The sequence below is a fragment of the Rhizobium phaseoli genome, assembly GCF_001664385.1.
GTDB classification, from domain to species: domain Bacteria; phylum Pseudomonadota; class Alphaproteobacteria; order Rhizobiales; family Rhizobiaceae; genus Rhizobium; species Rhizobium phaseoli.
The window spans coordinates 3,702,672-3,757,451 of sequence record NZ_CP013532.1 but is presented as its reverse complement, the minus strand read 5'-3'; the positions used below and the strand labels follow the sequence as shown (position 1 = coordinate 3,757,451).

57 protein-coding genes and 1 other RNA gene (2 of these 58 running past the window's edge) are annotated in these 54,780 nt (G+C 62.0%); 23 read left to right on the top strand and 35 right to left on the bottom strand.

Going from position 1 to position 54,780, the window contains the following annotated elements; all coding sequences use genetic code 11:
• Window positions 1–845, top strand: the 3' portion of a protein-coding gene (locus AMC88_RS18105; RefSeq protein WP_064825621.1) for a peptidoglycan -binding protein. The gene continues 187 nt to the left of window position 1, outside the view; only the last 845 of its 1,032 coding nucleotides appear in the window; its start codon lies beyond the left edge, outside the window; the stop codon is at window positions 843–845.
• Here the strand turns inward: AMC88_RS18105 and AMC88_RS18100 are convergent, their stop codons facing one another.
• The 5 genes from AMC88_RS18100 to AMC88_RS18080 all read right to left on the bottom strand — a co-directional run bounded on the left by AMC88_RS18100 (window position 846) and on the right by AMC88_RS18080 (window position 6,078).
• Entirely contained in the window at window positions 846–2,096 is a 1,251-nt protein-coding gene (locus AMC88_RS18100; protein WP_064825620.1) for an RNA polymerase sigma factor, read from the bottom strand.
• Between the two features lie 7 nt (window positions 2,097–2,103).
• Window positions 2,104–2,442, bottom strand: a complete 339-nt coding sequence (locus tag AMC88_RS18095; RefSeq protein ID WP_012485138.1) for a YciI family protein — start codon at window positions 2,440–2,442, stop codon at window positions 2,104–2,106.
• A 252-nt stretch (window positions 2,443–2,694) separates the two neighbouring features.
• The gene (locus AMC88_RS18090; protein WP_012485137.1) at window positions 2,695–2,883 is read right to left on the bottom strand and encodes a YegP family protein; all 189 of its coding nucleotides are present in this window, start codon (window positions 2,881–2,883) and stop codon (window positions 2,695–2,697) included.
• Window positions 2,884–3,138: 255 nt separating this feature from the next.
• Entirely contained in the window at window positions 3,139–4,131 is a 993-nt protein-coding gene (locus AMC88_RS18085) for a Bug family tripartite tricarboxylate transporter substrate binding protein (RefSeq protein ID WP_064825619.1), read from the bottom strand.
• A 144-nt stretch (window positions 4,132–4,275) separates the two neighbouring features.
• Window positions 4,276–6,078 carry an ABC transporter transmembrane domain-containing protein gene (locus AMC88_RS18080; protein WP_064825860.1) on the bottom strand — a complete coding sequence of 601 codons (1,803 nt, stop codon included), beginning with the start codon at window positions 6,076–6,078 and terminating at the stop codon, window positions 4,276–4,278.
• A gap of 192 nt (window positions 6,079–6,270) precedes the next feature.
• Between AMC88_RS18080 and rpmE the strand changes: the two genes are divergently transcribed.
• Window positions 6,271–6,492: a 50S ribosomal protein L31 gene (gene rpmE, locus AMC88_RS18075; RefSeq protein ID WP_003566413.1), complete on the top strand. Its 222-nt coding sequence runs from the start codon at window positions 6,271–6,273 to the stop codon at window positions 6,490–6,492.
• A 140-nt stretch (window positions 6,493–6,632) separates the two neighbouring features.
• Here rpmE and rcdA read toward each other — a convergent pair whose 3' ends face one another.
• The 3 genes from rcdA to AMC88_RS18060 all read right to left on the bottom strand — a co-directional run bounded on the left by rcdA (window position 6,633) and on the right by AMC88_RS18060 (window position 9,163).
• The gene (gene rcdA, locus AMC88_RS18070; protein WP_064825618.1) at window positions 6,633–7,148 is read right to left on the bottom strand and encodes a protease adaptor protein RcdA; all 516 of its coding nucleotides are present in this window, start codon (window positions 7,146–7,148) and stop codon (window positions 6,633–6,635) included.
• A 389-nt stretch (window positions 7,149–7,537) separates the two neighbouring features.
• Window positions 7,538–7,729 (bottom strand): DUF1192 domain-containing protein, encoded by a 192-nt coding sequence (locus AMC88_RS18065; protein WP_016737189.1) that lies wholly within the window; start codon window positions 7,727–7,729, stop codon window positions 7,538–7,540.
• A gap of 153 nt (window positions 7,730–7,882) precedes the next feature.
• Entirely contained in the window at window positions 7,883–9,163 is a 1,281-nt protein-coding gene (locus AMC88_RS18060; RefSeq protein ID WP_064825617.1) for an MFS transporter, read from the bottom strand.
• Window positions 9,164–9,336: 173 nt separating this feature from the next.
• Here AMC88_RS18060 and AMC88_RS33685 point away from each other — a divergent pair, with 173 nt between their 5' ends.
• Window positions 9,337–9,501, top strand: a complete 165-nt coding sequence (locus tag AMC88_RS33685; RefSeq protein WP_097541217.1) for a hypothetical protein — start codon at window positions 9,337–9,339, stop codon at window positions 9,499–9,501.
• Between the two features lie 22 nt (window positions 9,502–9,523).
• Here AMC88_RS33685 and AMC88_RS18055 read toward each other — a convergent pair whose 3' ends face one another.
• The 8 genes from AMC88_RS18055 to tkt form a co-directional block, all read right to left on the bottom strand.
• Window positions 9,524–10,447 carry a PhzF family phenazine biosynthesis protein gene (locus AMC88_RS18055; RefSeq protein ID WP_064825616.1) on the bottom strand — a complete coding sequence of 308 codons (924 nt, stop codon included), beginning with the start codon at window positions 10,445–10,447 and terminating at the stop codon, window positions 9,524–9,526.
• 375 nt (window positions 10,448–10,822) lie between these two features.
• Window positions 10,823–11,845, bottom strand: coding sequence for a class I fructose-bisphosphate aldolase (locus AMC88_RS18050; protein WP_037118104.1), 1,023 nt, complete (start codon window positions 11,843–11,845; stop codon window positions 10,823–10,825).
• A gap of 285 nt (window positions 11,846–12,130) precedes the next feature.
• Complete coding sequence (locus AMC88_RS18045; RefSeq protein ID WP_170965683.1) at window positions 12,131–13,333, bottom strand: phosphoglycerate kinase; 1,203 nt, start codon at window positions 13,331–13,333, stop codon at window positions 12,131–12,133.
• Window positions 13,334–13,403: 70 nt separating this feature from the next.
• Window positions 13,404–15,278, bottom strand: a complete 1,875-nt coding sequence (locus AMC88_RS18040; RefSeq protein ID WP_064825614.1) for a potassium/proton antiporter — start codon at window positions 15,276–15,278, stop codon at window positions 13,404–13,406.
• Between the two features lie 374 nt (window positions 15,279–15,652).
• Window positions 15,653–15,832 (bottom strand): hypothetical protein, encoded by a 180-nt coding sequence (locus tag AMC88_RS18035; protein ID WP_010023270.1) that lies wholly within the window; start codon window positions 15,830–15,832, stop codon window positions 15,653–15,655.
• A 143-nt stretch (window positions 15,833–15,975) separates the two neighbouring features.
• Window positions 15,976–16,290: a hypothetical protein gene (locus AMC88_RS18030; RefSeq protein ID WP_010023271.1), complete on the bottom strand. Its 315-nt coding sequence runs from the start codon at window positions 16,288–16,290 to the stop codon at window positions 15,976–15,978.
• A 140-nt stretch (window positions 16,291–16,430) separates the two neighbouring features.
• Window positions 16,431–17,441: a type I glyceraldehyde-3-phosphate dehydrogenase gene (gene gap / locus AMC88_RS18025; RefSeq protein ID WP_037118110.1), complete on the bottom strand. Its 1,011-nt coding sequence runs from the start codon at window positions 17,439–17,441 to the stop codon at window positions 16,431–16,433.
• Between the two features lie 81 nt (window positions 17,442–17,522).
• Window positions 17,523–19,496: a transketolase gene (gene tkt / locus AMC88_RS18020; RefSeq protein WP_064822698.1), complete on the bottom strand. Its 1,974-nt coding sequence runs from the start codon at window positions 19,494–19,496 to the stop codon at window positions 17,523–17,525.
• Window positions 19,497–19,829: 333 nt separating this feature from the next.
• On the opposite strand from tkt, the gene AMC88_RS18015 reads away from it, so the two are divergent.
• The 3 genes from AMC88_RS18015 to ssrS all read left to right on the top strand — a co-directional run bounded on the left by AMC88_RS18015 (window position 19,830) and on the right by ssrS (window position 20,726).
• Window positions 19,830–20,105, top strand: coding sequence for a DUF4164 domain-containing protein (locus AMC88_RS18015; RefSeq protein ID WP_004673381.1), 276 nt, complete (start codon window positions 19,830–19,832; stop codon window positions 20,103–20,105).
• Between the two features lie 15 nt (window positions 20,106–20,120).
• The gene (locus tag AMC88_RS18010; protein ID WP_010018822.1) at window positions 20,121–20,498 is read left to right on the top strand and encodes a cell division protein ZapA; all 378 of its coding nucleotides are present in this window, start codon (window positions 20,121–20,123) and stop codon (window positions 20,496–20,498) included.
• Between the two features lie 69 nt (window positions 20,499–20,567).
• Window positions 20,568–20,726, top strand: a non-coding RNA gene (ssrS, locus tag AMC88_RS18005) — 6S RNA.
• A gap of 67 nt (window positions 20,727–20,793) precedes the next feature.
• Here ssrS and AMC88_RS18000 read toward each other — a convergent pair.
• The 3 genes from AMC88_RS18000 to AMC88_RS17990 form a co-directional block, all read right to left on the bottom strand.
• Window positions 20,794–21,777, bottom strand: coding sequence for an NAD-dependent epimerase/dehydratase family protein (locus AMC88_RS18000; RefSeq protein WP_012485122.1), 984 nt, complete (start codon window positions 21,775–21,777; stop codon window positions 20,794–20,796).
• Window positions 21,778–21,842: 65 nt separating this feature from the next.
• Complete coding sequence (locus AMC88_RS17995; protein ID WP_012485121.1) at window positions 21,843–22,409, bottom strand: helix-turn-helix domain-containing protein; 567 nt, start codon at window positions 22,407–22,409, stop codon at window positions 21,843–21,845.
• Between the two features lie 76 nt (window positions 22,410–22,485).
• Window positions 22,486–22,821, bottom strand: coding sequence for an ArsR/SmtB family transcription factor (locus AMC88_RS17990; RefSeq protein WP_012485120.1), 336 nt, complete (start codon window positions 22,819–22,821; stop codon window positions 22,486–22,488).
• Window positions 22,822–22,876: 55 nt separating this feature from the next.
• On the opposite strand from AMC88_RS17990, the gene AMC88_RS17985 reads away from it, so the two are divergent.
• From AMC88_RS17985 to AMC88_RS17975, 3 genes are all read left to right on the top strand, one after another.
• On the top strand, window positions 22,877–23,359 hold the full coding sequence (locus AMC88_RS17985) for an SRPBCC domain-containing protein (RefSeq protein WP_012485119.1): 483 nt from the start codon (window positions 22,877–22,879) through the stop codon (window positions 23,357–23,359).
• Window positions 23,360–23,507: 148 nt separating this feature from the next.
• Window positions 23,508–24,539 (top strand): phosphogluconate dehydrogenase (NAD(+)-dependent, decarboxylating), encoded by a 1,032-nt coding sequence (gene gnd, locus AMC88_RS17980; protein WP_012485118.1) that lies wholly within the window; start codon window positions 23,508–23,510, stop codon window positions 24,537–24,539.
• Window positions 24,540–24,723: 184 nt separating this feature from the next.
• Complete coding sequence (locus AMC88_RS17975) at window positions 24,724–26,835, top strand: mechanosensitive ion channel family protein (RefSeq protein ID WP_064825612.1); 2,112 nt, start codon at window positions 24,724–24,726, stop codon at window positions 26,833–26,835.
• Between the two features lie 6 nt (window positions 26,836–26,841).
• On the opposite strand, the gene AMC88_RS17970 is transcribed toward AMC88_RS17975, so the two are convergent.
• Window positions 26,842–27,219 (bottom strand): DoxX family membrane protein, encoded by a 378-nt coding sequence (locus AMC88_RS17970; protein WP_010014717.1) that lies wholly within the window; start codon window positions 27,217–27,219, stop codon window positions 26,842–26,844.
• A gap of 238 nt (window positions 27,220–27,457) precedes the next feature.
• Between AMC88_RS17970 and mprF the strand changes: the two genes are divergently transcribed.
• Together mprF and AMC88_RS17960 are read left to right on the top strand one after the other, a co-directional pair.
• Window positions 27,458–30,061, top strand: coding sequence for a bifunctional lysylphosphatidylglycerol flippase/synthetase MprF (gene mprF / locus AMC88_RS17965; protein ID WP_012485116.1), 2,604 nt, complete (start codon window positions 27,458–27,460; stop codon window positions 30,059–30,061).
• Window positions 30,058–31,440, top strand: a complete 1,383-nt coding sequence (locus AMC88_RS17960) for a virulence factor family protein (RefSeq protein WP_012485115.1) — start codon at window positions 30,058–30,060, stop codon at window positions 31,438–31,440. Before mprF ends, AMC88_RS17960 begins: the two co-directional genes overlap by 4 nt.
• 359 nt (window positions 31,441–31,799) lie before the next feature.
• On the opposite strand, the gene AMC88_RS17955 is transcribed toward AMC88_RS17960, so the two are convergent.
• From AMC88_RS17955 to ruvC, 8 genes are all read right to left on the bottom strand, one after another.
• On the bottom strand, window positions 31,800–32,363 hold the full coding sequence (locus AMC88_RS17955; protein WP_037141205.1) for a DinB family protein: 564 nt from the start codon (window positions 32,361–32,363) through the stop codon (window positions 31,800–31,802).
• Window positions 32,364–32,401: 38 nt separating this feature from the next.
• Window positions 32,402–32,908, bottom strand: a complete 507-nt coding sequence (locus tag AMC88_RS17950; protein ID WP_064825611.1) for an NUDIX hydrolase — start codon at window positions 32,906–32,908, stop codon at window positions 32,402–32,404.
• Between the two features lie 7 nt (window positions 32,909–32,915).
• Window positions 32,916–33,815, bottom strand: coding sequence for a metallophosphoesterase (locus AMC88_RS17945; RefSeq protein ID WP_037114975.1), 900 nt, complete (start codon window positions 33,813–33,815; stop codon window positions 32,916–32,918).
• Window positions 33,816–34,856 (bottom strand): Holliday junction branch migration DNA helicase RuvB, encoded by a 1,041-nt coding sequence (ruvB, locus tag AMC88_RS17940; RefSeq protein WP_064825610.1) that lies wholly within the window; start codon window positions 34,854–34,856, stop codon window positions 33,816–33,818.
• Between the two features lie 82 nt (window positions 34,857–34,938).
• Window positions 34,939–35,553, bottom strand: a complete 615-nt coding sequence (gene ruvA / locus AMC88_RS17935; protein WP_004669783.1) for a Holliday junction branch migration protein RuvA — start codon at window positions 35,551–35,553, stop codon at window positions 34,939–34,941.
• Window positions 35,554–35,566: 13 nt separating this feature from the next.
• Window positions 35,567–35,980 (bottom strand): type II toxin-antitoxin system VapC family toxin, encoded by a 414-nt coding sequence (locus AMC88_RS17930; RefSeq protein ID WP_064825609.1) that lies wholly within the window; start codon window positions 35,978–35,980, stop codon window positions 35,567–35,569.
• The gene (locus AMC88_RS17925) at window positions 35,980–36,231 is read right to left on the bottom strand and encodes an AbrB/MazE/SpoVT family DNA-binding domain-containing protein (protein ID WP_010004698.1); all 252 of its coding nucleotides are present in this window, start codon (window positions 36,229–36,231) and stop codon (window positions 35,980–35,982) included. The genes AMC88_RS17930 and AMC88_RS17925 overlap by 1 nt, the downstream gene beginning before the upstream one ends.
• A gap of 57 nt (window positions 36,232–36,288) precedes the next feature.
• A complete protein-coding gene (gene ruvC, locus AMC88_RS17920) occupies window positions 36,289–36,798 on the bottom strand; it encodes a crossover junction endodeoxyribonuclease RuvC (RefSeq protein ID WP_064825608.1) in 510 nt (169 codons plus the stop codon).
• Between the two features lie 241 nt (window positions 36,799–37,039).
• Here ruvC and AMC88_RS17915 point away from each other — a divergent pair, with 241 nt between their 5' ends.
• The gene (locus AMC88_RS17915; protein WP_064825607.1) at window positions 37,040–39,355 is read left to right on the top strand and encodes a methyl-accepting chemotaxis protein; all 2,316 of its coding nucleotides are present in this window, start codon (window positions 37,040–37,042) and stop codon (window positions 39,353–39,355) included.
• A gap of 124 nt (window positions 39,356–39,479) precedes the next feature.
• Window positions 39,480–40,481, top strand: coding sequence for an LLM class flavin-dependent oxidoreductase (locus tag AMC88_RS17910; protein WP_064825606.1), 1,002 nt, complete (start codon window positions 39,480–39,482; stop codon window positions 40,479–40,481).
• 72 nt (window positions 40,482–40,553) lie between these two features.
• Here the strand turns inward: AMC88_RS17910 and AMC88_RS17905 are convergent, their stop codons facing one another.
• On the bottom strand, window positions 40,554–41,300 hold the full coding sequence (locus tag AMC88_RS17905) for a YebC/PmpR family DNA-binding transcriptional regulator (RefSeq protein ID WP_012485106.1): 747 nt from the start codon (window positions 41,298–41,300) through the stop codon (window positions 40,554–40,556).
• A gap of 141 nt (window positions 41,301–41,441) precedes the next feature.
• Between AMC88_RS17905 and AMC88_RS17900 the strand changes: the two genes are divergently transcribed.
• The gene (locus AMC88_RS17900) at window positions 41,442–41,945 is read left to right on the top strand and encodes a pyridoxamine 5'-phosphate oxidase family protein (RefSeq protein ID WP_064825605.1); all 504 of its coding nucleotides are present in this window, start codon (window positions 41,442–41,444) and stop codon (window positions 41,943–41,945) included.
• A gap of 17 nt (window positions 41,946–41,962) precedes the next feature.
• Here AMC88_RS17900 and AMC88_RS17895 read toward each other — a convergent pair whose 3' ends face one another.
• The 6 genes from AMC88_RS17895 to AMC88_RS17870 all read right to left on the bottom strand — a co-directional run bounded on the left by AMC88_RS17895 (window position 41,963) and on the right by AMC88_RS17870 (window position 47,735).
• Window positions 41,963–42,811 (bottom strand): MBL fold metallo-hydrolase, encoded by an 849-nt coding sequence (locus tag AMC88_RS17895; RefSeq protein ID WP_064825604.1) that lies wholly within the window; start codon window positions 42,809–42,811, stop codon window positions 41,963–41,965.
• Between the two features lie 109 nt (window positions 42,812–42,920).
• Entirely contained in the window at window positions 42,921–43,745 is an 825-nt protein-coding gene (locus AMC88_RS17890; RefSeq protein ID WP_004669773.1) for a TIGR00282 family metallophosphoesterase, read from the bottom strand.
• A 3-nt stretch (window positions 43,746–43,748) separates the two neighbouring features.
• Window positions 43,749–44,336, bottom strand: a complete 588-nt coding sequence (locus AMC88_RS17885; protein WP_064825603.1) for a 5-formyltetrahydrofolate cyclo-ligase — start codon at window positions 44,334–44,336, stop codon at window positions 43,749–43,751.
• Window positions 44,337–44,469: 133 nt separating this feature from the next.
• Window positions 44,470–45,390, bottom strand: coding sequence for an NAD-dependent epimerase/dehydratase family protein (locus AMC88_RS17880; protein ID WP_064825602.1), 921 nt, complete (start codon window positions 45,388–45,390; stop codon window positions 44,470–44,472).
• Window positions 45,387–46,211, bottom strand: coding sequence for a glycosyltransferase (locus AMC88_RS17875; protein WP_064825601.1), 825 nt, complete (start codon window positions 46,209–46,211; stop codon window positions 45,387–45,389). The genes AMC88_RS17880 and AMC88_RS17875 overlap by 4 nt, the downstream gene beginning before the upstream one ends.
• 303 nt (window positions 46,212–46,514) lie before the next feature.
• A complete protein-coding gene (locus tag AMC88_RS17870) occupies window positions 46,515–47,735 on the bottom strand; it encodes an NAD-dependent epimerase/dehydratase family protein (RefSeq protein WP_064825600.1) in 1,221 nt (406 codons plus the stop codon).
• Window positions 47,736–47,898: 163 nt separating this feature from the next.
• Here AMC88_RS17870 and ybgC point away from each other — a divergent pair, with 163 nt between their 5' ends.
• From ybgC to tilS, 9 genes are all read left to right on the top strand, one after another.
• A complete protein-coding gene (gene ybgC / locus AMC88_RS17865; RefSeq protein ID WP_004671619.1) occupies window positions 47,899–48,354 on the top strand; it encodes a tol-pal system-associated acyl-CoA thioesterase in 456 nt (151 codons plus the stop codon).
• Between the two features lie 373 nt (window positions 48,355–48,727).
• Window positions 48,728–49,447 carry a protein TolQ gene (gene tolQ / locus AMC88_RS17860; protein WP_004671617.1) on the top strand — a complete coding sequence of 240 codons (720 nt, stop codon included), beginning with the start codon at window positions 48,728–48,730 and terminating at the stop codon, window positions 49,445–49,447.
• Between the two features lie 18 nt (window positions 49,448–49,465).
• Window positions 49,466–49,921 (top strand): protein TolR, encoded by a 456-nt coding sequence (gene tolR / locus AMC88_RS17855; protein WP_064825599.1) that lies wholly within the window; start codon window positions 49,466–49,468, stop codon window positions 49,919–49,921.
• Between the two features lie 8 nt (window positions 49,922–49,929).
• Window positions 49,930–51,069 carry a cell envelope integrity TolA family protein gene (locus tag AMC88_RS17850; RefSeq protein ID WP_064825598.1) on the top strand — a complete coding sequence of 380 codons (1,140 nt, stop codon included), beginning with the start codon at window positions 49,930–49,932 and terminating at the stop codon, window positions 51,067–51,069.
• A complete protein-coding gene (locus AMC88_RS17845; RefSeq protein ID WP_064825597.1) occupies window positions 51,070–51,378 on the top strand; it encodes a hypothetical protein in 309 nt (102 codons plus the stop codon).
• A gap of 20 nt (window positions 51,379–51,398) precedes the next feature.
• The gene (gene tolB, locus AMC88_RS17840; protein ID WP_010008051.1) at window positions 51,399–52,709 is read left to right on the top strand and encodes a Tol-Pal system beta propeller repeat protein TolB; all 1,311 of its coding nucleotides are present in this window, start codon (window positions 51,399–51,401) and stop codon (window positions 52,707–52,709) included.
• A gap of 151 nt (window positions 52,710–52,860) precedes the next feature.
• Entirely contained in the window at window positions 52,861–53,397 is a 537-nt protein-coding gene (gene pal, locus AMC88_RS17835; protein WP_064825596.1) for a peptidoglycan-associated lipoprotein Pal, read from the top strand.
• 159 nt (window positions 53,398–53,556) lie between these two features.
• Window positions 53,557–54,546, top strand: coding sequence for a tol-pal system protein YbgF (gene ybgF / locus AMC88_RS17830; RefSeq protein WP_064825595.1), 990 nt, complete (start codon window positions 53,557–53,559; stop codon window positions 54,544–54,546).
• A gap of 11 nt (window positions 54,547–54,557) precedes the next feature.
• Window positions 54,558–54,780: the beginning of a tRNA lysidine(34) synthetase TilS gene (tilS, locus tag AMC88_RS17825; protein WP_064825594.1), read on the top strand. 1,238 nt of this gene lie beyond the right edge of the window; only the first 223 of its 1,461 coding nucleotides appear in the window; the start codon lies at window positions 54,558–54,560; its stop codon lies off the right edge, out of view.

The window sequence follows — 54,780 nt, the reverse complement described above, 5'->3', positions numbered from 1 at the left end:
ACGAACTGACGCAGCTTCTCGCGCTCGAAAAGGGCAGCAATCAGGATCTGCAGGATTCGGTCGCTAACCTGCAGGCCTCGCTTGCCAATGCCGAAGGCGAGCGCTCGCGGCTGCAGGCGCTGCTGAATGCCGGTTCTGGTGGCCAGGACGCGGCGCAGAAGCGGATCGGCGCGATGACGCAGGAGCTCGACGAGCAGAAGCAGGTGAGCGAGCGGGCGCTGAGCCAAGTCGAGCTTCTGAACCAGCAGATCGCCGCACTTCGCAGCCAGATCGCTGCCGTCGAAGCGGCGCTTCAGGCATCGGAAGAGAAAGACCGGGTCTCGCAGACCAAGATCGCCGATCTCGGCAGCCGTCTCAATGTGGCGCTGGCCGCGCGCGTGCAGGAGCTGAACCGTTACCGTTCCGACTTCTTCGGCCGCTTGCGCGAAATCCTTTCGGACCGTGAGAATATCCGCATCGTCGGCGACCGGTTCGTTTTTCAGTCGGAAGTGCTGTTTCCCTCGGGCGGCGCCGATCTCAACCCGGAGGGGCAGACGGAGATGGCGAAGCTTGCCCTCGCCCTGCTCGACCTTGCAAAGGAAATTCCACCTGAGATCAACTGGGTGCTGCGTGTCGACGGCCACACCGACAATGTGCCGCTTGCCGGAACCGGGCGCTATCGCGACAATTGGGAGCTTTCCTCGGCGCGCGCGACTTCGGTCGTCAAGTTCCTGATCGGCCAGGGCGTGCCGGCCGACCGGCTCGTTGCCGCCGGCTTCGGCGAGTTCCAGCCGATCGCGCCGGGCGATACGCCGGATGCCCGCGCCACCAATCGCCGCATCGAGCTGAAGCTGACCGAGAAATAATTAGCCTGATATTGTCCGTCGCGACTCCTCGAGCCTGTCGGCGAGAAAAGCGCGAACGGCGGGACTGTCGCTGAGGCCGATCGCCGTCACGTAAGCGTCAGCCGCGGCGGGATTGTCGCCGGCCCGTGCCAAAAGAAAGGCACGTACGGCCCAGTAGGGCTGATAGGCCGCGATGGCGCGCGGATCGATCCTGTCGAGCCGGACGAGGCCTTCGGCAGCACTTGAGGCCCTGCCGATCACCGCCGCCTCGGCGACGCGTGCGCCGAGCGTCGGTTTCATCACCAGCAGCGCGGCATAGAGCGTCGTCAGCGCCTGCCAGTCGGTCGATCCGGAAAGGCGGCGCGCCGCATGCACGGATTGAATTGCCGCCTGACACTGAAAAGGTCCGAAACGCTCGAAGCCCCCGGCCTTGCGCAGCAGCGCGTCTGCCTCAGCGATCATCTTCGCGTTCCAGAGGGCCGTATCCTGCTCGTCCAGCGGCACATATCGACCCTCGCCGCTGCGTCGGGCATTACGGCGGGCTTCGCAGTGAAGCATCAGCGAGAGGAGACCCATCGCTTCCGGCTCGTCCGGCAGCACCGACAGAAGCGCGCGGCCGAGCCAGATCGCTTCGGCGGCGAGCGACTGATGCGCCTCCTCGCCGTCAAGGCCGTCCCATGCGAGGCCATAAGCAGCGTAGATCGCCGAAAGCACGGCGACCAGCCGCTCCGGCAGGGCGGGCCGAGGCGGAACGGTGAAGGGAATACCGGCATCACGGATCTTCACCTTGGCCCGCACCAGCCGCTGGCTTATCGCCTGCGGCGAGACGACGAAGGCCCGTGCGATGGTTCTCGCCTCGATGCCGAGAACCGTCTGCAGCATCAGCGCCGTGTGCACGGAGCTGTCGATGGCAGGGTGGGTACAGGCAAATAGCAGCTTCAGTCGCTCATCGGGAAAAACGGAATTGCCGGCCTCGTTCATGCGCTCCTCCGCTTCTTCGAGGGCGAGCGATATCGTCGTTCGTGCGTTGGCCTCGACGGTGCGATGGCGGGCCGACTGCATGAGGTTGCGGCGCGCCGCCACCAGCAGCCAGGCGTCCGGCTTATCGGGAATGCCGCGCTCCGGCCAGACGCGAAGGGCCGAAGCCAGCGCCTCCGACAAAGCGTCTTCCGCCGCCGGCACGTCCCGCGAGCGGGCGGCGAGAAAGGCGATCAGCTTGCCATAGGACTGACGCGCCACCTGTTCGGCGGCGCGTCCGACATCGGCGGACATTGCCGCCTCACATCTGCAGGCGCGGGCGCACCTCGACCGAGCCCTTGTCGGAGATCGGAACGCGGGTCGCCCATTCCAGCGCGGTGTCCATATCAGGGACCTCGATCAGATAGAAGCCGCCGAGCTGTTCCTTGCCCTCCGGATAGGGACCGTCCTGGACATCGTGGTCCTCGCCTTTGCGGCGCAGGATCGTGCCGGTCTCGGGGGCCGTCAGGCCGGCGCCGCCGGTCATGATTCCGGCCTGCGCCAGCGCCTTGCTGTAGGCGACCCAACCGTCGCGATAGGCAGGATCGCTGCGGCGGGCAAAATCCTCGGGGGCTTCGCGAATGATGAGAGCATATTGCATGGAAAACTCCTGATCTCGTTGTTGGCGTTGCTCCAGGCAGCCGACGAAAGCCACTATGCCTGGTGGAACGGCTCAGCCGTTCCGAGACAATGAGGCGCGAGCGGCGGTCGTTTCGACATGGTTTTGAAAAAACTTGAAAATGAAAACGGCGCCGGAAATCCTAAAGCAGATGAGCCGGGCTCAAGAGACCCGCGCGGCTCACGGGCGCGAAAAAAAAGCAGGGCGGCGCTCACGCCGCCCGTGCCTTCCTGCTCAGGCTTCGGCCTTCGTCTGATCGACGACGTCGGCGCCGGGCGTGTTCTTCTTGATGGATTCGATGGCACTCATGGCCGAGGCCTTCGCCTTGTAGCCTTCGGACAGGAACATGGTTTCCCCGTTCGATGCCTTGAAGCGGAAGCGGAATTCGCCGGCCTTATCCTTGTAAACTTCGAATTTGTACATGGATGTCTCCCGAAACGCTGAATTGCACCATCAGCATCAAGGAGGCTAGATCAAAATGGCGAGCTTTTCCACTACCTTAATGAGATTGAGCTGCCCGATGCACCGGCCCCGAAAATCGTCATCGATTTTCGCAAAGCATGATGCGCCAGGTCGGCGCGCTTTTCCTGTGCGCCAAAGACATGCCGCGCGACAGCGTCCAGCGGCATGGTTTCCATTGAATGCAAGACGCGTGACGTGCGGCGGACGCGGCCGGCGTCATTCCATTTGGATGTTCGCGCCCTTGACGACCGGCCCCCATTTGGCGAGCTCGGCTTTCACATGGGCAGCGAGTTCCTGCGGCGTCGAGCCGACAATGGTGGCGCTGAATTCCTTCATCCGCTCGGCGACGGCGGGGTCGGCGAGCGCTTTTTTGGCGGAGGCGTTGAGGCGCATCACAACTTCGTTCGGGGTCTTGGCCGGAGCGAAGAGAGCGTTCCAGGTATAGGTCTCATAGCCCGGAATTCCCGACTCCGCGATCGTCGGAATGTCGGGGAAGGAGGGCGCGCGCTCGGCTGTCGTCACCGCCAGCGCCCTTAGCGTGCCCGCCTTGATGTGGCTGGACGACGAGGGCAGGTTATCGAACATGATCGGCACCTGGTTGCCGATGACGTCGTTCAAGGCCGGTCCGGCGCCCTTATAGGGGATGTGCTGCATGCTGACGCCGGCCATGCTCTTGAACAGTTCGCCGGAAAGATGCAGCGGCGTGCCATTGCCCGAGGAGGCGTAGCTGTATTTATCAGGTTCGGCCTTCAGCAGCGCGATCAGTTCCGGCACGGTCTTTGCCGACAGTTCCGGATTGACGACGAGCACGTTCGGCACGATGACGAGCAGCGAGACCGGCGCGAAATCCTTCTCGGGATCATAGGGTGTTGACTTGAGGATCAGCGGATTGAGCGCGTGGGTCGCGACCGTGCCCATCAGAATGGTGTAACCATCAGGTTCAGCGCGGGCGACGTTGCCGGCGCCGAGATTGCCGCCGGCTCCGGCGACGTTCTGGACGATCACCTGCTGGCCAAGATCTTCCGACATCTTCTGCGCGACGATACGGGCGACGACATCGGTCGAGCCGCCGGCCGCAAAGGGCACGACCATGGTGATTGCACGATCGGGAAAATCCGCAGCGCCGGCAGACGCGCCGAGCGCAAGAGCCGCAAGCACGCCGAAGCCGAGCGCAAGGCTCGTCCGTCGCTTCATGTTGGAAAGCGCCATTCCTATCTCCTCCCAAGGATTTCAACAGCCATCCCCTACCCAGGGGCATGAAGAGGGTAGGGCGGGGGATGCGAAAGACAACCGCAGGAGGGCGGCAGGAATTTCAGACTTTCGTCGCGGTCTGCAGGAAAAGTGCGCGCCCGGCTATTTCGCCGGGGCGAGTACATCCTCGTTGGCGGCATCGAATTGCAGCCGTGCGAGTCGGGCATAGATGCCGCCCTGGCGGATCAGGCTCTGATGCGTGCCTTCCTCGATGACGCGGCCCTGGTCCATGACGAGAATGCGATCGGCTTTCAGCACTGTTGCCAGACGATGGGCGATGACCAGCGTCGTGCGGCCATCGACCAGCCCGTCGAGCGCCTTCTGCACCAGCGTCTCGCTTTCGGCATCGAGCGCCGAGGTCGCCTCGTCGAGCAGCAGCAGGGGCGCGTTCTTCAAGATGGCGCGGGCGATAGCAATGCGCTGGCGCTGACCGCCGGAGAGGGTGATGCCGCGCTCGCCGACCTCGGTCTCGTAGCCCTTGTCCAGCCGGGCGATGAATTCGTCGGCCTGGGCGGCAATCGCCGCGGCGCGAACCTCGTCGAGCGAGGCGCCGGGTCGGCCGAAGGCGATGTTGTCATGGATCGAAGCGGCGAAGATGGTGACATCCTGCGGCACGATGGCGATGCGTTGGCGCAATTCGTCCGGTGTCGTCAGCCGGGCGTCGACGCCGTCGATGGTGACGGTGCCCTGTTGCGGGTCGTAAAAGCGCAGCAACAGCGAAAAGACGGTGCTCTTGCCGGCGCCGGACGGGCCGACGATGGCGACGGTTTCCCCGGGGGTGATCGCAAAGCTTAAGCCGTGCAATGCCGATTTGCCGGGGCGCGAGGGGTATGCGAAATGCACGCCGGCAAATTCGACGCGGCCGCGACCGGGCGAAGGAAGTGCTTCCGGACTGGCGGGGGCGGCGATCGGTGAGACCTCGTCGAGAAGCTCTGTCAGCCGATCGGCAGCGCCGGCCGCCTGCGAGAGTTCACCCCAGACCTCGGACAGCGCGCCGAGCGACCCGGCTGATATGACGGCGTAGAGCAGGAATTGGCCGAGTGTGCCGGCCGAAAGGGTGCCGGCAAGGACGCTGTGAGCGCCGACCCACAAGACCGCGACGACGCTGCCGAAGATCAGCGTGATGGCGATGCCCGTCAGCAGGGCACGCGAGCGGATGGCGGCGCGAGCAGCCTCATAGGCAGATTCGACGGCGCCGCCGTAGCGCGTTGCCGCGGCATCCTCGCCATTGAAGGCCTGTACTGTGCGGGTCGCGGCGATCGTCTCGTTGGCGAAGGCGGAGGCTTCGGCAAGGGTATCCTGGGCGGCGCGGGAACGCCTGCGCACCGAGCGGCCGAAGGCGACGAGCGGGAAGACGATCAGCGGGATCGCCCCGATGACGAGGCTCGAAAGCTTCGGCGAGGTGACGACCATCATGCCCATGGCGCCGAGACAGAGGATGAGGTTCCTGAGCGCTACCGAGGCAGTGGCGCCGACGGCGGACTTGATCTGCGTCGTGTCGGCAGTCAGCCGCGAGACGATTTCGCCGGACTGGTTGACGTCGAAGAAGGACGGCGACAGCCGCGTCACATGGGCAAAGACGTCGCGGCGAAGATCGGCAACGATGCGTTCGCCGATGGTGATGACGAAATAATAGCGCAGTGCGCTGGCGATCGCGAGCACGACGGCCATGACCATCAGCATGGCGAAGTAGCTGTTGATGAAGCTGCCGTCGGACTGGGTGAAGCCATGGTCGATCATGCGGCGCACGGCGAGCGGCAGCGCCAGCGAGGTGATGGCGGCAAGCGCCAGTGCAATCAGCGCTCCGGCCACCATGCCTCGGTAGCGCATGAGATAAGGCGTCAGCCGCCCAAGCGGACGCAGCGACCGCCTTTTGTTTTCCCCAGCCTGTGCCTGCTCTGCCAAATCGTCTCCGATCGCCTTCAGGACCCGCTTATGCGGCCTGTTGGCTCTTGTTATCCCGGCGTCCTTCATGTATAGGCACGCCATCCTAATGGGAAGCCGTAGCCATCACGACTGCGGCTTCATTTATTCAATCGGTTCGGTGGCCGCAACTGCATGCGGCAATTTGAACTCCGGTATCGCAGGAAGATTGTTATGAAGGCAGGCATCCATCCCGACTATCACATGATCAAGGTAGTCATGACCGATGGCACCGAATACGAAACCCGCTCGACCTGGGGTTCGGAAGGCGCTGTCATGAACCTCGAAATCGATTCCAAGTCGCACCCGGCCTGGACCGGCGGCAACCAGCAGCTGATGGACCGCGGTGGCCGCGTTTCCAAGTTCAACAAGCGTTTCGGCGGCCTCGGCCTCTAATCGCTTCTGCTCGACGGAATTCGAAAAGAGCCCGGTTCTGCCGGGCTTTTTTTGCGTCTGCCGGTCGCTACGGCGGCGCAGCAAATAAAAAACCGGCCGCGCAATGCGCAGCCGGTTCAAATGGAATTATGTCAGATCGCTCAGTTGTTACCGAAGGCCGTCTGCAGCAGGGAAAGCTGGGCCTGGACGCTGTTCTGATTGTCGTGGACGATCACCGCTTCGGTCGGGCGGTAGATTTCGCGGTCCAGCAGGGCGATGCGGTTCTGCAGGCGCAAGGAGCGCTCGACGAGATCGCGGAAGGATTCCGGCAGATCGCCCCAGCCCGGTGCGGCGCGGTCGACGTTGAAACCGTCGAGGCGAACCTTGTTCTTCTCGGCCAATACCTGATCGGGGGACATCTCGCCGTTGTTGACGGCGCGTTGCAGCAGCAGCCAGGAGGCCATCTGCATCAGGCGGGTAGTCAGCCGCATCGATTCCGCGGCGTAGAGGACGGAGGCCATGCGCGGCAGAACCTTAGAGGCTGCGCGGCCCTGGCCGTCGAGATAGGCGGCGGTCTCTTCGACCAGCGACATGCCTTCGGCATAAAGCGCCTTGAACTGCGAGGATGCAGCCGCGCGGCCCGCAAAACTGATCGTGTTCAATCCAACTTCCGACATCGCAATAGTCCCTGTTGCACGCAGCTACTTATGGTCAGGTAACGCCGGCGCCGACGGAAAAGTTTCCGAGCCCGGTCTTTATGACTTTAAGATGGTATCATTAGCGCAAATGCGCAAGCCGTTTCTTAAGAAAGGGTTAATCTCCACAGTTTCATGGAAATGCGCCGGCTGCAGCAAAAAGAAGAGCCGCAAAAGCGGCTCTCAAGGTAAAACAGGGAGAAAAATCAGACCAATTCACCGCGTGGAAAACTGTCTGAGACCCAGAGAAAATCTGGATGAATATAGTAATACCTTATAAAGCTTAATATTTTATTAACATTGTGCTGAATGAAGACTTGAGGCTGGCTCATCTTGCCAGCCATGGTCTTGTTTTCTGAGGTTTTTGCCGGTCACGATCGAAAGAAGCTTTCCGCCGCCTGTCGTCCGGAGGCCTTGCGGGCGACCTCGGCTTCGAGGCGGGCAATCTCGCTCTTCAGCAATTCCACCCGCGCCTTCAGCTCGTCCACGGAAAGCATGGAGAGATCGGTGCCGATCTCATGGGCGGTTTTCTTCTGCGGCCGGTCGTCATCGATAAAGCTCATCGGTTCTCCTCCTTTTGCTGCAGGCAGCATGATGGCGAAAAATACGGTTGATGCGGAAGGGAAATCTAGGCCGATCCGGCCTAAACCACCCATGTCCTGAGCCTCCCGTTCATGAGTCACGGAAAAAACCGCAGCGCAGTTCTGCGGGGCGCTCTATCCGAACTTTACAGCAGGATCGCCGCTTTCGGGAGACTTGCCGGTGCCGCGATCGGCCAGCGACATGCTTTCCGGCGTCAGCATCGGCGATGTGCCGGTCGGGATCGTCGTATAGGCATCGCGGTCGCTGGCCGGGACGGCAGCGCGGATGCGGCTTCTGACAATGGCATAACCGGTGATCAGCACATGGGCGACGGCGGTGACCAGGAAAAGCGCATGCGGGGTGATCGCCGACATCACGGGGCCGCCGAGCGTCGGGCCGATGACGGTGCCGATGCCGTAGAGGAGGAGCAGGCCGCCGGAGACCTTGACGAAATCCTCCGATGCCGCGAAGTCGTTCGCGTGAGCGACGGCGATCGGGTAGAGCGTATTGGCCACCGCGCCGTAGAGGACAACCAGCCCGATCAGCAAGGCGGGCGATGTCGGATGGAGCATGAAGATCAGCAGGCCGGCGAGCGCCGCGATCGCCGACATGGCGGCGAGCACGTAACGCCGGTCGATCCGATCGGAAAGCCGGCCAGCCGGCAACTGCATCATAGCGCCGGCGAAGATGGTGGCGCTCATCATGATGGCGATGCTGGTGTCGGAAAGACCGGCGCCGGCGCCGAAGACGGCGCCCAGCGTGCCATAAGCACCGTTAGCGATGCCAACGAGCAGGATGCCGAGGCAGGAGACAGGCGAATTGCGGTAGAGCGCCGGCAGGTCGAGGCGCACGGCCTTCAGCGGCTGCGGCGAGGCGGCGGTCGAAAGCGTGGTCGGCAGCATGGCGATGCAATAGAAGATGCCGCAGATCATGAACAGCACCGGCGTGCGCACATCCTCGAGCGGGATCATCATCTGGCCGCCGACAACGCCGAGCAATGTGATGCCGATATAGAGCGAGAAGATCGCACCGCGGCTCTCGTTGCTGGCGCGCTCGTTCAGCCAGCTTTCGATGATCATCGACGTGCCGGCGGTGGAGAAGCCAGTGACGGCGCGCAGCACCACCCACCAGACGGGATGGATGATGATGCCACTCACCAGCGCGATGATGGCGATAATCGAGATGAAGCCGGAGAAGGCGCGCACATGGCCGACGCGGCGCACCAGTTTCGGCGCCACCAGGCAGCCGATGACGAAGCCACCGGCCCATGAGGTGCCGAGCAGGCCGAGCGTCGTCGTGGCGTAGCCTTCGAGATTGCCGCGCACGGGAAGCAGGATGCCCTGCAGGCCGTTGCCCATGAAAAGGAAGAGCGTGCCAAACAGCAGCGCGGCGACGGACAGAAGGTTTCTCTTCATTTCCCCAGACTCGGTCTCAGTGATTTTGGAATAGACATAAGGCAGGACCTGCGTCAGCCCAGCCTCAAGATGATTGATTGTGCCCCGGAATGTCTTTACGGCGTGTCGAGATTCTGTGTTCGCGCGGAAAAATGTCCGTCCTGTGACATTCCGAAAAATGGAAAAAATAAAGCATGACAAAGCTGATAGCCTTGCTGCTCATCCTTGCCATGGCGATACAGGTGATCAAGCCGCTCGGGCTCCCCGGCCTCGGGCGGCGAATGGATTTCTGGAAGATCGCGCTGATCGCTTTCGGCATATGGGCCGTGGCGCTTTTGTCGCGCGACTTCCTGATGTGAGTTCGCACTCCATGCGGGACCGTCAGTCCTGCAGGATGATTTCTCCGCGCATGACGGAAACGCAGCTTCCGGAGATGACGACATCGGTGACAATGCCTTTGGATTTCACGACATCAAGGGCGATGACGCTGCGGCGCCCCATTTCGACGCCCTGTTCGATGGTGATGTGGGCGGTCATGTCGGCGTCGGGCGCAAGCGAGACGAGATAGGCGCCGAGAGCGGCTGAAGCGCTGCCGGTTGCCGGGTCTTCGGGCACGTTGTCGAGCGGTGCGAACATGCGGGCGCGAATGTGCCACGGATTCTCGGCCGACTTGGCATAGACAAAGAGCGAGAAGTCGTGGCCGCTCGTCGTCTGGCGGCCTGCGGCTGCCTGGAAACCGGCGAGGTTCGGGCGGGCGGCGGCCAGGGTTTCGAGCCCCTTCAATTCGGCGACGGCGAAGTTTAGGCCGACGGAAGCAAAGACCGGTGCGTGGGTGGTGGTGACGATGACGCCCGGATCGAGCGAGATGCAGCGGGCGATGGTTTCCTCGGCAATAGTATCGCCGATCGTCAGCGGTTGCGGCGCGCGGATGGCGGTGGCGGCGACCTTTCCGCCGCTGCGTTTCAGGTCGACTTCGACGATGCCGGCCTTTTCTTCAAAGCGCAATTTTTCGCCGACCGGTCTGCCGAAGAGTTCTGCCTGCTGGCCGAGCACATAGGCGGTGCCGACATTCGGATGGCCGGCGAAGGGGATTTCCATTGTCGGGGTGAAGATGCGCACGCGGGCCGAATTCCGCGGATCTTCCGGCGGCAGGACGAAGGTGACTTCGGAATAGTTGAACTCGGTGGCGATCCTCTGCATCGCCGCGTCGCTCAAGCCTCGGGCATCGGAAATGACGGCAAGCGGATTGCCCTCGAAGCGGGTGGAGGTGAAGACGTCGACGGTGACGTAGGAGATGGTGTTCATGGCGGCTCCTGTTGTGGCAGGCCGTCATGAGTAAGCATGGTTTTTGAGGGAATGAAGCGGTTTCTTGTCGCCGTGACAATGAGAGGGAGTAGCTTGCGCGCTTTACTATCACCGGTTCGTTGGCGAAGGAGAACGTCTCCCCGAACTCCCTCATTCCTGTGCGTCTCAGGGCTTCGCCCAAGGGATGTCACAGGAATCCAGCCACGGCACGCCTGCGCCGTGAATGAATCAATACATGAGGGGAAGGAGTCTTTCGCGCCCAAGGACTTGGACGCACTGGATTCCTGTAATGAGCACAGGAATGAGGGAAGCGAGGGGATTGGCGGGAGCGGCAACGCTGCGTTCGCCGCTTCCGCCCGGATCCCAAGTCCACAATCAGGCGGCCTGTTCCAGGTCCTTCTTCCAGTTGCCCTTGGCGGCGAGGCTGTTCATCTCGGCGCGGTGGGTGAATTCGCGCTGGCCGGCGGCGACATTTTCCGGCTTGCCGTTCCAGGCCTTGAGGGCGCTGTCCTGCAGGGCGCGGCCATAGGAGAAGGTGACGAGCCAGGGCAGGTCAAAACCATTGATCGCGGAAAGATGCGCGGTCGCCTCTTCCGTGGTCTGGCCGCCGGAGAGGAAAGCGATGCCGGGAACCGCAGACGGAACCGTGCGCTTCAGCACCTGGACGGTGCGCTCGGCAACTTCCTCGACCGATGCCTTGCGGGCGTTCTTGCCGTCGATGACCATGTTCGGCTTCAGGATCATGCCTTCGAGGCTGACGCGAGCTTCGGCCAGTTCCTCGAAAACGATGCGCAGGGTGGATTCAGTCACTTCGGCGCAGCGGTCGATGTTGTGGTCGCCCGGCTTGCCGTCCATCAGGCATTCCGGCTCGACGATCGGCACGATCTTGGCTTCCTGGCAGAGAGCCGCATAGCGAGCGAGTGCCTGAGCGTTGGCGCGGACCGAGCCGCGGGTCGGCAGCGAGGACGAGATAGCGATGACGCCGCGCCATTTGGCAAAACGGGCGCCGGCTTCATAATATTTGGCAAGGCGTTCGCCAAGACCGTCGAGGCCTTCGGTGATGGTTTCGCCGGGAAATTTGACCATCGGCTTGGCGCCGGTATCGACCTTGATGCCGGGAATGGAACCGGCGGCGCGGATGATGTCGACGAATGGCGTGCCGTCGGCAGCCTTCTGGTAGAGCGTCTCTTCGAAGAGAATGACGCCGGAGATATATTTCTTCATCGCCTCGTCGGAGCGGAAGAGCATCTCGCGGTAGTCGCGGCGGCTGGTTTCGGTCGATTCGAGGTTGATCGTGTCGAAACGCTTCTTGATGGTGGAGGTCGATTCATCGGCGGCAAGCAGTCCTCGGCCGCCCGCAACCATCTGCACTGCAATGTCTTCCAGTCGTTCGCTCATTCGATCTCTCCACAGCGTTAAACATCGGCGGTTTAAGAATATAGGACGGCGATAACAGAAGTTTATAGTGAGGAAAATGGAAGGCTAAGTCATTGAAACGATTGAAATCAATTCAATCGTTTGAAAAAATGGGATTTTTTTCAACCCTTGAGCAAAAGACCGCGGAAGGCTTCTCGCCACTGCGGTCTATCCACATGTAAAAACTGCCAAATTGGCTTTGCGGCGCCGCACCCGCCTATAGCAAGGTGCGACGCCGATGCGTTTTTCGCGCCGAGGCGCTGGGTCTTATCCGGCGGCGTTGAGGACGGCGACGCCGGGAAGTTCCTTGCCTTCCATCCATTCCAGGAAGGCGCCGCCGGCGGTCGAGACATAGGTGAAATCGTCGGCAACGCCGGCATGGTTGAGCGCCGAGACGGTGTCGCCGCCACCGGCAACCGAGGTCAGCTTTCCGGCTGCGGTGCGCTCAGCGGCATATTTCGCGGCAGCGACGGTTGCGGTATCGAAGGGCTCGATTTCGAAGGCGCCGAGCGGACCGTTCCAGACGAGCGTTGCGGCGCGCTCGATCCAAGCGTTGATAGCCTCGACCGATTTCGGCCCGACGTCGAGCACCATGGCATCGGCGGGAATAGCGTTGATATCGACCGTCTCGCTGGCCGCACCCGCCTTGAATTCGCGGGCGACCACACCGTCTTCCGGCAGGATGATGGCGCAGCCTGCAGTCGCGGCCTCGATCATGATCTGCTTGGCGGTCTCGGCGAGATCATGTTCGCAGAGCGACTTGCCGACATTGGTGCCGCGGGCGGCGATGAAGGTGTTGGCCATGCCGCCGCCGATGACGAGCGCGTCGACCTTCTTGACGAGGTTCATCAGCAGGTCGATCTTGGTCGAGACCTTGGCACCGCCGACAATTGCGACCACCGGGCGGACCGGGGCGCCGAGGCCTTTTTCCAGCGCTTCCAGCTCGGCCTGCATGGTGCGCCCGGCATAGGCCGGCAGGTGATGGGCAAGGCCCTCGGTCGAGGCATGGGCGCGGTGAGCGGCGGAGAAGGCGTCGTTGACATAAATATCGCCGTTGGCGGCAAGCGCCTTGGTGAAGTCGGGATCGTTCTTTTCCTCGCCTTTGTGGAAGCGCGTGTTTTCCAGAAGCAGGATATCACCGTCATTCATCGCGGCGACGGCGGCGGCGGCGGCCTCGCCGGTGCAGTCGGACGCCGTCGCCACGGCGTGATCGAGCACTTCCTCGACGGAGGGGGCAATCAGCGACAGCGACAGATCCGGCGAAGGGCCGTCCTTCGGTCGGCCGAAATGGGCGAGCAGGATCACCTTGGCGCCCTTCTCGGACAATTCGAGGATCGTCGGCGCCACACGCTCGATGCGCGTCGTATCGGTGACCTTGCCATCCTTGACCGGAACGTTGAGGTCGACGCGGACGAGCACGCGCTTGCCGCTGATGTCGGTGAGATCGTCGAGGGTCTTGAATGCAGGCATGGGGAGGATCCAGTCTTGGTTGGCGGAAGTTGCGCCGACCATAGCAAGGATCATTTCAGACGCAAGGCGTTCAACGGCCGTTTTCGCGTCTGGCTTCGTCGCCTCCGGCCGATGCTTTGGCCGCGCCCTCGGAGGTCGCCGCTTCGCGGCTTCGGCGTCCCTTCAGCCGGTCGCGGATGCGCTGGATGATGTCCTTGAGATTGATGAAGATCGGCAGCGTGATTGCCGGTTCGACCGCTTCGAGCGACATGCCGACTGAGGTCACGTGGTCGTGCTCGTCGAGATCGCGGACGATGAGAATGATCGAGCCAAGGCGGACGCGGTCGGCATAATCGGCCTTGCCGCCGAGGCGTTGCCGCATCAATTCGGCGATCGTCAGGCCCTTCTCGGATTCGTTGAGCAGGCCGGGACCGTAGGCGGCGTCGAGATCGGCGGCGGGGCGGGCAGGCGAGAGCGCGAAGGCACCAAAAAATTCGGCATCGTCTTCGTCCACGGGCGCACGGCTGGCGAACAGCCGGTCGAGCAGGCGGGAGTAGCTCGGCACGATGAAGAGATAGACGAGATCGTTCTCGCGCAGCCGCCCGGCATATTGATAGCGCATCGATTTGCCGTCGCGGATCACAAGCGAGGGGGTTGCCCAGCGCGGAATGCGCTCGCCGCGCAGCACCGGACTATCCTTGATGACGCGATAGGAGAGCAGTTCGTGGTTGGCAGCACCCGGCAGATCGACCTCGACCTTGTCGACGGCACCGATGCGTGGGGGGATGATGAGGCCGAGCTTTTTGGCGACGGGTTTGATTGTCCAGCCTTGCACCAGCAGGGAGACCAGCACGATGATGAAGGCGGTGTTGAAGAAGATCTGGCCGTTTTCCAGCTTGCCGAGGATCGGCATGATGGCAAGCAGGATGGAGACGGCGCCGCGCAGGCCGACCCAGGCGACGAAGCCGATTTCCTGCTGCGTGTAGTCGAAGGGAAGCAGCGACAGCCAGACTGCCAGCGGCCGGGCGACGAAGATCAGGAAGAGGGCAAGCAGGATGGCCGGCACGATGATCACCGGGAATTGCGACGGCGTGGCCAGCAGGCCGAGCACCAGGAACATGATGATCTGTGCCAGCCAGGTCATGCCGTCCTGAAAGCGCTTGATGGTGCCGATTGCCTGCATCTTGCGGTTTCCGGCATAGATGCCGGCGACGTAGACGGCGAGGAAGCCGCTGCCGCCGACTGCGCCGGTGAAGGAGAAGACGAGCAGGGCGAGCGCCAGCACGAAGATCGGCGTCAAGCCGCGATCGGTATCGAGCCTGCTGACGATCAGCACGATCATCATGCCGCCGAGCAGGCCGAGGATCACGCCGAGCCCCATCTGCTGCACGAACATGGCGAGCATGCTGATGTTGATGCCGGCATAGCGTTCGCCGCTCGCCAGCACTTCGACGAGGGCAATGGTGAGAAAGATTGCCATCGGATCGTTGGTGCCGGATTCGACTTCGAGCGTCGAGCGCACCTTGTCACGGATATTGATGCCGCCGATGCGCAGCAGGAAGAAAACGGCGGCGGCGTCCGTCGACGCCACGATCGAGCCGAGCAGCAGACCTTCCAGCCAGGTGAAGTTCAACAGCCACATGGCTGCGACGGCAAAGAGTGAGGCAGTGATCAACACGCCGACCGAGGCGAGCGTGAGAGAAGGCACGGCCGCCAGCCGAAAGGCCTGCATCGGTGTACCGAAGCCGGAATCGAACAGGATGACGGCGAGCGCGATGGAGCCGAGAATATAGGCCAGGTAGTTGTTGCTGAACTCGATGCCGAGACCATCGACGCCGGCGGCAAGGCCGATCATCAGGAACAACAGCAGCAGCGGCGCGCCGAAGCGGAAAGCGAGCAGGCTCGAAAAAGCAGCTAGAAGCACGAGCGCTGTCGCAACCAGCACCACGATATAGAACGCTTCCATGCCCGCCCCTTTCCATCGACTGCCTCGCGGATACGGCCACCCCCGGCCGATCCGTCTATTTCCACCCTCCACCACGCGCGTCGATCCAGTAAACGGCAAAACGGCAGAGAAGGGTAGGCCTTGCGGCTTAACCTCGTCTCGTGCTGCATCATGCTGCTGAACAGCCACCAGACGGCGACCGACACGGAAATGCTACGGGAGAAATTCTCTATAAAGAATGTATAGGAAAATCAGGCGAGAGCAGGGCGAAAGGCAGGAAGATCGATTTTTCCTGCGGGTATCCGCAACCGCGACTGGATAGGGCACGCTTCTGCTTTCACGCGGCCCGTTCTGTCCAATGATGGGAACGAAGGGGTTGCAGCCGCGGATCGGCGCTATCCCAACACTGCCTGAAGTATGATGACGGCGAGAAACGAGAGGCCGATGGCCGCGGCAACCCGGATCACCAGCCGATCAGCCTTCGCCAGCACAGCAGGTCGGACGTCCCGCTTGCGATGAAACCGCTGCCGCCGCTTGAGGGTGGTCTGGGACAAGCGTTTTTGCGCCTCTGCCATTGATCGCCTCCGCTTGGATCTTAACATCGCTCAATCTATCACGTTTGGCCAGCGGATTGCCAACCTGCGATTCCATCCTTGCGGTCACACCGACCTTTCGCTTCGAAGCGGTTTTCAAAGCCGGAAACGATGCAGATCGACCGTCAGTCCTCGGTGTCTTCGCTCTCGTCGGTCAGATCCTCGACCGGAACCAGGAAAACGACGAATTCGTCGTCGATGGTCCGTTGCGGATCGTCATCGAATTCATAGGCGTGCTCGACTTCGCTGGCTTCCTCGTCGGTCGCCTTGCGCAGGCTGAGCGCCGCCTTGCGGTCCCAGAGCGGCTTGCCTTCGGATTCCAGGATGGTCAGGTCGTCGCGAAAATCCTCCGCCTCGAAGAAATGCGTCGCTTCCTCATGGTTTTTCGAGCGAAAGCTGGCAATGGCGCGGCCAGCGATCTCAACGGTAAAGTAATCCATCCATCTCTCCCTATCTGCCCGGCCAGCAATGCGGTTCAGGGCTTGGTGCACCATAGCAGGTTTCGCAATTGATCCGGCGCGGTGCCTATAACAAAACGGCCCGGTTTCCCGGGCCGCTTGCGATTGGTCGATCGAGACTCTCAGATCAGCTTGGCGAAGGCAACGGCCGTGTCCGACATGCGGCTGGAGAAGCCCCACTCGTTGTCGTACCAGGACAGGACGCGCACGAAGTTACCTTCCATGACCTTCGTCTGATCGGTCGCAAAGATCGAAGAGTGGCTGTCGTGGTTGAAGTCACGGGAGACGAGCGGCTCGTCGGTATAGCCGAGGATGCCCTTCAGCGCGCCGTTGGAGGCGGCCTTGATGGCTTCGTTGATTTCGCCGACCGTCGTCGCCTTCTTGGAGACGAACTTGAAGTCGACCACCGAAACGTTCGGGGTGGGAACGCGGATCGAGGTGCCGTCGAGCTTGCCCTTGAGGTGCGGCAGCACGAGACCAACGGCCTTGGCGGCGCCCGTCGAGGTCGGGATCATGGAGAGGGCAGCTGCGCGGGCGCGATATAGGTCCTTGTGCATCGTATCGAGCGTCGGCTGGTCGCCGGTGTAGGAGTGGATGGTCGTCATGAAGCCGTGGTCGATGCCGACGGCATCATCGAGGACCTTGACAACCGGCACCAGGCAGTTGGTGGTGCAGGAGGCGTTGGAGATGACCATGTGCTCCTTGGTGAGCTGGTCATGGTTGACGCCGAAGACGACGGTCAGGTCGGCACCGTCGGCAGGAGCCGAGACGATGACGCGCTTGGCGCCGGCTGTCAGATGGGCGGCGGCCTTGTCGCGGGCAGTGAAGATGCCGGTGCATTCCATGGCAATGTCGACGCCGAGTTCGCGGTGCGGAAGCGTTGCCGGATCCTTGATCGCCGTGACCTTGATCGGCTTGCCGTTGCCGACGGTGATCGTGTCACCTTCAACCTTGACGTTTGCCGGGAACTTGCCGTGGATCGAGTCGTAGCGCAGCAGGTGGGCGTTGGTCTCGACCGGGCCGAGGTCGTTGATGGCGACGACTTCGATGTCGGTCCGGCCGGATTCGACGATAGCGCGGAGGACGTTACGGCCGATGCGGCCGAAACCATTGATGGCAACCTTGACTGTCATGTGCATTCACTCCCGATAGAATAGAGCCCGATGGAGAGGGCCTGGAATTGAGGAGATGGAGAGCGCCTCAAGGCGCCCTCTTTAAAGCTTTGCTTCCGCAGCCGCAACGACGGCGTCGGCGGTAATGCCGAAATGCTTGTAAACGTCCTTGACCGGGCCGGAGGCGCCGAAGCCCTTCATGCCGATGAAGCTGCCTTCCGGTCCGATGAACGCGTCCCAGCCTTCGCGCACGGCGGCTTCGACGGCGATCTTGACCGGCGAGTTGCCGAGAACATCCTTGCGATAGGCGTCCGGCTGCTCGAAGAACAGTTCTGTGCAGGGCACCGACACGACGCGCACCGAAACCCCCTTGGCTTCGAGCGTGGCGCGGGCGGCGACGGCGATTTCGACCTCGGAGCCGGAAGCGAAGATCGTCACCTTGGCATCGGCGTTGCCGGCGAGCGTATAGGCGCCGAGTTCGCAGAGGTTCTTCTCATTATACTCGGTACGGACGGTCGTCAGGTTCTGGCGGGTGAGTGCCAGCGCGGACGGACGGCTCTTGCTCTTGATGGCGATCTGCCAGCATTCCGCCGTCTCGACGGCGTCGGCCGGACGGAAGACCTGCAGGTTTGGAACGGCACGCAGGCCGGCGATCTGCTCGACCGGCTGGTGGGTCGGGCCGTCTTCACCAACGCCGATCGAGTCATGCGTCAGGACGTGGATGACACGAATGCCCATCAGTGCCGAGAGGCGGATCGGCGGGCGGCAATAATCCGAGAAGATCATGAAGCCGCCGCCGTAGGGAATGAGGCCGCCATGCAGCGAGATGCCGTTCATGGCAGAGGCCATGCCGTGCTCGCGGATGCCCCAGTGCATGTAACGGCCCTTGAAATCCGTCGGGGTGATGGAGACCATCTGGCTGGTCTTGGTGTTGTTCGACGGCGTCAGGTCGGCGGAGCCGCCGAGCGTCTCAGGCAGGAAGCCGTTGATGATTTCGAGCGCATCCTCGGACGCCTTGCGGGTGGCGATGGTCGGCTTGGTCTCGGCCAGTTTCTTCTTGTAGTCGGTGATCGCCGCGTCGAAGCCTTCCGGCAGTTCGCCTGCCATACGGCGGGAGAATTCCGCTCTGGCCGGCGACTTGGAAAGGGTTTCTTCCCATGCCTTGACGATATTGTCGGAGCGGGTGCCGGCTGCACGCCATGCCTCCAGAACGTCGGAAGGGACGACGAAGGGCTCGTAATCCCAGTTCAGAGCCTTGCGGGTCGCGGCGATTTCATCGGCGCCGAGCGGGCTGCCGTGCACCTTGTGGCTGCCGGCCTTGTTCGGAGCACCGAAGCCGATGACCGTCTTGCAGGCGATGAAGGTCGGGCGATCGGACTTGTGGGCGGCCTCGATCGCATCGGCGATGGCAGCCTGATCGTGGCCGTCGATCTCGATGGTGTTCCAGTGGACGGCCTTGAAGCGGGCGATCTGGTCGGTCGAATCCGACAGCGAGACGGCGCCGTCGATGGTGATCGAATTGTTGTCCCAAAAGAGGATCAGCTTATTCAGCTTCAGGTGGCCGGCAAGCGCGATCGCTTCATGGCTGATGCCTTCCATCAGGCAACCATCGCCATTGATGACGTAGGTATAGTGGTCCTGCAGGTCAGCACCGAATTCATCGCGCAGCTTGCGTTCCGCAATCGCCATGCCGACGGCGTTGGCGATGCCCTGGCCGAGCGGGCCCGTCGTGGTTTCGATGCCGGTCGCGTGGCCATATTCCGGATGGCCGGCGGTCTTGGAACCGATCTGGCGGAACTGCTTCAGGTCCTCGACCGTCATGTCGGGATAACCGGTCAAATAGAGCAGCGAGTAGAGTAGCATCGAGCCATGGCCGGCCGACAGCACGAAGCGGTCACGGTTCGGCCAGTGGGGCTTCTTCGGGTCGAAGCGCAGATATTTGGTGAACAGGACCGTTGCCACGTCGGCCATGCCCATCGGCATGCCGGGGTGGCCGGAATTCGCCTTTTCAACGGCGTCCATGGCGAGGAAACGGATCGCATTCGCCATCCGGTCGTTTTGTTCGGGAGAGGTCATGGCTTTTCCGCAAGCTCCGAGTGTCGGGGGGATGGCCTCGAGCCTCCAAGACCATCGAATGAAAGCGGCAGAGACATAGCAGTTAAGACGGGCGAGTCAATAAATGGCGGGCCGAATCCGGCGGAGTTGCGGCGATTTTTGACATTTGTTCGTGCGATTATACAAATGACAAATCTTATGCGACAGGCACCGATAAAACGCTCATCCACAAGATAGGCCGGCGGACGGGTGCGGGGATTTATTGACGGGCCGTCGGCGAGCTGCATATCCTTTTGAACTCACAGGATCGGCGCGGAGTGTCGATTCGCAGATTCTGCGCGGGAATCGGAAGGCATGACGCCCACAGGCAAAACCATGGAAGCAGCGCTCAACGAGCTGAGACAGGCGATTTCGAGCCTCGAAAACGCCGTCGACATGCGTATCGAGCGGCAGCGCGAACAGGGGGAGATCGAGGGCGAGGTGCGGCGCGTGCATGCTGACCGCTCCCGGCTGGCGCAGGAGCTCGACCAGGCCGAATTCCGTGCCAACCGGCTGGAAGAGGTCAATCGCGAGGTCTCGCGGCGGCTGGTGACGGCCATGGAGACGATCCGCGCGGTTCTGGATCGCTGATAAAGAGAGTTTAGCATGGCGCAGGTAACGGTAACGATCGACGGCAAGGCCTATCGCATGGCCTGCGAAGAAGGGCAGGAGGATCATCTGACCGACCTCGCCACCCGTTTCGACCGCTATGTTGGCCACCTCAAGGGACAGTTCGGCGAGATCGGCGATCTCAGGATCACCGTCATGGCCGGCATCATGATCATGGACGAGATTGCCGAGCTGACGCGCCGCATCGCCGGGCTGGAATCCGAGCTCGAGTCACTGCGCGGCAACCGCGACACCGTGCTTGCCGCGACCGCCCGCACCGAGGAAACGCTGGCGGCAGCGCTCGGCGAAGTGTCGAGCCGCATCCGCGGCATTACCGACAAGCTGAATGGCCGCCCTGCCCCCGAGCTCAACTGATCTCAATTAAATCGGCACGGCCTGCGGTCGCCACTGGCGCGTCGGCGCAAACGACCTTATATATCGCGATGCGGTCTGCGCCTCTCGACAGGAACCACAATCCCTGGGGCCATACTCGATCCAAAGGGAGCTGTCCCTGGCCAGGCCCGTGGGCCTGGACACACGGTGCCCACCTACGTTTGTAGGCGCCCAGGATCGTAAACATCCATCGGTCGTCGTGGATCGCACCTTCTCTCCATTGCCGGCAAAGCCATCCGGATCGACAGGCGAACGCGGCCTGCCGCTATTCAGCGGCCTAATCGACTGGATAGGGGCCTTCGACGAAAATTTCGTCGTGATAGCCTTTGGAGCCGACCTCGAGCGATAATGAGCTGCGCCAATCGCGTTTCTCGCGCAGACAATCGAGCACGAAGCGGAAATCATAACGCGGCTGCCAGCCGAGTTGGCGCCGTGCGCGCTCGTTGACGTAGACGCGGTCGAGCGTCGGGAACATCTTCCAGCCGCGTTCGGCATAGAGGGCGCGGGCTCCGGGAAAGAGCCGCTCGACGGCCGCGGCCGCATCGCGCCTGATGTCGGGACAATCGGCCGGTGAAAAAGGTGTGGTCGCCGAGATGATGTAGCGGCTGAAGCCGATCGAACGCGCCCTTTCGAGCGCCAGCAGGTGGGCGCCGACCACATCCTCGATATCGACGCGGCGATGGAGCAATTCATTGGCTTGGGCATTCTCCGCCGAATAGACATTGCGGATATCGGGATCGTCGTCACTTTCGGGAAAGAACCGCGAAGTCCTCAGGACGATAACCGGCAGTCCGGACTTAAGGGCGAAGAGCTCGCACAGAGCTTCGGCAGAGAGTTTCGTCACGCCGTAGATATTCTTCGCGACCGGCAACACGTCCTCGGTGACCCAAGCCGCCGGTTCGCCGGCCACTGGCGTCAACGCCGCGCCGAAGGTGCTGGTGGTGCTGGTAAAGACGAAGCTTGCGACGCCCGCGGCGGCCGCTTCTTCAAGCAGGTTCAGCGTGCCGCCGACATTCGTGTCGAGGAAGTCGCGATTGCCGTGGGTTGCCACATGCGGCTTGTGCAGCGTGGCGGCATGGATGACGCGGCTGATGCCGGACATCGCCCGCCGGACGAAGGCGCGGTCGCCGATGGAGCCGACCGCGTCGGTGAAATCCGACGGTTTGATGTCGACGCCGCGCGCAGATCGGCCTTTCGCCTTCAGGACCCGCATCAGCGCCTCACCGAGGTGGCCGGCACTTCCCGTCACCAATATCGTCATCGCATTTTCTCCACCGTTGCCGCTGCGGAGGCTATTGAGACCGGGAATTTCGGACAACGCATAAATTATGCATGAGAGTGCAGGAAAGCTGCAGGCTCGGTGACGGTCGTGACGAGGCGCCCGGCGCTGCCGTCGGAAAGCATGATCCGTTCCCAGGTGACGCGACCGGCGGCAATCGGCAGGCGCGCATTGCCGTTGGCGCCGGTAGCAAATGTCAACGACATGAGCCTGCCCTCATGCCAGCCGCATGCCTCCAGCGACTGTTCGGCGGCGGCGATCTCGGCGGAAGCGTAGGAGAAAAGAGAGCGGCCGAGAAAAGCGCCGATCGGCGCGCGCCATTCCGCCTGCCGCGGACGAGAGGCGGACAGCAGCCGGTGGGTGCTGTCGCAGATCAGATGCACAGGCCGGAGGGAATCCTCGACCAGCCGTTTCAAGGCTGCATCGGCCGCGGCATGGTGCGGCGCGGCGAAAATTCGTTCCAGCTTAACGGCCTGCTCCGGCGAGAGGGCAAGTTGATCTCGCTCCCAGCGCGAAACGGTCGCCTGGTTGACGCCGAGAAGTTCGGCGAGGTGTTGCTGCTTGATCCCGCGCAGCAGCCGCATGCGGCGTATGCCGGTTCCCGTTAACGTCATCTATCCCGTCTCTTATCTTTTGGTCAGCATAGGACTTTGGCCGGCCGGGAGGCAAGGTGCGGCGGGCCCGCTCGGGTCACTGTTCCGGCTTTCCTCCGAGATCGCTTCTCAGCTGATCGAGGATCGACAGGGCATGACCGGCATAGGCGCTGATCCAGCGATCATAGATCTGCTTGATTGGCAGGCTGTTCAGGTGGTTCCAGCGTTCGCGCCCTTCCTTCCTGGCGAGGACCAGATCGGCTTCCTCCAGCACTTTCAGATGCTGCATCACCGTGCATCGGTCCATGTCAGGGAACATGTCGCAAAGGGTCCCTGTGGTGCGGGGGCCATCCTTGAGCAGATCGAGAATCTCGCGGCGGCGATGATGCGCCAGCGCCTTAAAAACAGGGTCGTCGACTGATTCGCTTGACATGTTATGTTTTTATAACATAATGGGTCCAGACACAATGGAGAAGAGGAGCAATGCCATGTCTCTCGGAATCCGCATTTCCGGCCGCATCGGCCGTCCCGTCGCAGAGGTGTTCGACGCCGTCGTCAATCCGAGGAAGCTCAGCAGCTATTTCACCACGATCGGCGGGGCGAGCGCGCCGCTCGTCCAAGGCACGACGGTGACCTGGTGGAGGGATGCGCCGGTCGAGGTGGTCGAACTCGTGCCGGAAAGCCGCATCGTGCTGCGCTGGGATGGTGGCACCGGCGAGGACAAGACGAGGTATAAGACGCTGGTAGAGATGAATTTCAAACCGCTGGAGGATGGCGGCACGCTGGTGACGATTGCCGAGAACGGCTGGCGCGAGGACGAGGCCGGCCGGCGCGGCACCTATCTGAATTGCGAAGGCTGGACGCAGATGCTCTGCTGCATGAAGGCCTTCGTCGAGTACGGCATCAATCTGCGCGAGGGCATGTTCCTCAGCGAGATGAAGGGTGAACCGGCCAGCGCGCCGGATGACTGAGGAATGAGCCGGCCTCGGGCTCGTCGGTTCGACCTCATCCCGCCGCGGCGCGATCGTCGCATGCGCGGATCGAGACTTCGCTTGCCTGTCACACTGCGGGTGCTAGTTTCCGGAGTCGATACTTCATCTCGGTTTCCAGGAGATTCATATGCAGCTTGGCATGGTTGGTTTGGGCCGCATGGGCAATTACATGGTCCAGCGCTTGATGCGGGGCGGTCACGAATGCGTCGTCTATGATGCGAGGCCGGAAAGCGTTGCCGCGCTTGCGGGTCTCGGTGCGACCGGGAGTGCGTCGCTGGAGGAATTCGTCTCGAAGCTTAGCCACCCCCGGGCAATCTGGCTGATGCTGCCGGCGGCGATCGTCGACAAGGTGCTGGCGAGCCTGGTGCCGCTGCTTCAGAACGGCGATATCGTCATCGACGGCGGCAATTCCTATTACCACGACGACATCCGCCGCGGCGCCGAGCTCATCACCAAGGGCATCCACTATGTCGATGTCGGCACCAGCGGCGGCGTCTTCGGCCTGGAGCGCGGCTATTGCCTGATGATCGGCGGCGAGAAGGGCACCGTCGAGCATCTGTCTCCGATCTTTGCGACGCTCGCTCCCGGCGCCGGCCAGACCGCAGCCTCGCCGAACCGCACCGCCGAAGCGGCAGCGGCCAGCACGGCGGAGCAGGGTTATCTGCATTGCGGCCCGCACGGCGCCGGCCATTTCGTCAAGATGGTGCACAACGGCATCGAATACGGTCTGATGGCCGCCTATGCCGAGGGCCTCAACATCCTGAAACACGCCAATATCGGCGCTGCCTCGCATGCGGCCGATGCGGAGACCGCGCCGCTCGCCCATCCCGAACATTTCCAATACGATTTCAATCTGCAGGATGTCGCCGAAGTCTGGCGACGCGGCAGCGTCATCACCTCCTGGCTGCTCGACCTGACGGCCGATGCGCTGCATGCCGATCCCGGACTTTCCAAATATGCCGGCCGTGTCTCGGACAGCGGCGAGGGCCGCTGGACGATCATGGCGGCAATCGATGAAAGCGTGCCGACCCCGGTGCTGAGCGCTGCGCTCTACGGCCGCTTCTCCTCGCGAGACAATGACGAGTTCGCCAACAAGGTGCTGTCGGCAATGCGCGCCGGTTTCGGCGGCCACGTGGAAAAGCCGACGCCGAAATCTTGAAGATCAGGGCTTTCCTTGTCGCCCCGGCGAGGAAAGCCGTTTCGCACTTTCCTGGAATTGTCCTAGCCATAGGTATGGTTTTCCTACCGCTTGCTGGCGGCTACGGTCACGAGTATCCATTGCGGAAAGGGAAATGTCGGGGCTGCTTCCATCCAAGCGGCCGACACTCCATCGGAGGGCGGTCATGGGACGTGGCACGGCGGCGGGCTTGAAGGCCGCCATATTCGGCATCCTGGCATTCGTTGCGCTTTTCTCGGCGGCGTCGCCCGGCTTTTCCCAAACGCCTGCGCAAACGCCGGCTGGAAATACCCCGCCGGCGCAGGTGCGTGAAATGATGCAGCTCATGCAGGCGCCGGAGGTCAAGCAGTGGATGGCGACGCAGATGGCAGCACCTTCTGCGGCCGATTCGGCGAGCCAGAACCAGATGTCGGTTCTCTCAGGCCTGCTGCAGCATGCCCGCCGGCATGTATCGATGGTGTCCGACGCGGCGATGACTTTGCCCTCGCAGATCGGCAATGCGTCCTCGCTGTTTTTCGGTGAGCTCGCCGCCACCGGCTGGAGCCGGATGATCGCGCAATTCCTGGCGATCTTCCTGCTCGGGGCTATCGTCGAAAGCATCGCCCGCTATGCCTTCCGCCGTCGCCGCCGGCGTCTGGTTCAGATGGCGGGCATGCATCTGACGCCACGTGTCGTACCGGCGCTCATTTTCGCCGCGGCAACCATGCTCGCGCTGTTCAGTCTCAGCTGGCCTCCGCTCAGCCAGAGCGTGGCGATCCTCTGCGCCGTCGCCCTCATCGTCCAGCGTTTCACGATTTGCCTGGGCGGTGTCTTGGTCGATCTCATCGGGCTGGCGCGGGCCGAGGAAGAGCGGCAAGGCGTGATCGTTCCGATCATGCCGTCACGCGCCGTCGCGCTCTTCTGGTATCGCCGCTCCGCGATCTTCGTGATCTATTTCATGCTCGGCTGGGCGGCGATCCAGTCGATGGAGCCGCTCGGCTTTTCCCCGAGCGCCCGGCTCTTCGTCGGCTATATCCTGGGCATCGGGCTGCTGCTGATCGCCATCGAAGCTGTCTGGTCGCGGCCTCAGAAGGACGAGAAACGCGGTCACGGGATTTCCTGGGCGCTCACCGTTTATTTCCTGTTGCTCTGGGGGCTGTGGGTCACCGGGTTCAACTGGCTGCTCTGGCTCGGCATCTATGTGCTGATGCTGCCGCGGGTGCTCGCCGTCTCGACGATTGCAGTGAAATCGCTGCAGCAGACCGAAGCAAGCTTCCTTGCTTCGCGCCGTATTGCCACCGTATTGCTCGACCGTGGCGTCAGGGCGCTGATCATCGCATTCGCGGCCATCTGGCTCGGCCAACTGCTCGGCGTCGGCGCCGACACGATGGCAGCCGGCGACAAAATGGTCGATAAGATCGCGCGCGGCGTCATTGGCGGAATCGTCATCCTGCTTGCTGCTGATCTGCTCTGGCACGTCGTCAAAGCCTATATCGACGGCAAGCTGCTCGGCATGTCCCTGGACGGCGGCGCGACGGATGAGGAAAAGGCTAAACATGCGCGGTTCCAGACGCTGCTGCCGATCTTCCGCAATATCCTTGCCGTGGTCATCGCCGTCATTGCGGTTCTCATGGTGCTCTCGGGCCTCGGAATCGAGATCGGCCCATTGATTGCCGGCGCCGGCGTCGTCGGCGTTGCTGTGGGTTTCGGCGCCCAGACGATCGTCAAGGATGTCATCAGCGGCATGTTCTATCTGTGGGACGATGCTTTCCGTGTCGGCGAATATATCGAAAGCGGTAGCCACAAGGGCGTCGTCGAGGCCTTCAGCCTGCGTTCGGTGAAGCTCCGGCATCATCGCGGGCCGCTGACGACCGTGCCGTTCGGCGAACTTGGCGCGGTGAAGAACCTCAATCGCGATTGGACGATCGACAAGATCAGCCTCAACGTCACATACGACACCGATCTGGTCAAAGCGAAGAAGGTGATCAAGCAGATCGGTCAGACCCTGCTCGAAAACCCGGAATTCGGCCCGCACATCATCGAAACGCTGAAGATGAAGGGTGTCGAGCAATTCGGCGAATTCGCGATCGAGATCCGTCTGTCGATGATGACGAAGCCTGGCGAACAGTTCGTTATCCGCCGCAATGCACTGGCGATGATTCGCAATGCCTTCAGGGAAAACGGCATCGAATTCGCCGTGCCGACGGTGCAGGTGTCCGGTGATCGCGCGGCGGAGGTGGATGCCGCCGCGGCGCGCTACGCTGCGCATGCACGGGCCGGCGGCGAGCCGGCTGCGTGAACCGCCTTACATCGCCCCGGCAGCTGCGATGAGCAGGCCGCCGATGATGGCCATGTTGCTTTTCCAGCTGTCGATGGCGCTGTCGCGGGCTGTGCCTTCCATGTCCCAGAAATTCAGCAGCATCACGGAGGCGGCAAGCGTGAAGATGATGAGGCCGAACGCCGCCGCGGCGACGAAGAGACCCAGCATCAGCAGGAGACCGGCGGCAATTTGAAGGACGCTGCCGGAAAACAAGACCCATTTCGCAAAAGGTACGCCGCGGGCTTCGATGGCGTCGGTTATCGGCACGATGACGAAAAAATGATGGATGCCGGCGGCAACGAAAAAACCGCCGAGCAGCAATCTGCCGAGGATGAGGATCACGAAGGCCAGGTCATCCTGCATGTCTAACCCTACTCTCGCGTTTCAAATCTTCGTCATCACCGCAAACTCTTCGCAAGCTTACGAAAATGCAATGTGCCAATACAGTTTACCTGCGCAAATTCGCCCCAATTGAGGATGATTGAGGCGCAGGCGGCGGGGCTGGGGTAGCGGCGGCATGGCTTCATGGAGCTTATATGCCTGTCATGCTACGTCTTCGAAAAATGATTCCCGCCAAGTTTGGAAATTGCGCAGGTACGAGATGTCGGGTCACGGCAATTTGGAAGAAATGGAAGCGGCGGACGGGTTTTCTTTAGGCGCGCTTTTCAGACGCTACAGGACGCCACTGACGGCAGCCGCGACACTCGTTGTCTTCTGCCTCGTCGGTTATGCGATCATGCAGCTCACCAACGAGGTTCGCTATGATGATGTCGTCGGTGCGCTGGCGGCGACCAGGCCGAGCGCCATCCTGCTGGCGCTGTTCTTCACCGCACTCAGTTTCCTATCCCTGGTCTTCTACGACCTCAACGCCATCGAATATATCGGCAAGAAGCTGCCGTTCCCGCATGTGGCGCTGACGGCGTTCAGTGCCTATGCGGTCGGCAATACCGCCGGTTTCGGCGCCCTTTCGGGCGGCGCGATCCGCTACCGCGCCTATACGCGTCTCGGTCTTTCGCCGGATGATATCGGCCGGATCATCGCCTTTGTCACCCTGTCCTTCGGTCTCGGGCTTGCCGGGGTCGCGGCGATCGCCCTCATTATCATCGCCAGCGAGATCGGGCCGCTGATCGGTGTCAGCGCGTTCCTTCTCCGTCTGATCGCCGGCTCGATCCTCGCCATTCTCGGGGCTGTCATGATCATCGGCCGCGAAGGCCGCGTGCTCGATCTCGGCGTGGTGGCGATCCGCCTGCCGGATTCGCGCACTTGGTCACGCCAATTCCTGGTGACGGCCTTCGATATCGCCGCCTCGGCCTCGGTGCTCTACGTGCTCTTGCCGCAGACGGCGATCGGCTGGCCGGCCTTCCTGGCCGTTTATGCGATCGCCGTCGGTCTCGGCGTGCTCAGCCACGTTCCGGCCGGGCTCGGCGTGTTCGAGACCGTGATTATCGCCTCGCTCGGCAGCGCGGTGAATATCGATGCGGTGCTCGGATCGCTGGTGCTCTACCGGCTGATCTATCATGTGCTGCCGCTGTTGATCGCCGTGCTCGCGGTGTCCGCGACGGAACTGCGCCGTTTCGTCGATCACCCAGCCGCCTCCAGCGTCCGGCGCATCGGCGGACGGCTGATGCCGCAGCTGCTGTCGACCTTGGCCCTGCTGCTCGGCGTCATGCTGGTATTTTCGAGCGTCACACCGACGCCGGATCAGAATCTGGAATTTCTGTCGAACTATCTGCCGCTGCCGATGGTCGAGGGCGCGCACTTCCTCTCCAGTCTGCTCGGATTGGCGCTGGTGGTCGCCGCGCGCGGCCTGGGCCAGAGGCTCGACGGCGCCTGGTGGGTAGCGGTGTTCTCGGCCCTTGCGGCATTGACCTTGTCGCTGTTGAAGGCGATTGCGCTGGTCGAAGCGGCTTTTCTCGCTTTCCTCATCTTCGGACTCTTCGTCAGCCGCCGGCTCTTTACCCGTCATGCGTCGCTGCTCAACCAGGCAATGACGGCATCCTGGCTGATGGCGATCGCCGTCATCGTCGTTGGCGCCGTCGTCATCCTGCTCTTCGTCTATCGCGATGTCGAATACAGCAACGAACTCTGGTGGCAGTTTGAATTCACCGCCGAGGCGCCGCGGGGACTGCGCGCCCTGCTTGGCATTACGATCATCTCGTCGGCCATTGCCATTTTCAGCCTGCTTCGGCCGGCGACCTTCCGGCCGGAACCGGCGACGGAGGAGGCGCTGGCGCGCGCCGTCGATATCGTCAGGAAGCAGGGCAATGCTGACGCCAATCTGGTGCGGATGGGCGACAAGAGCATCATGTTTTCGGAGAAAAACGACGCCTTCATCATGTACGGCCGGCAGGGCCGCTCATGGATCGCGCTCTTCGATCCGGTTGGAGATCATCGCGCCGTACAGGAACTCGTCTGGCGCTTCGTCGAGGCGGCGCGGGCAGCAGGCTGCCGCGCGGTTTTTTACCAGATCTCGCCGGCGTTGCTTTCCCATTGCGCCGATGCCGGCCTGCGCGCCTTCAAGCTCGGCGAACTGGCGGTGGCCGATCTCAGGACCTTTGAGATGAAGGGCGGCAAATGGGCGAATCTCCGGCAGACTGCGAGCCGGGCGCAGCGCGACGGGTTGGAATTCGCCGTTATCGAACCGCAGGATGTGCCTGCTGTCATCGATGATCTCGCGGCGGTCTCCTCGGCCTGGCTCGAGCACCACAACGCCAAGGAAAAGGGCTTCTCGCTCGGCGCCTTCGATCCCGATTATGTCTCTTCTCAGCCGGTCGGCATTTTGAAGAAGGACGGTAAGATCGTTGCCTTTGCCAATATCCTCGTCACCGAATCCCAGGAGGAGGGCACGATCGATCTCATGCGTTTCTCCCCGGACGCGCCGAAGGGCTCGATGGACTTTCTCTTCGTGCAGATCATGGAGTATCTGCGCGGTCAGGGTTTCAGCCACTTCAATCTCGGCATGGCGCCTCTCTCCGGCATGTCGAAACGCGAGGCGGCACCCGTCTGGGACCGCATCGGCAGCACCGTCTTTGAGCACGGCGAGCGCTTCTACAACTTCAAGGGCCTTCGGGCATTCAAATCCAAGTTTCATCCGCACTGGCAACCACGCTATCTTGCGGTTTCCGGAGGGGGCAATCCGATGATCGCGTTGATGGATGCGACGTTGCTGATCGGGGGCGGATTGAAAGGGGTAGTGAGAAAATGATCAGGACAATCCTTCTTGTCACGGCATGCGCCTGCATGCTTGCGGCCGCACCGGCTCGTGCTGCCGAGGAAACCACGCAAAGCTTCGAAAGCGGGCTCATTCCGTCGCCGCACATCTTCTTGCCGGAAGGCGAGGTGAAGGGCACGGTGATGCTCATCTCGGATGCCGCCGGCTGGGGCGATTACGAGAAGGCCGAAGCCGACAGGCTGGTTTCCGAAGGCGCCGTCGTGATCGGTGTCGACTTTCCTTCCTATATCCAGGCGCTTGACCGCTACGATGTCAGCCTCAATGACGGGTGCCTCTACACGGTCTCGGATATCGAATCGCTGAGCCAGCAGGTGCAGCGTGCGACCGGCAACAACGCCTATCATCTGCCGATCGTCGCCGGCATCGGCGAGGGCGGGGCCTTGGCGCTGGCAATTGCAGCGCAGACACCGGATGCGACGATCGGTCAGACGCTCGCGGTCGATCCGAAGGCCGGCATCCCGCTGACCAAGGAACTTTGCACGCCGGCTTCGAAGAAGGCGGTTGGCGGCCGCATGGTCTACGGGCTGAGTGACGGCGCGCTGCCGGATCCCGTTATTTCGGTCTTCACGCCCAACGCCGACAAGGATGGCAGGGCGCATGCCGAAGCGCTGAAGAAAGTCCATTCCGCGATCGAGATCCGCGATTCCACCGACGACGCGCAGACGGTCTTTGCCGATACGCTCGATGACCTCGTCACCGCCTCGGGCGCCTTCGGCAATCCGCTCGGCTTGCCGCTGGCGATCCTCGAGGCCACCCCCACCCTGGATACGATGGCGGTGATCTATTCCGGCGACGGAGGCTGGCGAGACATCGACAAGGAAGTCGGCGGCACCCTGCAGAAGGAAGGTATTCCCGTCGTCGGTGTCGATTCGCTTCATTATTTCTGGTCGGAGCGCAAGCCGGAGGAGACCGCCGGCGATCTTTCGAAGATCATCGATTTCTACCGCAAACAGTGGAAGGTGAAGCATGTGCTGCTCGTCGGTTATTCCTTCGGCGCCGACGTCGTGCCCGCGACCTATCAGCTGCTGAAACCGGCCGAGAAGTCCGCGGTGGCGCAATTGTCGCTGCTGTCGCTCTCGCACCAAGTCGACTACGTCATCTCCGTTCTCGGTTGGCTCGGCCAGAAGACGGAAGGGGCGGGAGGCGATCCGGTCGCCGATTTGAAGAACGTCGATCCCAAACTCGTGCAATGCGTCTACGGCAAGGACGATGACGACGACGTCGCCTGTCCGGCGCTGAAGGATAGCGGCGCCGAGGTCGTCGAACTGCCCGGTGATCATCACTTCGATGAGAATTACGATCTTCTCACCAAGACGATCATCGACGGACTGAAGAAGCGGCTGCAAGATTAGAGCAGCATCGTGCTTAGAGCCTTGGTTAGATTGAAGTGTTGGCTCAAATGGAGTCGGATGGTCGACCGGCCGGCGCGCGTCGCAGCCCAGCACTACGGCCAAGCCGGCCGGTCGATCAGCCCGCCCGTTTCAGCCAACCCTCCCGCAGATTTGCCTGGCAAATCTGCAAGACTTAGGAAGCGCCGGACGCACTGATCGCTTCGCCTCGGCGAGGCGATGCGGCCGGTGGGCCGGGCATGTTTCCGCCAGGATCAGAGGCGATCGGCTCGGACGTACCTTGGGGTATGCCCGTCGCCAATCGCCGCTGCCCTGACGAAAACCTGCTCCGGCAGAATGCTTCAATCTAACCAGGAAAGGCACTAACGTGCCAGCATCTCCTCGCTCCAGCCAAGCTCGGCGACTTCCTTGCCCCGAAACCGCGCATCGTCGGCGACGATGAATTCATCGAGTTGCGGCGGAGCGACGCCGGTGCCGGAAAGCATCGCGTGCACCTGGCCGCGATGATGGGTCTGGTGCTGGAAGAGATGGGCGAGCACGTCGTCCATGCGCTCCTCCTGAATGCGGTCGCCGCGATGGAGCCTGACGGTCGAGACCAGCCCCTCCGGGCTCAGGGCCTCACAGAGCGCCGTCAGGCGGAGGTCGACCGCCGCCTGCGCTGCGCTCAGCGATGCTATGTCGTCGAAGGGTTCTTCGATCTCGAAGGCCTGGTAGCCAAGCATGCCGCCTTCCATGCCATCGACATAGAACCAGTCGACCGTGATGATGTGGTTCAAGGTTTCCTTGATCGAGGGGAAGAAGCCCGTGCGCGGCGCTTCGAATTCGCCAGGTTTCAAGGCTGCGCAAGCGCGCAACAGACGGTGGTTGGCAAGGGCGTTGTTATAGGCAAGTTTGCGAAAGACCCTGACGGGATCGACGGTCGACATCGGCGGCTTTCCTCTCAAGCGCTTGCGGAATGTTTGCGTCAGTCATCGAGATTGCCGTCGCGCCAGACGAGATGACGCGGTGCTGCCGGCAGGTTCTCGATTTCCTGGGCAATGAAATAGGGCGGGATGTCGAGCGCGGTCAGGGCTGTGCGCGTCGCGGCAACCCATTTGAACTCGAGATGGTTGTCGCCGTCTTCGACGCGATGGACGATCTCATGCGGCCGAAAGGCAAATTCCGGTGGGATTTCCATCAGATAATAGAAGCCGAGTTCATGCCAGTCGCGCTGTTCGCAGTGGAAAAAATTCTCGACGGTCCAGAGGAGGCGCGAGACTGTGACGTTGAGGCCGAGTTCCTCCATCATCTCCCGTTTCAGCGTTTCTTCCGAGGTCTCGCCGATTTCCGCCGTTCCCCCAGGAAAGGTCCAGAAGGGCTCGTGCACGGCGCGATGAACGAGCACATGGCCATCGCGAAAGGCGAGGCCGGCGATGCGATGGTTGAAACGTTGAGCGCCCACAGTCAGGCGGATGTGGGTGCGCTTGCTCATGTCATTCTTATCCGAGATCGATTACGACGATTTCCGGCGGCACACCGAAGCGGACCGGCGCGATGGAGCAGCCGAGGCCGCCGGACACGATGATATTGCGCCCCTCCTCGACGATATGGCCATAGGCGTAGCGATTGCCGTAACGCGAGGGGACGATCGGCGAACGGCCGAGGAAACGGATCTGCCCGCCATGGGTGTGGCCGGACAGCGTCAGCGAGACGCGCTCGGGCACGCGCGGAAAGATATCGGGCTCATGAGCAAGCAGGATGACGGGCGCATCGTCGGTCACCTGCGCCATCGTGCCGTCGAGGTCGTCGAGGCCAAGCATGCGTGTGCGCCCCCATTTCCTGCCGGGCAGCAGCGCCAACTGGTCTTCGAGGCCCGCGAACCAGAAGCCGCGGCCGTCCTTTTCGAGCCGAACGGCGCGATTGCCGTAGACCGGGATGCCGACGTCGGCAAGCGCCCGGTGTCCGAATGTCATCCCGCCGTTCTTCTGGGCAGTCCTGTCCTCCCACCAGTCATGATTGCCCATGATCGCATGGACGCCGAGAGGGGCCTGCAGAGTGGCCAGCGCCTTCGACCACTGGCTCGAATGCACGTATTGCGTCACCATGTTCATGCCCGAGGCGTAATCGCCGAGCAGGACGGTGACGTCGCCTTCGAGTTCATTCGCCCTGTGGCAGATCGCTGTGATGCGGTTTGCCGACATCCAGGGTTCGCAGGCATGGATATCGGCGAGCGCGACAACGCGGAGCTTCAGCCCCGGAGTCCATCCCGGCGGCGTCAGCCGGTAACGGGCGATGCCGAGTCGCGCCAGCGGTTCATAGGCGAAGGCGTAACCGCCGAGCGACATAACACCTGCGATACCGCCGCCGACAAGCTTGAAAAATCCGCGGCGGGTGATCACTCAGTCGTCCTCCTGGAACAGCCGGAACTGCGCAGCCTCCATTTCCTTGGGCGGTTGCATTCCGAGATGTTTCCACGCGATTGCGGTCAGAACACGGCCGCGCGGCGTGCGCTGAATGAAACCCTGCTGGATCATGTAAGGCTCGATGATGTCCTCGATTGCGTCGCGCGGTTCCGACAGGCCGGCGGCGATGGTTTCGATACCGACCGGGCCGCCGCCGAAATTGACGGCGATCATGTTAAGATAACGCTTGTCGAGCTGATCGAAGCCGACATTGTCGACGAGCAAGCGGGTCAGCGCCTCGTCGGCGATCTCGCGGGTGACGGCTTCCGCCCTTGCCACCTCGGCGAAATCGCGCACGCGCCGCAGCAGCCGGCCGGCGATGCGTGGCGTACCGCGGGCGCGTCTGGCGATCTCGCGCGCACCTTCTTCGGTCATCGGCAGGTTCATCAGCCGCGCGCCGCGGCGCACGATCAGTTCCAGTTCTTCGACGGTATAGAAGCTCAGGCGCACCGGGATGCCGAAGCGGTCGCGCAACGGCGTCGTCAGCAGGCCGAGGCGGGTGGTCGCCGCCACCAGGGTGAATTTCGACAGATCGATTTTCACCGAGCGGGCGGCAGGGCCCTCGCCGATGATGAGGTCCAATTGGAAATCTTCCATGGCCGGATAAAGGATTTCCTCGACGGCGGGATTGAGGCGATGGATTTCGTCGATGAAGAGCACATCGCGCTCCTCGAGATTGGTGAGCAGTGCGGCGAGATCGCCGGCCTTGGCGATAACAGGGCCTGATGTCGAGCGGAAATTGACGCCGAGTTCCTTCGCCATGATCTGCGCCAGCGTCGTCTTGCCGAGACCGGGCGGACCGACGAAAAGCACATGGTCCAGCGCCTCGCCGCGGTTCTTCGCAGCCTCGATGAAGACCTTGAGATTGGCGCGCGCTTCCGCCTGACCGGTGAATTCGTCCAGCGATTGCGGGCGCAGGGTCATTTCGAGATCTTCGCCCCGCTTTTCCGGCGATATCAGGCGGGCGGGTTCGCTCATGCTCTTATTCCGTTTTGAAACCTGTCACAGCAATACACCAAAAAACGGTCGCCTCGATATCCAACCGTCGTTTTTCCGGGCTTCACCGCGCCAACTCCTTCAATCCCAGCCTGATCAGCTTAGCGCTGTCTGCGCCGTCGCCGGCCGTCTTCATCGCTGCCGCAACTGCATTGGCCGCCTGGTCTCTGCTGTAGCCGAGGTTGGTCAGCGCGGAGACCGCATCGGCGACCGGCGCGGCCGCGACACCTTCACCGAGTTCCTGCTTGAGGGCGATATTGATCGCTTCCCCGGCAAAAGCCGGCGCCCGGTTCTTGAGTTCGGTGACGAGGCGCATCGCCACTTTCGGGCCGACGCCCGGCGCGCGGGAAACGGCGGCGCGGTCCTGCAGGGCAATCGCATTGGCGAGTTCGCCCGGCGTCAAGGTCGAGAGCACGGCAAGCGCGACCTTGGCGCCCACCCCTTGAACGCTTTGGAGCAGGTTGAACCACTCCCGCTCCAATGCAGTCATGAAGCCGAAGAGCTTCAACTGATCCTCGCGCACATAAGTCTCGATGAACAGCACGCAGGCCTCGCCGGCCGAGCCGAGTTTGGACAGAGTGCGGGCCGAGCAGTGGGCGACGTAGCAGACGCCGTGCACATCGACGAGCACATAGTCTTCGCCGATCTCGTCTATGGTGCCTTTCAGCTTGCCGATCATGGGGCGTGGTCTCTCAAGGGTGCGTTTCGGGCGTGATAAGTTCAACGGAGGGGAAATAAGATCGGTATCCGCCAGGGTCGCGGGTCAAAATCTTGTAGCCCCTTATCGTCGCATGGGCGCCGATGAGGAAGTCGGGCAATATCTGTTCGCGCCGTCCGCCGGCGCGACGGTAAAGCCGGAAGGCTTGAGCTGCGGCGAAGACGGCCGGCCAAGGCAGGTTCTCGCGGCGGAATTCATCCTGCGGAAGCAGTTGCTCGACTTCATCCATATCGTCGTAGCGAACGGAAAATTCGGAATAGATGATCGGATTTATAAGGACCGGGCCATCTCTGAAGACGTCGAGCATTTTTCGACGCGACCAACCGTGCCAGTCCGAACCGGCCACAGCCAGATCGACGAGTATGTCTGTATCGACAAGCGTTGCCATCAGCGATCACGGGTCATCGACATGAGGTCTTCGGCATCAATCGCCTGATCGCCGGTGCCTTCGAGACGGCGGATCGTCTGCAGGAAACGGTCGAGCCGGCCCCGATCCTCGATCTCCTGCTTGCAGTTCTTCGGCGAGAGAACCAGCTTGCCATTCTCGATCGAGAAGATGACCTCGCTGTTGGCCTCGATGCCGGCGAGCTCTCTGAGATCGCGAGGAATCGTGACCTGGCCTTTGGACGTGACGCGCATCTTGCTGCTCCTTCAAAGTAAGAATTATCCTTACTGTTGGAACAAGTCAAGAACAGATTACCCGGCCAGTGCTTGCCGCATCCGATTGCTGCCGCGATTGTGGGCATGACAGATGGCGATCGCCAGGGCGTCGGCGGCATCGTCGCCCTTGAATTCGACTTTCGGCATCAGGATCCTCAACATCATGTGAATCTGATGTTTTTCGCCATGGCCGACGCCGATGACGGCCTTCTTGACGGCGTTCGGCGCATATTCGGAGACGTGCAGACCGGCGCGCGCCGGCACCAGCATGGCGATGCCGCGGGCCTGGCCAAGCTTGAGGGTCGCCACCGCATCCTTGTTGACGAAGGTCTGTTCGACGGCGGCCTCATCCGGCTTGTAAGAGTGGACGACCTCCGCCAGGCCGTCATGCAGCTGGCAGAGGCGGGAGGCGAGATCCATGTCTCCGTCGGAGGTCACGGTTCCCGAGGCTACAAACCGCAGGGAATTGCCCAGCGTGTCGATGATTCCCCAGCCGGTGCGGCGAAGTCCTGGATCGATGCCGACGATGCGAATCGTATTTTGCATGGTTTAACCTATAGCGACTGCGAAATAACTGCCATCAATATGTGAACAAAACAAAAACCTTCTCGAATAAGCCGCTCCATTTACCGCGAATTAAAACAGATGCTTGAATTCTAGTGTCAAATACGAAGGGGGTCTCGTGTCGCAAAGAGATAAGCCCCCGAGGTTCTGTTTGAAGATCGGTCGATCAGGCTCATGCCGCCTGCCCGCGCCGGCAGACGCGTTCAGAAGGGGTTCGTCGTACATGGCTCAGAGATTTCAATCCCTGTCCTTCAAGGTCATTGCCACATTCATCCTGATGACCGTGCTGTCGATCGCGGTGATCGACGTGCTCGCCTATTTCGCCAGCAGCCGCATCTCAGACGAGCAGGCGCTGAAGGCCAAGGAGAGCGTGCTGATCTTCCGCGGCGACATGCTGCAGGACCAGCTGGCGCAGCTCGAGAACCAGGCCAATTCCATTGCCCGCATCGAGGCGCTGCAGATGTCGATCACCAGCCTGAAGAGCGGCTGGAAGACCATCGAGAAGACCTCCGGCGATGCCCGCGCCGAGCTGAAGAAAGTCTTCATCACGGCCAATCCCAACCCGGCCGATCAGCGCGAGAAGCTGATGAAGCCTGAAGCGCCGAGCGGCTTTTATTATTCGAACCATGAAAAGACGCAGAGCGAAGTCGCCCGCGACCTCGAAGACACTGCTTTCAGCGATCTCTTGATCGCCGATCTCGATGGTTCCGTCCTCTATTCCTACAAGAAGGAAGACGACTTCGCCGAGAATCTGAAGTCGGACGGCTGGAAGACGACCGGCGCTGGCATCGCCTTCGCCAAGGCGATCGAGAATACCGCCAAGGCGACCGATGATGCCGCACCGACAGGCTTTTCCGGGCTCCGCGTCGATGCGGCCAGCGGCAGGTCGGCGATCTTCTATGCCGTGCCGATCGTCAAGCTCGGCGCGGCCAAGGGCATCATCCTGTTCAAGGTGCGTGACGACATCGTCGCCAGCATCCTGGCAAAGGGGATTGTTCAGGGCAGCACCGCGCGGGCGGCGATCGTCTCTGCCGATGGTTCAGCGATCGGTCTCGATGCGAGCGGCAAACTTGCGACGCTCGATGCCGCTCCCTTCACCTTCATCAAGGACGCGCTTGCCAGTTCGGCGATGACGGTGGCCGATTTCAACAGGACGGACGGCTCAGCGCGCGCCTATGTCCGCGGCATCGATTATCGCGGCGACCGCTTCCTCGTGGTCGAAAGCGTGCTGCTCAGCGAACTCAATGCCGGCTCGCTGGAGATCGCCACTTTGCTGACGATGATCGGCATCGGCGTGCTCGTCGTCATGGCGATCGCCACCGGCCTCGTCACCAATTTTCTGTTCTCGCCGCTTGCGCGGCTTGCCGGCGTCACGCGCGATGTCGCCGATGGCAAGCTCAACACCGAGATAGGCAGCCTGAGCCGAAAAGATGAGATCGGCACGATGGCCAACGCGCTTGCCCGCTTCCGGCAGTCGCTGATCGAAGGCCGCGAACTGGAAGCCGCCAGCGAAGAGACACGCCTACAGGCCGAGCAGGACCGCCAGCAGAACCTTGCCGAGCGCGAGGCAGAGGCGAAGACGCTGCAGCAGGTGGTGGAGGCGATCGATGAGGGCCTGCATCATCTGGCGAACGGGGATCTCGCCTATCAGATCGATCGGCGCTTCCCGAACGAGCTCGAAAGCCTGCGCATCAATTTCAACGAAGCGCTCGCGACGCTGAGCGAAACCATGACGGCCATCGGCGGCAACTCGATGGCGGTGCGGGCCAGCTCCGAGGAGATGCGTACCGGCGCCGACGAGCTTGCCGGGCGCACCGAGCGCCAGGCCGGCTCGATCACCGAGACGGCGAATGCAATCAGCGCCATCACCCAGTCCGTCCGCCGGCAGATCGAGCGGGCCGAACAGGCCGAGCGCATCGCCCGCGACGCCAAAAAGGAGACGACCGGCTCCGGCCAGATCATGCGTGAGACGATCGCGGCCATGGAGGCGATCCAGACCTCCTCACGCCAGATCAACACGATCATCTCCGTCATCGACGACATCGCCTTCCAGACCAACCTTCTGGCGCTCAATGCCGGTGTCGAGGCGGCGCGCGCCGGTGAATCGGGCAAGGGTTTTGCTGTCGTCGCCATGGAAGTGCGCGAGCTCGCCCAGCGCTCGTCGAGCGCGGCCAAGGAGATCTCCAGCCTGCTGCAGAAATCGACGCATGAGGTCGAAAGCGGCGTATCGCTTGTGGAAAGGGCAGGTGTCGCGCTGACCGGCATCGGCGCGCATGTCGAGGCGATCAACGGGCAGATCAACGAGATCATGGAATCGACCCGCGAGGAGGCCAATACGCTGCGGGAGATCAACAGCGCCGTCGCCGAACTCGACGCGATGACACAGCAGAATGCCTCGATGGTCGAGGAGACGACGGAAGCGATCCACCGGCTGGCGACGGAAGCCCTGGAAATGGATCGCCAGCTCGGCAATTTTACGCTGCCGCACAGCGACCACAGGCCGAGCGCCGAGGTGCATGTGCTGCGCCGTCACCGGTAGGCACTGCTTCCGGCATCCCGCCTGGGCCGCGTTCGCGCGGCCCTTTTGTTTGCGTGCATGGTTTGGAATGGCGCGGGCGCGAACCTACATAGGCTGCATCGTTCAACTGGCCGGCAGGTTTCCCATGGTTCCCTTCTCCATCCTCGACCTTTCCCCTGTTGCCGAAGGCAGCACCGTCAGCCATTCGCTCGAAAGCTCGGCGCGAATGGCCCGCAAGGCCGAGGAATTCGGCTACAAGCGCTTCTGGCTCGCCGAACATCACGGCATGCCGGGGATCGCCAGTGCAGCCACCGCCGTCGTCATCGGTCATGTCGGGGCGGCGACGAAAAGCATCCGCATCGGCTCCGGTGGCATCATGCTGCCCAATCATTCTCCACTCGTCATCGCCGAGCAGTTCGGCACCTTGGAGGCGCTCTTCCCCGGCCGCGTCGATCTCGGCCTCGGACGTGCGCCAGGGACGGATATGCGCACGGCACAGGCGCTGCGGCGAAACCTTGAGGCCGGCGCCAACAGCTTTCCGAACGACGTGGTCGAACTGCAGCAGCTGCTCGGCACGCCTGTCGAGAACCAGGCGATCCTCGCCGTTCCCGGCAGCGGTTCGCGTGTTCCGATCTGGCTGCTCGGCTCCAGCCTCTACAGCGCCCAGCTTGCCGCCATGCTCGGGCTTCCCTACGCCTTTGCGTCGCATTTCGCGCCCGACATGCTGCTCGATGCGATCGGCATCTACCGCGATCGCTTCCAACCCTCGTCGACGCTCGACAAGCCCTATGTGATGGTCGGCGTCATGGGCGCGGTAGCGGCGACGGACGAGGAGGCGCGCTATCATTTCACTTCGGCTCAGCAGCAGTTCGTCAACTTGCGCCGCAATGTCCGCGGTCCGTTTCCTCGACCGGTGGCCGATATGGAGGCGTTCTGGTCACCGATGGAGAAGATGAACGTCGAAAACACGCTGCGTTATGCCGTGGTCGGCTCGCCGGAGACGGCGGAGACAAAACTGACAGCGTTTCTCAAGGAAACGCAGGCCGACGAGGTGATCATCTCCATGCCGATCCATGATATCGAGATGCGGCTGAGATCGGTGGAACTATTCGCGGGCCTCGGAAACTTCATGCGGGTGGCCGCATAGGTTCGCAACGCGCGGCTAGGGACAAAAAACCCGGCGTCACGGCCGGGTTTTTCATGGAGGATCGTTGGAAGGTCAGGCCGAGAGCTTCGCCAGCACTTCTTCCGAGACCTCGAAATTGGAATAGACGTTCTGCACGTCGTCATCATCTTCCAGGCTGTCGATCAGCTTCATCAGCGACTGCGCTTTTTCCTCGTCCACCGGCACATTGTTCTGGGCGCGCCAGACGGCCTTGACGGTTTCGGCTTCGCCGAGGCCGGACTCCAGCGCTTTTGAGACGTCGCCGAGGGCTTCGAAGGCGCAGGTGATGTAGTGGCCCTCTTCATCGGTCTCGACGTCGTCGGCGCCGGCTTCGATCGCGGCTTCCATCACCTTGTCAGCGTCCCCGACCGAAAGCTTGTAGGTGATTTCGCCGACATGGTCGAAGGAGAAGGACACGGAACCGGTTTCGCCGAGAGCGCCGCCGGCCTTGGTGAATATCGAGCGGACGTTGGAGGCGGTGCGGTTGCGATTGTCGGTCAGGGCTTCGACGATGATCGCCGTGCCGCCGGGACCATAACCCTCGTAGCGGACTTCGTCATAGTTTTCGCCGTCGGCGCCGGCTGCCTTCTTGATGGCGCGATCGATGTTGTCCTTCGGCATGGACTGGGCCTTGGCGTTCTGGATCGCCAGGCGAAGACGGGCATTCATCGTCGGGTCGGGCAGGCCGGCCTTGGCGGCAACGGTGATTTCGCGCGCGAGCTTGGAGAACATTTTCGACCGCACGGCGTCCTGACGGCCCTTGCGGTGCATGATGTTTTTAAACTGTGAATGGCCAGCCATGGCACCCCTGTTCACGTCTCATTGTTCGGAATGGGCCGCCTTATAAGAGCGAAACGGCACCCGTTCAAGGGAAAAGCAATTCGGAACAAAGGCGAAAGGATGACGTTTCAACCGAACTCTATCCAATGGAAAGGAACGGTCATGGCTAGTCTCAGCGAGGCGCAGGAACAACCGGCACATCAACTCTGGGATCAGGTCAACGGCGTTCACGCCGGAATGCTCGGAATTTCCGGGCTGGATATGCACATGCAGCCGATGGCGCCCCATGCAGATCCCACCACCAACACGATCTGGTTCTATACCAAGACCGACGCCGATATCGTCCGCTCCATCAAGCCCGGCAGCCGCGCCCATTTCTGCGTCATCGGCAAGGATCATGACTATCACGCCTGTCTTTCCGGCGTGATCGAGGTGCGCCCCGACCCTTCCAAGATCGAGGAATATTGGAGCTCGATGGTGGCGGCCTGGTATGACGGCGGCAAAAAAGATCCCAAGCTCACCATGTTATCTCTACATATCGACGACGCCGAGATCTGGGTTTCCACCGGCAACACGCTGAAATTCGGCTGGGAGATCGCCAAGGCCAATCTCGATGACGACAAGATGCCTGACGTCGGCATCAAGCGTCATCTGCAGTTCGCCTGAGCAAACGCCGGGCCGCTTTACTGGACGCCCTTCAGCACATAGATCAGTGGCTTCTTCGGCAGCGTGCGCAAGGAGACGATGATGCTGTCATCGGGTGCATAGGCGACATCGAAGTCCTTGCCGAACATGGAGAGGAACGCATTGACCGGCGGGCCGCGGCGGTGCATCGGCAGGATCAGCGACGAGCGCAGCCGCTTGATGACACGGCTCATGCTGTCGGCGCCCATTGTCAGGCCGCCGTCGACCGGCACCATGACGACGTCGAGGCGGCCGATCTCGGTATATTGGGTCTCCGTCAGCTCGTAATGCAGATGGCCGAGATGGCCGATGCAAAGGCCGGCAATTTCAAAAACGAAAATCGAGTTTCCATTCTGCTGCGAGCCGCCGAGCCCATAGCTGAAGCGGATATCCGTGGTAACGTTGCGAATATGGGCGTCGCCGACAACTAGATCGATCTTGGCTGCCTCGCCGGGGACATCGCTCCACCCATGCAGCACATGTTTGATGCCCGGCTCGGGCGTCAAGGTGAAGTGGGTCGGATGAGCTTTGTTCATGGTCACGACGTCAGGCGTTATCGCCGGCCGGTACCAGCCATTATAGTCCGTCGCGATGACGATGCCGGCGGGAGTGTCGATCTCGAAGGTCGAGTGGCCGAGGAAGGTCAGTTTGACGTCCTCGCCCTCGGTGGCGGTCGGCTCCGGCTGCTCGCTGCCGGAGAAGCTTGCAAAGGTGGCCCGCGGGATGGTCTGCGCGATCGCCTGACAGTGGCTGACGGGCGGTCGCTGCTGCTGCGCCCTTGCTGCGGGACCCGATACGATGAAGGCGGCAAGGCATGCGATCGCGAGAACAAGATGTTGCGGCTTCATGCCACCCCTCCGGCGCTTTCACGAGAAGGCCGGAGAATGCGGCAAGAGGTCGCAGCGGTCCAGACCGGGGATGCTCACAATCGTGTGTGGGGCCTGGGCCGAGCAGGCCTTACCGCCAGAACTCCGGCACTGTCTCGGCCAGGCGCGGTCCGAGCCGCAGCGGCGCGATCTTTTCGGCGAGTCCCGTCACGTCGGAAATCTCGACGCCGACGCCGCAGATCGTTGCCGGGCCGCTTGCCGCTTCCATGCGGCCCTTCGGCATCTTGGAGATGAAGCGGTTGAGCGGCTCCTCCTTGTCCATGCCGAGGGAGGAATCATAGTCCCCACACATGCCGGCATCCGACATATAGGCCGTGCCGCCGTTCAGGATCTGTGCGTCGGCGGTCGGCACGTGGGTATGGGTGCCGACGACGAAGCTGGCGCGGCCGTCGACGAAATGGCCGAAACACTGCTTCTCGCTGGTCGCTTCCGCATGGAAATCGAAGATGATCGCATCGGCCTGCTCCTTCAGCGGGCAGGCGTCGAGGATCACCTCCGCCGACTTGAAAGGATCGTCGAGCTCCGGATGCATGAAGACCCGGCCCATGACATTGGCAACGAGCACGCGCGCGCCGTTCCTGGCATAGAAAAGGCCGGAGCCGCGGCCGGGCGTGCCCTGCGGATAGTTGGCCGGCCGCAGGAACTGATCGTGGCGCCCGGCAAAGGCGACCGCTTCCTTCTGGTCCCAGACGTGATTGCCTGTGGTCACCACATCGGCGCCGGCATTGATCGTTTCCAGAAAGATGTCCTCGGTGATGCCGAATCCGCCGGCGGCATTCTCGCCGTTGACGACGACGAAATCGAGCCTTAAGTCGGAGATCAGACCGGGAAGGCGGTCCCAAACCGCCGTGCGTCCCGTCTTGCCGACCATGTCACCCAGAAAAAGCAGCCGCATTCCCTATCCAATCCAAGATGCAAAAAAGCGAAGGCCGCTTTCTGTCAGGATGGCATCCAGGCTTATGTCGTGCGGCTCGTCGGGCACATGTGCCACTTCCTGGCAGTCGAATGCAATGCCGATCAGCTTCGGATGCAGGCCTTTCTCTCTGAGCCGGCTGATGGCGCGGTCATAGTAGCCGGCGCCGTAACCTATGCGATGGCCGCGGACATCGAAGGCCGAAAGCGGCACCAGCATGATCTCGGGATCGAGAATGGCGGCCTCCGCGCCGGGGCCGACCGTGCCGAAGCCGGTCTCGATGAGAGGCAGCCCTTCCGTCAGTTCCCGAAACGCGATGGTCTGCTTGTCGAGGATCGCCGGCACGCAAAGCCGCGCGCCGCGCGCTGCAAACCGGGCCATCAGCGGCCGCATATCGGCCTCGGACCGGATTGGCAGGAAACCGGAGACGATCGTGCCGGGCGCAAAGGCGACGGCCTCGCCGGCATGAGCTGCCATTGCAAGGCTTTTGGAGATGCGCTCCTCAGGAGCGATGCTGTCGCGGGCGGCCAGCCGTTCATTGCGCAACTGCGCTTTCAGTTCTCGTGCGGTCATTCGATCTGCCGGATGTGAGAGGTTCGGCCCGAGCATAGACGGCTGGAGGTCCGATGCAAATGCAGGCTGCGACAGGAGCGCGGCGGTTTCGCGCCGTGTCAGCCTGCGGCCTGCGGTCGTCAGACGAGGATGCCTATCGCTTCTGCGTCGATTCGCGGGCCGGCGGCGTCGGCAGCGCGGCGGCCAGCCGCCGCATTGTTTCGTCGAACAGAAGCGTTCCGCCCGGCATCCAGCCGAGCGCGCGGATTTTCGCCGTGCTCATCGGATTGAGCGTTGCGCTGTCGGCCGGAGCCGGCAGCGCATGACGACAGCCGGTCTCACGGCGGATGGGCGCAAGAATGTCGCGGGTGTCGACGACGATGTCCGACACGTTGAAGATCTCGCCGGAGATGCGCGTGCTTTCCGTCTCCAGCATCAGCCGCACCGCGCGTCCGAGGTCGCGGCCGTGAACCTCCGTGCCAGCGCGGGGAGCGATGGGCCGGCCGGCGCAATAATCGTCGATGAGGCCGTCCCATTTGTTTGGCGAGAGATCACCATAGATGCCGGTCGCCCTCAGACTGACGCCGGCAAAACCGGGAGTCGACAGGTCTGTCAGCGCGCCCTCGGCGTCGAGCTTGATCTGGCCGTAGAGCGTCTCCGGCTTCGGCAGCATTGTTTCGGTAAGCTCGGTTCCTGCAGGGTGTTCGCCATAGGCCGCCCGGCTGGACAGGAAGACGCAGCGGCGGGTGCCGGCGCGTTTGGCGGCCTCGAAAAGCCGGACGGTGCCGTCGAGGTTCAACCTGTGAAAGCTTTTCGGATCATCACCCTCGCCGCCGCGATATTTGCCGGGGATATGGCTGAAGGCGGCGTGGACGAAGAAATAAGCGTCGTCGAAAACGTTGATCTGATCCTGGTCGGGATCGAGGGAGAGCGCTGCGAACTCGACCGGGCGGGAGAAGAGGCGGGGATGCGGCGCCCGGCGGCCGCCGACGATCACCTGATAGCCGGTGGTCAGAAGCTCCTCGACGACATAGCGGCCGACGAGACCCGTTCCGCCGGATACCAATACCTTCATGCTGCCCCTTCCGGATTAGTGAGCGCCGCGATCTCGGGCACGTCGCCGCCATCGTGGAAACGGTGCCATAAATCGATCAAAGGTTGTAGCTGCGCTGCCTTGGGATGATCTTTTTCCCATGGTTTTTCATATTGGTAGTGCAGGATCGAGACGCTCTTCCAGTCCCAAAGCGCCGGCATGGTGAACCATACATATTGCAGCATGTTGAAATAAACCGGCAGGCCGTGCCAATCCGGGAAGAAGGTCTCGAGAAAGGTCTGATCGGTGCGCCGCCAGAAGGTGTCCGGCCTGTCGAGCCTTTCGAGCATGTGCCGGAATGTGTCATGCGACGGCGTGGCGACGAAGACGCCGGAATTCATGCGGCGGAAGTCGGTGAGGCTTTCATAGACATTGGGGGCGGCGGAAAATTCCGGATAGAGGAAGAGCCTGTCGACATTTTTCAGCACCAGGGCATCGGCGTCGATGAAGACGCAGCGTTGGTATTCGACGAGCTGCCAGAGCCTCAGCTTGCAGAAATTGTCGAGCGGCGAATGAAACGCCGGCTTGCGGCCCTTGGTGAAAGGCGCTGCCGAATGGAGATGACCGCGGGCGTGGCGTTCGTTGAAGGCATCGGAGAGCGGCAGGTGCTCGACTTCGATCAGGCGGCAGCCGAGGGTCGCGAGCGGGGCGAGGGCGGCTGCATCGGCCCCGCCGGTATGGAGGACGACGATGTCGGCGCGGGTTCCGGTCCGGCGCAGGGAGCGGGCGAGGGCGGTGGCTCCCATGGCGTAGTCGGCGTTGGTGACGAGGGTGACGTAGGCGAATACGAAGGAGCGGCTCATCGGGTTCGACTGCCTCTATATGTCTTGCTCCTGCGGAGGAGAGACGGCAAGGCGTTGCTGTATGTCTCTTCTCCCCAGCGGGGAGAAGGTGCCGGCAGGCGGATGAGGGGGCGAGCGCCGACAGGAGCGAGTACGCTGAACGCGAGCGAAGGGCAATGAAGGGCGTGCCGCGTGGCCCGCTCATCCGACCCTTCGGGGCACCGACCGGGGTCCAGCCACAGGTCTCGACCCGTCCTTCGGACCCCCGCTGGGGAGAAGAGGGAGCAAGCCGCGGCCCTTCTAGCCTTCGTCATCGCTCAGCACTCATGACACCGACTTCAGCCGCTTGCCTTCCGGATCATGGTTGATCGTCGCGGCGATATCCCGGGTCCAGGCGGAGACGGCCGGCACGCGGGCGCGGTCGACGCGATAGGCGAATTTCTTCGCCACGTCGACGATCTCGCCGAGCAGGCCGGCTTCCAGTGTGATCGGCTCGAGGCCGAGATTGCGGAACTTTTCGTTGCGGACGATCAGCTCGTTTTCGGCGGCTTCCTTGCGCGGATTGGGCAGCCAGGCAATTGTGGCGCCGCTGATTCTCGCGATCATCTCGGCGAGGTCGCGCACCCGGTGGGTTTCCGTCATCTGATTGAAGATTTCGACGCGGGCGCCGCGGGCCGGCGGGTTCTTGAGCGCCAGCTCGATGCAGCGCACCGAATCCTGGATATGGATGAAGGCGCGGGTCTGGCCGCCGGTGCCGTGCACCGTCAGCGGATAGCCGATCGCCGCCTGGATCAGGAAGCGGTTCAGCACGGTGCCGTAATCGCCGTCGTAGTCGAAACGGTTGATGAGCTGCGCATGGCGGCGCGTCTGCTCGGTGTGCGTGCCCCAGACGATGCCCTGGTGCAGGTCAGTGATCCGCAAGCCGTCATTCTTGGCATAGAACTGGAAGAGAAGCTGATCCAGGCACTTGGTCATATGATAGATCGAGCCCGGATTGGAGGGGTAGAGGATCTCCTGACTGACCGTCTCGCCGCCAGCCGTCTCGATGCCGACCGCTAGGTAACCTTCGGGGATCGCCGCGCCAACCGTCGAATAGCCGTAGACGCCCATAGTGCCGAGATGAATGAGGTGGGCATCGAGGCTGAGCTCGGTCAGGGCGTTCAAGAGGTTGTGCGTGGCGCTGACATTGTTGTTCACAGTGTAGTTCTTGTGGCGGTCGCTCTTCATCGAATAGGGCGCGGCACGCTGTTCGGCGAAGTGGATGATGGCATCGGGGCGATGTTCTGAGAGCCAGTTCTTCAGCAGTTCGTAATCCTTGGCGAGATCGATCAGGTTGAAGTGGATGCGGCGTCCCGTTTCGGCATGCCAGATGCGGGTGCGCTCCTGGATCGAATCCATCGGTGTCAGCGATTGGACGCCGAGTTCGGTGTCGATCCAGCGGCGCGAGAGATTGTCGAGGATATGGACGTCATGACCGGCATCGGAGAGATGCAGCGACGTTGGCCAACCAATGAAACCGTCTCCGCCCATAACCGCAATCTTCATCGCATCGTCTCCTGATCGGTCGCTCATTATCGGGAATAGTTAGGAATTATGACAATCATTCAATGCCTGGCGGCGGCGCATTCAATGCCTGCCTGCCGGGCATTCAATGCTTGCCTGTCGAGAAGCGTTGCGCCAAAGAGGGCACCGCAGTTTGGAGAAAATTATGACGGAACGCCCTTTTTCCATTTCGGGAGAGCTGACGGAGGCCGGACATCGCCTCGTCCAGCGGGTCTATTATGAGGACACGGATTTCTCCGGCCTGGTCTATCACGCCCGCTACCTGCATTTCCTCGAACGCGGCCGCACCGATTATCTGCGCTGCCTCGGCGTCGAGCAGCGCGAACTCGTCAGCGCTGACGAGGAGGGGCTCGTCTTCGTCGTCCATCGCATGGAGATCGACTTCAAGAGCCCGGCGCGCATGGATGACGTGCTGACGATCCTGACGCACACGGAAAAAGCCGGTGGCGCCAAAATGGTGCTCAACCAGCAAATCCGCTCGGGCGAAACGCTGCTGATCGCGGCCAAGGTGATCATCGCTGTCATCAACGCCAAGGGGCGGCCGCGGCGGCTGCCGGAAACGCTTGCAGCGAAATTCCTGGAAGGCAGCACGCCGCTATAGCGTCGAATCGGCTGAAATTCGGCCTTGTAAAAACTTGATCTTTATGTGAAGGAATTTCCGCGCCGCAGGATGAGCGCTCTTCGGCCGCCGGATAATGCTCCGGTCAAGTAATCCAGGAATAAAATCTCCCGAATACAGGCTTGCTGTCGTAGTCCGGCACTAACGGTCTATTAACCATAATAGTGTCTTACTGGGAAAGTCGGAGTTTGTGCGGTGCACGCCTTCCTTTGACCAAATTTGACGGCAAGAAGGCGGAAGAAGAGCTTGGAAGCTTGACCAGGGCTTTGGGCGGCGGTCGCCGGACACTTCTTGCGAGATCATTTTGTGCCGCCCGGTCCAGCACCGGGCGTTTGGATTCGGGGATTTTGGATCAATGGAACAAGTAGGATTGGCAGCAGCCACGACGGACGTCAGCCTCTGGTCGCTTTTCATGCAGGCCGGCATCGTCGTCAAGCTCGTCATGCTCGGGCTCATCGCAGCCTCGGTATGGACCTGGGCGATCGTCATCGACAAATACCTGGCCTATGGCCGCGCACGGCGCCAGTTCGACAAGTTCGAACAGGTGTTCTGGTCGGGCCAGTCGCTGGAAGAACTCTATCGCTCGCTGTCGGAGCGCAACAATACCGGCCTGGCATCGATCTTCGTTGCGGCCATGCGCGAGTGGAAGAAATCTTTCGAACGCGGCGCCCGCTCGCCGATCGGCCTGCAGATGCGTATCGACCGCGCGATGGACGTGACGCTCGCCCGTGAAACCGAATATCTAGGCGCCCGTCTCGGGTCGCTTGCGACCATCGGCTCGGCCGGTCCGTTCATCGGCCTGTTCGGCACGGTCGTCGGCATCATGACCTCGTTCCAGGCGATTGCCGGTTCGAAGTCGACCAACCTCGCGGTCGTCGCACCCGGCATTGCCGAAGCGCTGCTTGCCACCGCGATCGGCCTCGTCGCCGCTATTCCAGCGGTTATTGCCTATAACAAGTTCTCCGCCGATGCCGGCAAGCTCTCGGCGCGCATGGAAGGCTTCGCGGACGAATTCTCCGCCATACTTTCGCGCCAGATTGACGAGAAGCTGCAGCCGCGCGCTGCGGCTCAGTAACCAACGGAGTATACTGACATGGGTATGGCTGTTGGAGGCAATGGCGGCGGGGGCGGCGGACGCCGCCGTCGCGGCGGTCGGAACAAGGCCGTCATCTCCGAAATCAACGTGACGCCGCTCGTCGACGTCATGCTGGTGCTTCTGATCATCTTCATGGTCGCCGCACCGATGATGACCGTCGGCGTCCCGATCGACCTGCCGGAAACGCAGGCCAAGGCGCTGAATTCCGAGACGCAGCCGATCACCATCTCCGTCAAGAATGACGGCGAGGTCTTCCTGCAGGAAACGCCGATCCCGGCCGCCGAGATCGCCGCCAAGCTCGAGGCGATCTCCACCACCGGCTATAACGAACGCATCTTCGTGCGCGGCGACGCGACGGCACCCTACGGCGTCATCGCCGACGTCATGGCGCGCATCCAGGGCGCCGGCTTCAAGAATATTGGCCTGGTGACGCAGCAGAAGAAGGACCAATAGCGTTCAAGATGAAGACCAGCGTCGTCACATCTGCTGTTCTGCACTGCCTGGTGCTGACCTGGGCGATGGTATCGCTCAGCGCTCCGGAATCTTTCAAGGTGGAGGATTTCGAGGCGATGCCGGTCGATCTCGTGCCGGTGGAATCCATTACCCAGCTGCAGCAGGGCGACAAGAAGGCTCCGAAGAAGGAGACGTCTGCGCCGGTGCCGACGACACGGCCGCCGATCGCGCAACCGGCCGAAAACGCCGGCGACAATAATGTCGACCTGAAGACGCCGCCGGTGCCGAACGCCAAGCCGAGCAACAGCGAGGCCGCCGCCGCCAATTCCAGCGAAAAGCCGCTGCCGCAGGTCGATCCCAAGCCGAACGACGTCAAGGAAGTCAACAAGGAAGAGACCGAGGTCGAGCAGCCGAAGGAAGTTGCCTCGATTCCGCCGCCGAAGCCGGTCGAAGTGACACCGCCGAAGCCTGAGGAAAAACCGCCGGAAGAACAGGCCAAGCCTGAGGAGCCGCCCAAGCCGGATGCCGAAGCATTGCCGGACAAGGTGCCGACGCCGGTCGTCAAGCCGCAGGTAAAGCCGCCGGAGCCGCAGAAGCCTGCCGAAAAGCCACCGGAAAAGACACCGGACGAACCGAAGGCCGCGGAAAAGCCGACAGACAAGAAGAAAGCCGACAAGAAGCAGGAAGTGGCGAAATCGGCTTCTTCAATGAAGAGCGACTTCAATGCCGACGAGATTTCAGCCTTGCTGAACAAGACCGATCCTTCCGCCGGCGGCGCCAAGCGCTCGACGCAGGAGGCATCGCTGGGGGCGAAGAAGAGTAACGGCGGCTCGAAACTCAGTCAAAGCGAAGAAGATGCAATGCGCAGCCTGATCGAGGGTAATTGGCTGATCACTCCGGGGATGGAAGGCCTTTCCGGCATGGTCATCAAGGTGCACATGAAGCTCGACAGGGACGGCAATATTATCGGCCAGCCGGAAGTCGAGTCATCAGGTGGCAGCAGCAGCGATTCCACACGCCGTGCGTTGGAAAGCGGGGCTTATAGAGCTGTTATGAAATCCGCGCCCTTCACGACGCTTCCGAAGGACAAGTACGACGCCTGGAACGAGTTCGATCTCAACTTCGATCCTAGCAGCATGGGAATCTAGATGCTGATGGATCTCTGCCATGGCAAGAATTCGGTGACGGCTGCCGTCACGCTCAGCGCGGTTCTGACCTGTGCGCTTGATGCGTCAGCACAATCGAACGGCATGGCGATTTCCGAAAAACCGGCCGCAATCGTCGGCTCGTCCGAGGTGACAGCGGCAGGCGGCAGCGCAACCGCTGGGAAAGCCCTGTCGGCTGCGGCTCTTCGCGCGGTGTTGCGTTCGTCCCCGTTCACCATGATTCCGAAAGAAAATTACGAGTCCTGGAGGGAAGTCGTCCTGCGCTTCGAATCCGGCGATCCGACTCCATAGATGCTGAAAGGCTGTTTGGTATGATGAAGTGTTCCTTTTTCCGCGCTATTTTGGTTGCAGTCGGTCTGATGGCCGCTGCCGTCGTCGCGACGCCGGCCAATGCGCTGGTCACGCTCGACATCCGAAAGGGCAATGTCCAGCCGATGCCGATTGCGGTGACGGACTTCCTGCAGGGCGATATGGGCGCGCAGGTTTCGCAGGTGATTGCAGCTGATCTGCAGCGATCCGGTCTGTTCGCGCCGATCAACAAGAGCGCTTTCATCGAGAAGATTTCCAACCCGGACGCTTCGCCGCGTTTCGAAGACTGGAAGGTTATCAATGCGCAGGCGCTGGTCACCGGCCGGGTGACGCAGGAGGCCGACGGGCGTCTTCGTGCCGAATTCCGCCTCTGGGATCCGTTCGCCGGCCAGCAGATGACCGGCCAGCAGTTCTATACGCAGCCGGAGAACTGGCGGCGTGTCGCGCACATCATCGCCGATGCGATCTACAAGCAGATCACCGGTGAAGAGGGTTATTTCGACACCCGTGTCGTCTTCGTCTCCGAATCCGGCACCAAGCAGCAGCGCAAGCGCCAGCTCGCAATCATGGACCAGGACGGTTTCAACGTGCGGATGCTGACCGATGGCAGCGATCTCGTGCTGACGCCGCGCTTCTCGCCGAACCGGCAGGAAGTCACCTACATGTCCTTCGCCAACCAGCAGCCGCGCGTCTATCTGTTGCAGCTCGAAACCGGGCAGCGCGAGGTTGTCGGCAACTTTCCGGGCATGACGTTCTCGCCGCGCTTTTCGCCTGACGGTCAGAAGGTGATCATGAGCCTGCAGCAGGAAGGCAATTCCAACATCTATACGATGGACCTGCGCTCGCGCACGACGACGCGGCTGACCTCGACGGCGGCGATCGACACTTCGCCCTCCTATTCGCCCGACGGTGCCCGCGTCAGCTTCGAAAGCGACCGTGGCGGCAAGCCGCAGATCTACGTGATGAATGCCGATGGTTCCGGCCAGACCCGCATTTCCTTCGGCGACGGCTCCTATTCGACGCCGGTCTGGTCGCCGCGCGGCGATCTCATCGCCTTCACCAAGCAGGCGGGTGGCAAGTTCTCGATCGGCGTGATGAAACCGGACGGTTCGGGCGAACGCATCCTGACGACCGGCTTCCACAATGAGGGCCCGACCTGGGCGCCGAACGGCCGGGTGCTGATGTTCTTCCGTCAGGCGGCAGGCGCCGGTGGTCCGCAGCTCTATTCGATCGATCTGACCGGCTACAACGAACAACTCGTCAAGACGCCGAGCTACGGTTCCGACCCGGCCTGGTCGCCGCTTCTCGAGTAAGAGGCGCGGCAATGCCTTCTTGTCGCCCCAGAATCATGGAAACCGGGCGACTACGGGACAAATCAATAAACTGTTAACCATAAACTTTGAGGGGCGGTTAACCGAGTGCGGTTACTGTCCGGAAACCCTGAAATCGCAAGGAGACCCGGCCATGAGCCGAATTCACACCCCGGCAATGAGCCGCATGCAGAATTTCGCCCGCAACCCCGTCATGATCGCGCTTCTGGCCGGTTTGGCACTTGCAAGCTGCGGTACCAAGAAGAACGGCGGCATGCCGAACAGCGCCGGCGATATGGGCCTCGGCGGCGGTGCGGCAACGCCGGGTTCGGCCCAGGACTTCACGGTCAATGTCGGCGACCGCATCTTCTTCGACACCGACTCCTCGTCGATCCGCGCCGATGCCTCGCAGACGCTCGACCGTCAGGCCCAGTGGCTCGCCCGCTACCCGAACTATCAGATCACCGTCGAAGGTCATGCCGACGAACGCGGCACGCGCGAATACAACCTGGCGCTCGGCGCTCGCCGTGCCGCTGCCGCCAAGGACTACCTCGCTTCGCGCGGCGTTCCGGCGCAGCGCATGAAGACGATCTCTTACGGCAAGGAACGTCCGGTCGCCGTTTGCGACGATATTTCCTGCTGGTCGCAGAACCGTCGCGCGGTCACCGTGCTCGGCGGCGCCGGCATGTAATTTGCCGATATAATTCGTTGTCTGAAGGCGGTCCCATCAGGGGCCGCCTTTTCTTTTTGACCACACTTTGGCCAGACTCCGTTGCTTTTTGACAGCAATTGGAAAAATCTCCTGTTCGTGCCTTAAGGCGCGAAGAATCACTGGGACAGGACGATACATATGAAGAAACTTGTCGTGGCAGGCATGCTGTGCCTCGCGGCTGTGACCGGAAGCGAGCGGGTGGCCTATTCCGCCTCGTTCTTCGGGCTGAATCTCGGCGGCCGATCCGCGGAAAACCAGGCGGCCCCGCCTGTTATTAAGGTACAGAGCGGCGACGCCGAGGTGCGCGTGCAGCAGCTCGAAGAGCAACTGCGGCAGCTGAACGGCCGGATCGAGGAGATGAGCTTCCAGCTGCTGCAGATGCAGGAGACGATCCGCAAGCAGCAGGAAGACAATGAATTCCGCTTCCAGCAGCTCGAAAAGACCGGTTCCGGCGGCGGTGGCGCCAAGGCTCCCGTCAAGAAGAGCGAGACCGATGCCGCTCCGGCAGCTTCCGGCGGGGATGATGTCGCCAGGGTGATCCAAGCACCGCAGGGAGCCGAAACGGCTCCCTCCACCGACGTGCCTGATAATACCGGCCTCGGCCAACCGCCGAAGCAGCTTGGCTCGATCGACTTCGATCAGAACGGCAACGCGGTCGGCGGAACCGTCGACGAAAAAGCCAATATCGGCTCCGGCCCGATTCCCGATGCCAACGGCAAGACGCCGCAGCAGACGGCGTCGCTCGGCAGTGAGGCGGATCAGTACAAGGCAGCTTACGGCCACGTTCTGTCCGGCGACTACGGCACGGCCGAGCAGGAATTCAACCAATACATCGCCCATTACCCGAGCAGCGCGCGGGCGGCCGACGCCAATTTCTGGCTCGGCGAAGCGCTCTATTCGCAGGGCAAATATAACGAGGCGGCCAAGACCTTCCTCAACGCGCATCAGAAATACGGCAGCTCGGAAAAGGCTCCGGAAATGCTGCTGAAACTCGGCATGTCGCTTGCAGCCCTCGACAATAAGGAAACGGCCTGCGCGACGCTGCGCGAGGTCTCGAAGCGCTATCCGAAGGCTTCACGCGCCGTCATAGGCAAGGTTGCGAGCGAACAGAAACGCCTCGCCTGCTGAGGACTTCCGGAATGTCTCCGGAAGCCGCATCGCCTCATGCGGCGATCCGCCAGTTTCTCGTATCGCTCCAAAGTCCTGCGCGCATTCTCGTCGCGATATCGGGCGGCAGCGATTCCACCGGCCTGCTTCTTCTCCTCGACGAAGCCGTGAAGGCCGCGCCTCATCTCAAGGTTTCCCTCTGTGCTGCCACCGTCGATCACGGGCTGCGCGCCGGCTCCGCGGACGAAGCGCAAC

What these genes read in the sequence shown, in the direction of transcription:
- AMC88_RS18100 (WP_064825620.1), bottom strand. Translation starts at nt 2,096, where the DNA reads ATGTCCGCCGATGTCGGACGCGCCGCCGAACAGGTGGCGCGTCAGTCC.
- AMC88_RS18095 (WP_012485138.1), bottom strand. Translation starts at nt 2,442, where the DNA reads ATGCAATATGCTCTCATCATTCGCGAAGCCCCCGAGGATTTTGCCCGC.
- AMC88_RS18090 (WP_012485137.1), bottom strand. Translation starts at nt 2,883, where the DNA reads ATGTACAAATTCGAAGTTTACAAGGATAAGGCCGGCGAATTCCGCTTC.
- AMC88_RS18085 (WP_064825619.1), bottom strand. Translation starts at nt 4,131, where the DNA reads ATGGCGCTTTCCAACATGAAGCGACGGACGAGCCTTGCGCTCGGCTTC.
- rpmE (WP_003566413.1), top strand. Translation starts at nt 6,271, where the DNA reads ATGAAGGCAGGCATCCATCCCGACTATCACATGATCAAGGTAGTCATG.
- rcdA (WP_064825618.1), bottom strand. Translation starts at nt 7,148, where the DNA reads ATGTCGGAAGTTGGATTGAACACGATCAGTTTTGCGGGCCGCGCGGCT.
- AMC88_RS18065 (WP_016737189.1), bottom strand. Translation starts at nt 7,729, where the DNA reads ATGAGCTTTATCGATGACGACCGGCCGCAGAAGAAAACCGCCCATGAG.
- AMC88_RS18060 (WP_064825617.1), bottom strand. Translation starts at nt 9,163, where the DNA reads ATGAAGAGAAACCTTCTGTCCGTCGCCGCGCTGCTGTTTGGCACGCTC.
- AMC88_RS33685 (WP_097541217.1), top strand. Translation starts at nt 9,337, where the DNA reads ATGACAAAGCTGATAGCCTTGCTGCTCATCCTTGCCATGGCGATACAG.
- AMC88_RS18055 (WP_064825616.1), bottom strand. Translation starts at nt 10,447, where the DNA reads ATGAACACCATCTCCTACGTCACCGTCGACGTCTTCACCTCCACCCGC.
- AMC88_RS18050 (WP_037118104.1), bottom strand. Translation starts at nt 11,845, where the DNA reads ATGAGCGAACGACTGGAAGACATTGCAGTGCAGATGGTTGCGGGCGGC.
- AMC88_RS18045 (WP_170965683.1), bottom strand. Translation starts at nt 13,333, where the DNA reads ATGCCTGCATTCAAGACCCTCGACGATCTCACCGACATCAGCGGCAAG.
- AMC88_RS18040 (WP_064825614.1), bottom strand. Translation starts at nt 15,278, where the DNA reads ATGGAAGCGTTCTATATCGTGGTGCTGGTTGCGACAGCGCTCGTGCTT.
- AMC88_RS18035 (WP_010023270.1), bottom strand. Translation starts at nt 15,832, where the DNA reads ATGGCAGAGGCGCAAAAACGCTTGTCCCAGACCACCCTCAAGCGGCGG.
- AMC88_RS18030 (WP_010023271.1), bottom strand. Translation starts at nt 16,290, where the DNA reads ATGGATTACTTTACCGTTGAGATCGCTGGCCGCGCCATTGCCAGCTTT.
- gap (WP_037118110.1), bottom strand. Translation starts at nt 17,441, where the DNA reads ATGACAGTCAAGGTTGCCATCAATGGTTTCGGCCGCATCGGCCGTAAC.
- tkt (WP_064822698.1), bottom strand. Translation starts at nt 19,496, where the DNA reads ATGACCTCTCCCGAACAAAACGACCGGATGGCGAATGCGATCCGTTTC.
- AMC88_RS18015 (WP_004673381.1), top strand. Translation starts at nt 19,830, where the DNA reads ATGACGCCCACAGGCAAAACCATGGAAGCAGCGCTCAACGAGCTGAGA.
- AMC88_RS18010 (WP_010018822.1), top strand. Translation starts at nt 20,121, where the DNA reads ATGGCGCAGGTAACGGTAACGATCGACGGCAAGGCCTATCGCATGGCC.
- AMC88_RS18000 (WP_012485122.1), bottom strand. Translation starts at nt 21,777, where the DNA reads ATGACGATATTGGTGACGGGAAGTGCCGGCCACCTCGGTGAGGCGCTG.
- AMC88_RS17995 (WP_012485121.1), bottom strand. Translation starts at nt 22,409, where the DNA reads ATGACGTTAACGGGAACCGGCATACGCCGCATGCGGCTGCTGCGCGGG.
- AMC88_RS17990 (WP_012485120.1), bottom strand. Translation starts at nt 22,821, where the DNA reads ATGTCAAGCGAATCAGTCGACGACCCTGTTTTTAAGGCGCTGGCGCAT.
- AMC88_RS17985 (WP_012485119.1), top strand. Translation starts at nt 22,877, where the DNA reads ATGTCTCTCGGAATCCGCATTTCCGGCCGCATCGGCCGTCCCGTCGCA.
- gnd (WP_012485118.1), top strand. Translation starts at nt 23,508, where the DNA reads ATGCAGCTTGGCATGGTTGGTTTGGGCCGCATGGGCAATTACATGGTC.
- AMC88_RS17975 (WP_064825612.1), top strand. Translation starts at nt 24,724, where the DNA reads ATGGGACGTGGCACGGCGGCGGGCTTGAAGGCCGCCATATTCGGCATC.
- AMC88_RS17970 (WP_010014717.1), bottom strand. Translation starts at nt 27,219, where the DNA reads ATGCAGGATGACCTGGCCTTCGTGATCCTCATCCTCGGCAGATTGCTG.
- mprF (WP_012485116.1), top strand. Translation starts at nt 27,458, where the DNA reads ATGTCGGGTCACGGCAATTTGGAAGAAATGGAAGCGGCGGACGGGTTT.
- AMC88_RS17960 (WP_012485115.1), top strand. Translation starts at nt 30,058, where the DNA reads ATGATCAGGACAATCCTTCTTGTCACGGCATGCGCCTGCATGCTTGCG.
- AMC88_RS17955 (WP_037141205.1), bottom strand. Translation starts at nt 32,363, where the DNA reads ATGTCGACCGTCGATCCCGTCAGGGTCTTTCGCAAACTTGCCTATAAC.
- AMC88_RS17950 (WP_064825611.1), bottom strand. Translation starts at nt 32,908, where the DNA reads ATGAGCAAGCGCACCCACATCCGCCTGACTGTGGGCGCTCAACGTTTC.
- ruvB (WP_064825610.1), bottom strand. Translation starts at nt 34,856, where the DNA reads ATGAGCGAACCCGCCCGCCTGATATCGCCGGAAAAGCGGGGCGAAGAT.
- ruvA (WP_004669783.1), bottom strand. Translation starts at nt 35,553, where the DNA reads ATGATCGGCAAGCTGAAAGGCACCATAGACGAGATCGGCGAAGACTAT.
- AMC88_RS17930 (WP_064825609.1), bottom strand. Translation starts at nt 35,980, where the DNA reads ATGGCAACGCTTGTCGATACAGACATACTCGTCGATCTGGCTGTGGCC.
- AMC88_RS17925 (WP_010004698.1), bottom strand. Translation starts at nt 36,231, where the DNA reads ATGCGCGTCACGTCCAAAGGCCAGGTCACGATTCCTCGCGATCTCAGA.
- ruvC (WP_064825608.1), bottom strand. Translation starts at nt 36,798, where the DNA reads ATGCAAAATACGATTCGCATCGTCGGCATCGATCCAGGACTTCGCCGC.
- AMC88_RS17915 (WP_064825607.1), top strand. Translation starts at nt 37,040, where the DNA reads ATGGCTCAGAGATTTCAATCCCTGTCCTTCAAGGTCATTGCCACATTC.
- AMC88_RS17910 (WP_064825606.1), top strand. Translation starts at nt 39,480, where the DNA reads ATGGTTCCCTTCTCCATCCTCGACCTTTCCCCTGTTGCCGAAGGCAGC.
- AMC88_RS17905 (WP_012485106.1), bottom strand. Translation starts at nt 41,300, where the DNA reads ATGGCTGGCCATTCACAGTTTAAAAACATCATGCACCGCAAGGGCCGT.
- AMC88_RS17900 (WP_064825605.1), top strand. Translation starts at nt 41,442, where the DNA reads ATGGCTAGTCTCAGCGAGGCGCAGGAACAACCGGCACATCAACTCTGG.
- AMC88_RS17895 (WP_064825604.1), bottom strand. Translation starts at nt 42,811, where the DNA reads ATGAAGCCGCAACATCTTGTTCTCGCGATCGCATGCCTTGCCGCCTTC.
- AMC88_RS17890 (WP_004669773.1), bottom strand. Translation starts at nt 43,745, where the DNA reads ATGCGGCTGCTTTTTCTGGGTGACATGGTCGGCAAGACGGGACGCACG.
- AMC88_RS17885 (WP_064825603.1), bottom strand. Translation starts at nt 44,336, where the DNA reads ATGACCGCACGAGAACTGAAAGCGCAGTTGCGCAATGAACGGCTGGCC.
- AMC88_RS17880 (WP_064825602.1), bottom strand. Translation starts at nt 45,390, where the DNA reads ATGAAGGTATTGGTATCCGGCGGAACGGGTCTCGTCGGCCGCTATGTC.
- AMC88_RS17875 (WP_064825601.1), bottom strand. Translation starts at nt 46,211, where the DNA reads ATGAGCCGCTCCTTCGTATTCGCCTACGTCACCCTCGTCACCAACGCC.
- AMC88_RS17870 (WP_064825600.1), bottom strand. Translation starts at nt 47,735, where the DNA reads ATGAAGATTGCGGTTATGGGCGGAGACGGTTTCATTGGTTGGCCAACG.
- ybgC (WP_004671619.1), top strand. Translation starts at nt 47,899, where the DNA reads ATGACGGAACGCCCTTTTTCCATTTCGGGAGAGCTGACGGAGGCCGGA.
- tolQ (WP_004671617.1), top strand. Translation starts at nt 48,728, where the DNA reads ATGGAACAAGTAGGATTGGCAGCAGCCACGACGGACGTCAGCCTCTGG.
- tolR (WP_064825599.1), top strand. Translation starts at nt 49,466, where the DNA reads ATGGGTATGGCTGTTGGAGGCAATGGCGGCGGGGGCGGCGGACGCCGC.
- AMC88_RS17850 (WP_064825598.1), top strand. Translation starts at nt 49,930, where the DNA reads ATGAAGACCAGCGTCGTCACATCTGCTGTTCTGCACTGCCTGGTGCTG.
- AMC88_RS17845 (WP_064825597.1), top strand. Translation starts at nt 51,070, where the DNA reads ATGCTGATGGATCTCTGCCATGGCAAGAATTCGGTGACGGCTGCCGTC.
- tolB (WP_010008051.1), top strand. Translation starts at nt 51,399, where the DNA reads ATGATGAAGTGTTCCTTTTTCCGCGCTATTTTGGTTGCAGTCGGTCTG.
- pal (WP_064825596.1), top strand. Translation starts at nt 52,861, where the DNA reads ATGAGCCGAATTCACACCCCGGCAATGAGCCGCATGCAGAATTTCGCC.
- ybgF (WP_064825595.1), top strand. Translation starts at nt 53,557, where the DNA reads ATGAAGAAACTTGTCGTGGCAGGCATGCTGTGCCTCGCGGCTGTGACC.